Below are 57,671 nucleotides of genomic sequence, written 5' to 3'. Positions count from 1 at the left end.
TGGGCTCTGCGGCGGGGACGTGGGTGGTGAGGAGGGTGAGGAGCAGCAGGGCGGAGAGAGTGCGAAGGGGCATGGGGACTGGGAGAATGAAGAGAGGAGTACGTGATCGCGGGCGGGATTCACAGCTGAGTTTAAAAGGCTAGAACACCGGCCGGAAACACCGTTTATCAGCGTCATGTCAGCGGTTGGAGATTTCAGATCAGCTGCGTGACGAACGGTGGGCCGTGGGTGAAAACGATTGGATTTTTAACCGCTGATGAGACGCTGACGTGACGCTAATTCAAATGTCCGGAACTCCAGAAATGCCGTTTCCAGGTGGTAGAGCTGGCGATGAGTGTGAGTGGAGCAGCAGCGGCGGCTTTCTATTCTCAGAGATCGTAGAGCAGCCGGGCGGCGCTGCTGGCGCCGGGGGGGATCTCAGGGATGGACTGGAAGCGGAGGTCGGGGATTTCGGCGGTTTCGGCGGCGGTTTGGACGGAATCGGTGACGAGGATTACCCAGGGCTCGGCGGTGTCTTCGCCGAGCTTGCTGGCGGCGTTGACTTCGCGGCCAAAGACATCGGAGTCGCCGATGCGGAGGACATGGCCGTAGCCGATGCCGATGCACTGCAGGATGTGCTCTTCCTGGGGCCTGCCGGTGTTGTATGCTTTGGCGGTGCGCTGCATGTCGATGGCGCACTGGAGGGCGCCGGCGACGGTGCGGAAGATGATGAGCATGCTGTCTCCTTCGACCTTCAAGAGGATGCCGTCGTTTCTGTCCACGCAGGGGGTGAAAATGCGCTGGGCCTCATAGATGATCTGCAGGAAGTGGACGATGCCGAATTCGGCGACGTGGCGGGAGAAGCCGGAGAGATCGGTGAACATGACGGCCCAGGTCTCGCCAAAGAGATTCCAGATGCGGGCGTCGATGGCGGCGCGGTCTGCGCCGGGGGTGAGTCGCTCGGCGAGGAGTTTTTCGAGGCGCTCCTGCGAGGCGTGGATGCCGACTTCGTGGACGGAGGACATGAGGGGTTCCATTCTCAAAAGGCGGGGACGAGGGTGAGGGGCCGGTGGGGCGCTGTGACGGAGGGAACGGCGGGCATGGAGGTTTTCGAAAGGGGCGTGATGCTAGCTTTGCCGTGGGCGATGCCAAGGTTTTCTTCGGCGGGGGAGCGGGGATGGGGCGGCGCTCGGTGGGAAATCGGAGGCGGGACGCCTCGATCCGTTGACAGGCGGGACGCCGGTCCTCCGGGGGGGAAGTGAACGCGGGGCGCTGGAGGATTGGCAGCAGTGGGGCCACTTTGGTCGAGATCGGCACCCGGCAGACGCTTCAGGGGCGCTGGACTCCCCTGCCCGACTTCGGACGCTGGATGCCACATTCTATTGTCATTGGCGCGATGGACGAAATTGTTTCATCGGCCAAGTCGGTCCCGGTCAGCCCTGATCAGGGCTGCTTGCACTACCTGCCACCTCAATCACAAAAAATACCAGCCATGGGAGATTCCATGGGCTGGTATTTAATGCTATCCTATCCGGGCTGAGCGGGGTCCCGGTCTTTAGGCTGGCAGGGCGATCTCGGCTTCGGATTCGCTTTGTGCTTCGGCTGGGAGGGCCTGATAGGCGGCGGTGACTTCGGTTTCGAGTTCTTCCTCTTCGGAGGAGGCGGCTGCCTCGTCTGTGGCGGTGGCTTTGGCGGCTTTGGGTTTGCGCGGCTTTTTGACGGCTACTTTCTTGGCGGCGGGCTTGGTGACTTCTGCGGCGACTGCTGGGGCTGACTCGTCCGGGAGGGAGGGGAGAAGGTAGATGCTGCAGTTGCAGCAGAGGACGAGCGCGGCGTCTGCGTGGCGCATGTCGGCGAGCTGGCCGCTGGGGAGGGCGAGATGGCAGCCGCCGCAGGTGTTGTTGCGCATGCGGGCGGCGCCGCGCTTGCCACGGGAGAGGCGGGCGTCGTAGTGAAGGAGGACGGAGGCGGGGATGCGGGTGCGCAGGCCTTTGGCCTCCTGGGTGAGCTCGATGCTGCGGGCGCTCTTGGGCTCGAGGCGTTTTTTGGCGAGGTCGATGTCGCTGAGCTGGGCGAGGTCTGTGAGGAGCGTTTCGGTGGCGATGGTGGGGGTCATGGTCAGGGGTGGGTGCGGTGCGGGGGTGGTGAGGTTGTCTGAGAGCAGGACACGAGGGGCTAAGACTCGTGGTTTGGGCGACGGAATGATCTCCGGCGGTGTCTGCGCGGTTCTTCATGCGCGGGCGGGTGCACCTGCGGGTACAAGGCATGGTGTGGAGGTGATAAGCAAGCGGGATGGGCTGCGATGATGAGGCGGCGAAAAAGGGCGGGGGAAATGCAAATGAAATTTTGAGAGAGAGGTTCTTGGTTCGACGAATCGGCAGAAGGATTCCGGGAAAGTGACACGGTTCCGGATACCATCTTATACCATGGTGACGAAGGGCTCTGGGTGGAGCGGGATCTGGGGGGGACGTTCGGATTTGCCGCAGAGGGGCGGAGATTGAAGGGCTGACTCTTTGGATGTTGGCGCCCTCTTGATTCTTTTTAAGGGGGAGATGCGCGGGCTTTGAGTTTGATGGGCAATTTTGAAAATGGGTCCGGCAGGTTGGTGAAGTAGGTGCAGAGTGGGGAGCTTGAGGAACGTATTCTCTGCGGCTCGAAGTTCCTTTGTGACTTTGGCTGGTGGTGGAACGTGCGCTGCATTGCCTGAGCGAGCTGCTGCGAGGCCGCGAAGTGAACCTCACGACTTTTATTGATATGAATTCTTTTTCCCATTACCTGAGCAGCGGCCATGCGTGGCTGTATGTGCCTGTGGCGATTTTGCTGGGGGCGCTGCATGGGCTGGAGCCGGGCCACTCGAAGACGATGATGGCGGCGTTTATCATCGCGATCCGCGGGACGGTGTGGCAGGCGGTGCTGCTGGGTCTCTCTGCGGCGATGTCTCACTCGCTGCTGATCTGGGTGCTGGCGGCGGTGGCGCTGCAGTACGGCGGGCACTGGAATGCGGAGACGGTGGAGCCGTACCTGCAACTGGGCTCTGCGGCGCTGATCCTGGGGCTGGCGGTGTGGATGTTTATCAGGACGCGCCGTGAGGTGGCGGAGGCTGCGGCGCATGGGATGGGGCATGGGAACGGGCACTCGCATTCGCACGAGCATGGGCATTCTCATGAGCATGGCGATGGAGCTGCGGGGATGTTTGAGCATGAGGTGGTGATGCCAGCGGGATTCAAGGCGCCGAGTCTGAGGGCGGGCGGCAAGCGCACGCATGGGTCGCATGGGGGGATGCTGCTGGACACTGGGCATGGGTGGCTGGAGATCGCGGTGCATGAGGACGGGGTGCCGCCGCGCTTTCGGATCTACCCGTGCACGGCGAGCGGTGCTGCGGTGCCGCTGCCGAAGGGCAATTTGTTAACGCTGGAGACGGCGCGGCTGGATGGGAGCACGCAGGTGTTTCAGTTTGAGCCGGGGGCGGGCTTCTGGGAGGCGACGGCGATGCTGCCGGAGTCGCATGAGTTCATGGCGACGCTGACGCTGGGCCATGCGGACCATGCGCACACTTACCGGCTGAAGTTTGCGGAGGCGGCGCAGGGGCATAAGCCCGGGCATGGCCACAGCCATGCGCCGGTGGTTGCGGAGGAGGTGCGGCCGGAGGGGGATGTGTACCAGGATGCACATGAGCGGGCGCACGCGGAGGACATCGCGCGGAGGTTTGGCAGCAAGCATGTGACGACGCCGCAAATCGTGATGTTTGGGATCACGGGCGGGCTGATGCCCTGCCCTGCGGCGTTTACGATCCTGCTGGTGTGCCTGCAGCTGAAGAAGGTGGCGCTGGGCTTTGCGATCGTGGGGGCGTTCAGCTTTGGGCTGGCGCTGACGATGGTGACAGTGGGCGCGGCGGCGGCGTGGAGCGTGCAGCATGCGCAGAAGAGATTCAGCGGCTTTGGCGAGTGGATGCGGAAGGCGCCGTATGTGTCATGCGTACTGCTGACGCTGCTGGCGGGCTACATGGCCTGGGCCGGATGGCATGGGCTGGTATACGGACCCGGGCATGCGCACTGAGAAGCAGCCTGACCATGGGGGAATTTGCAGAGAAGAGTGGCGGGGAAAAACTTACTGGTAGGTGGTGGCAGCAGCGCGTTTTGAGCTGAGGACCTGACGGCGGCCGTCGGCATCTGCGATGGATTGGATATTGGCGCGGCCTTTGATCCAGCCCATGCTGACGCTGACTTCGACAAAGTAGTTTCTGCCGGGCTGCACGGTCAGGGTGGTCTGCTGGATGTTCTCAGTGGCGGTGACGATGAGGGTGTGCTGGCCGGGCGGGACGCTGAGAAGCTGGTAGGTATTGGGGGCGAGTGCACCGGTGATGCGGCCATCGAGAATGGTCTGAAAGACGAGCGCCGAGCCAACGCCAAAGCCGCGGGTGACGTAGATGCTGGCTCTGCCGGACTGAGGTGGGAACTGCTTGGCCTCGGCATCGGCGGATGAAGAAGCCAAGGGAACAGCGGCGCAGCTGACGAGGAGAAGGCTGCTGAGGGCGAGTGCGAACAGGCTCAGTTTTTTCATGACTGGTTCTTTCTGTTTTTGAATGGTCGGGCGGGGTGCATGGATTTGATCCGTGTGCCAGAGTCTGGCAGCAAGGGGGATTCGTCCGGCAGGCGGGATTGGGATCAAGCATGGCACAGTGGAGCGCAAGAGACACCATGCAGCGAGGGTCTGCGGGGGGGGGGCTCACCCTGCTGAATGAATGTGCAAGCGGGCTTGAACCAGGTGCGGCCATGCGCCATCTTGGATGGGTTGGGTTTAACTGCGCCTGATCTCCTCATGAAAAAATTTGCTGTCATCGTTCATGGTCAAAACTTTCTGATTCAGGACAAGGACGACAAGTTTCCGGGCCTGAGGGAGTTTTACATCCATGCGTATCCGGAGGCTGACACTGCGAAGGAGGCCGAGGGCAAGGCGCTGGAGCTGGTGAGAGAGCTGCTGAAGGCCAGGGAGATGGTGAGGAATGAGCCAGGGAACGCGCCGGTGCTCGTGATGGATGAATGTGTGGAGGTGGCTGAATGGCCCGATTGCTCACGACCGCTGAGCGGGTTTGTGTTTATCGAGGCGTCGAAGACTTGATTGAGGCTTCCGGGGAGGAATGCCACCGCAGAGCCGCTTGCACTCTGGGCGGCCGGACCGGGGAGTGATGGCGGCTGCTGAGGGGGGGCTCCCCTGCCCTGTGGTGGTGGTGGGATGGAGGCTTTGCGTTGAGTGACGCAGATGGTTTTCCGTGGGGTGGGCCTTGACGGTCTGCGGGGGCTTTGATTTGCCTGCGGGTATGCGCGGTGCCATCTTGCGGCCATGCAGCCTGGGGATATTGGCCGGAGTTATGATGGGAGGCCGGGCGCTGGATGTGGGGTGCGGGTGCCATGGGCGCTTCCTCCGGCTGCTGGAGCTGCGGGGCTATGCGGTGGAGGGGCTGGATGTGTCGGCACGGATGATCGCCCTGGCGCGTGAGCGGCTGCCGCACATCACGTTTCACCATGCGGATGTGTGCGTGTGGGAGCCGGAGGGGCGCTATGATTTGATCTCGGCGTGGGACTGCCTGTGGCATCTGCCGCTGGCGCGCTGCGCGGAGGTGCTGACAAAGCTGTGCGGGGCGCTGGCTCCGGGCGGGGTTTTCATCTTCACTTTCGGCGGGCTGGATGCGCCGGAGGAGCGGCTGGATGCGAGCATGGGGGTGCCGGTGAATTACAGCACGCTGGGGGTCTCACTGACGCTGCAAACTTTGGCGGCGACTGGCTGCGTGTGCCGGCACCTGGAGTATGATCAACTGCCGGAAAAGCATGTGTTTGTAATCGTGCAGCGGGTGTAGGCTGGATGCTGGTTCTTGGTTGGTAAACAATGGATTGGGGTGTGCGTTGACGGTTGATGGGGCGGGGACTAGGTTTTGGCACATGACTTCACCTTTGCTCAAACTTCATCTCGGGGCGTTCAACTGTCCGCAGGAGGGGTGGTACAACACGGACATCACGCCGCATATCTGGGTGACGAGGGTTCCGGGGCTGCCGTGGCTGCTGCGGAAGGTGGGGCGCATCACGCAGGCGCGGCTGGAGGAGCATGAGCAGGGGGTGTTTAAGAAGCTGCATTACCTGGATGTGACGAAGCGATTTCCGCTGGCGGACAACAGCTGCGCGTGCGTCTTCAGCTCGCACATGTTTGAACATATTTTTGTGTGGGATGTGCCGCGGCTGCTGAGTGAAATTTTGCGCGTGCTGGCTCCGGGCGGGGTGGTGCGGTTTGTGATCCCGAGCCTGGACCACTACGTGAAGCTGTATGATCCGGAGGACCCGACGGCGATGCTGCTGGGCATCCTGGAATACGATGGCACAGGGGTAAAAAACCGGCACCAGTGGATGTACACAGAGTCGTCTCTGTGCAAGCTGCTGACGAAGCATGGCTTTGTAAACGCACGGGCGTGCAAGTATCGCGAAGGGAAATGCGCAGACTTGGAGCGGATTGATAACCGGCCGGAGAACAGCATTTATGTGGAGGCGGAGAAGGCGGCGGGCTAGTTGGTCGAAATTACTTCACGATTACCTGTGCCTTGCTCTTGCTTATTGATCATCCTCATTGGTGGCAGCTGATCGATGGTGACCTTTGGAAGGCTCCACTGCTGACGATTTTTGCCCCTTGGATAACAATGACACACCAGCAAAGTTAGCATCACGATCATTGGCTTTAGAGCCTGTTATGAGCTTTGAAAAGCGCTGGGCGCAAGGGCAGCAGCGGTGCCCCCCCTGGGGCATCTGCTAGCGGTGAAAGTGAGGGACAGTGAATGATGCCTGTCGTGAGACACAATGATGAGTGTCCCATTGCTCGACAGCGCCAAGGACGGTTCCAGCGTTAGGTCCACAGTGCCGAGCCGACGAGCTATTTTGCGACAGCCGGGGGCTATGAGATGAAGACAGCAGAGAAAGGAGGGAACGCTGCGTTTTTTTATGCCAGGACCTTGTTCAAAAAGTTCCGGGTGATTTGCTGCACGCGCTCATCGGGGCCAAACGGGCGGGACCAGTGTGACCACGGCAACGTGTGGCCGGGCGGATGGCTGAGTCCCTGGCACCAGAAGATGGTCGCGGCATTGAAGATGATGTTGCCTTTCGGCCCGGGATAAACGGTGGCGGTGTAGTGAGAAAGTGTTTCGCCGCCGACCCACACAGGCCCCTCGGCAATGATTTCCAGGCCGGGTATCTCGGTCGCGGCGAGGTTGTGGTACTCCCAGCCGACGAGGCCGGGAATACGATCGCCTTTTTTCATGCCCGTGCCTTCGAAAATCCAGTGACCGGGATTGGTCACGATCCAGTCGCCACCGCCGTTGATGGGCCTTCCGTTGCGTGCGCCTATCAGCAGGCCCTCGTCGGGACCATGCTCCGGGAATGGGCCGTTCTTTTCAAGACGGTCCTTCACATAGTCCTGCTGGCCGCCGTAGGGGCCGCCGCGAAACATGATGCGGTTTTCACGCCCGTCGAAGCCCGCGCGCATGGGCGTCACCCAGCATACCGCGTTGCCGGAGAGGAACATCAGGTTCACCCCAGCATCGCGCATCTTTTCGACGCTGCGGAACTGGCGGATGTCCCAATACTCATCGTGGCCGACGCTGATGAATGTCCGGCACTTCAGGCCACGATCTGGTGTGAGCATGTCGCTGTTGGAGCAATAGCTCACATCGTAGCCGTGCTGTTCCAGCCAGTAGGAGAGCGGCTGCTCGAAGGAGGTAAACTCGCCGGAGCCGACCGAAAGCGGGTCATTAACGATGCCGGTGTATTGCGACTGCCGTCCGTAAGGCCGGTCGAAGCTCACATCGGCCCACGGTCCCTGGTTGCCCTTTGGATGCGTGTAGACTGAATAGTGAGTGGGCCAGCGGTTGTAAGCCTGCCAGGTGTTGTCCGAGCACTGAAACAGAATGTCCGCAGGCCGCTCATCGCGGACGATGAAGATGACGTAGCTCTGCCAGTATGGCTTGTCAGGCTGCTCCGGCAGCGTGGTGAGCCGGCCAAGATAGACTCCACTCACCCAGTCCTCGGGAATGGCGAGTGTCGTGGTGGGCTCCCACCGGCATTCGTGGAGGTCCTTTTCGCCAGGCTTTGGCATCGGCTGCGCCTTGCCATCGAAGGGCCCGAGCACTTTCATCAGTCGCGCCCCTTTGCCGCCGTAGTAACCCGTGCGGAAGATCTCGATCGTGAACTTCGCTGCGGGCGCTGTCGAGACCATGATGTCGATCGTCTCGCCCGCCTTCACGCTTTGCCGCGAGCAGTAGCCCTCGATCCACGGCGAGCGAAAGCCATCCGACTTGTCCAGCCGCACCCGGGAGAGCTGCCAGTCGAGCGTGCCTTCCCTGGCATTCTCCATGGCGATGACATTGCTCCGCGCGGACTGGGCAGCACGCGTGGCCCCGGGGGCTCCAGCGAGCAGGCCGCCACCAAGCGCGCTGGTGGCGGAGGTTTTCAAAAAGGCACGGCGGGAGAAATCGGATGGGGTTGGATTGTCGGGTGTCATAAGGTCATTGCCATGCCGCTCGGTCCACGCGGTCTAATCTGCATGCAGCTACGCCGGGAGGTCTGCGGACCTGCGTAGCAAATGCATGTTGAGGTTGGAATCTCCGAACACATGACGAGTGCCATCTACGTGCCCAGCGGGGTCAATTGTGCGTGTTAATTCTGCCTGCTAAGCGAACAGCGATGCAATCGGACGGCCCTGATCCGTGATCGGCACCGGGCGGTCCCCGTCGTGAAGGCTGGCGGTGTAATCCACGCCGACAGCGGCGCAGAGGGTGGCAAAGAAGTCGGGCACGCTGACGGGATTCGTGACGATCTTTTTGGCGAGGTCATCGGTATCGCCCCAGGCTCCGCAGTGGCGCAGGCCGCCTCCGGCCAGCACGCAGCTGAAGGCGCTGCCCTGATGGCCGCGCCCACCTCCGCCGTCAAACTCGGGCGGACGACCGAACTCGGTGGTGATGACGATGAGTGTCTTGTCGAGCAGCCGGCGGCTTTCGAGATCGGTGATGAGCGCGGCGACGGCGCTGTCGAGTTCCTTGATCAGCTCGTGCTGTTTCAAGATGCCCTGATTGTGCGCGTCCCAGCCGGTGCCGTTGAGGAAGTTCAGGTTGTGCGAGACTTCGACGAAGCGCACCCCCTGCTCGACCAGTCTGCGGCTGAGCAGGCAGCGCTGGCCAAACTCACCGCCGTAGCTCTGGCGCAGCGCACCGGGCTCCTCATCGAGCTGGAAGACGCGGTTGAACGCCGGGCCGCTGAACCTCAGGCTTTGCTCGATGGCGGCATCGTAGCTCTTCAGCCTCGGGTCGCTGGTCGGAGGTGCGCTGGCTTGCAGCGCGGAGAGAAACTGGCCCCGGCGCTGCTGACGCGCGGTGCTGACATCAAGCGGACGGGAGAGACCTGCCGGACCGCGACTGGTGTCCGTGAGATAAAGATACCCGGACTGCGCGCCGAGGAAGCCGGGACCGCGAGTGACGTTCGGATAGCCGATGAGCACATACGGCGGCGCTTTGTCTGAAGCGGGGCCGCGCTGGTGGGTAATGATCGAGCCGATGGAGGGGTAGCTGATCGTGCCGCTGATCGGACGGCCGGTGTGCATGCGGTTGGTGGCCGCGGCGTGTTCATCAATGACATCGTGATGCACGGTGCGCACCGCCGTCACGCGATCCATGAGCGGCGCGAGCCTGCGAAGATGCTCGCACACACGAACGCCGCGCACCGCCGTGTCGATGGAGTCGTAGTAGGAGCCCGCTTTTTTCACCTGTGGATCGCCGCGCCGTTTGGGATCAAAAGTGTCCGTCTGCGCCATGCCACCCCCGAGCCAGATGGAGATGACGTGCTCGGCCTTGCCCTGGATGAGCGGAGGCGCCGGTGCGGCAATGAGCGGGCGGGAAAACGCGGCTGTGCCTGCGAGCGAGGCGGTGGAGCTGAGAAAGTGTCGGCGGTTCATCAAAAAAGTAAGTTCAAGGTTTCCACACGAACTCGCGGTCATTGATCAGACTCCAGACGAGGTCTTCATAAATCTCCCGCCAGGCGCTGCGCAGTCGTGGGTCAGGTGGCGGGCCTTGGCGGACGCGCTTTTCGACTTCGATCTGGATGGAGTTGGCTTCGGGGCTCACGTGATTCAGCCACGTCACCTGCGGCAGCGGTTCGACGGCTTTGGGCGTGGATTGCTCGGCGGCAGGGACGAGCCGCGTGGCGAAGCCCTCGCGCAGCGCGGGCAGCAAGGCATCGCGCTCCGCAGTGCGCGGCTTGCGGCTGAGGAAGCGCAGGAAGACTTCCTCGATGAGCGCTTCGGGCGACTTCGCCTGCACCGCGAGATCGGCCAGCTCGCTGCGCCATGAGGCGCGGGAGAGTGCTTGCACCAGCGTGCCATTCGCGAGGATGCCAGGCTGGAGAAGATTTGGGTCCGTGGGACGATCAAAGATGGGCATCTGCCGCGAGCCGTTCCAGCCAAAGGCCTCCAGCACGTCCACCGTTGTTTGCGCGTGAGGCAGGGCCAGGCTGGGACGGTCGCGTTCGTTGTTCAGACTGGCGAACATCCACGCGCGATGCGGCACGCCGAGCGTCTGCCTGCGGTCCAGCGCATGACGGCCATCATGGACGAAGGTGATCTCCTCGGAGTCGATGGCCTTTCCTGCGGCGGAGTGCAGCGAATCCACAATCTCTTCCGCCGTGAGCCGCCGCCGTCCCGGCGCGCTGAAAAAGCGCTCGTTTGCAGACAGCGCGGCGAGGTTGTCCGTCGTGGGCTCGCGCTGATAGGCGGCAGAGGTCACCATGAGTCGCAGCAGATGCCGGAGATCATAATCGTGGGCGATAAAATCAGCGGCCAGCCAGTCGAGCAGCTCAGGGTGGCTGGCATCGCGACCTTCCCAGTCGTGGGCAGGCTCGACAAAGCCTGCGCCCATGAGCCGCTTCCAGATACGGTTCACATAGACACGCGCAAAGCGCTGGTTCTCCGGCGCGGTGACGAGCGCTGCAAAACGCTCCCGCGTGTCTTTCGGATCGTCCATCAAGCGGTCGATGCGGCGGCCATCCGCCGTGCCTGTGGCGGCGGCAAAGGGCCACTCGGGCGTGACAGGTTCGTCGGGCTTGAGCGTGACTTTGATGAGAGACTCGCGGCCTTTTTTCTCGAAGAAACCGGCGGGCACTCGGCTCGTGGCGGGTACCGTCACCGTCTTGCGCGAGAGCATCGCCGCGAGCGAATAAAGATCGCGCTGCGTGGTGCTGTGGTAGGGCGAATCATGGCAGCGCGCGCACTGCAGCTCGATGCCCAGAAACGCGGAGGCGATGATGTGGCCCTTCGCGGCAAAGGGTGCGTCATTTTCCCCGGCGAGAGCGAATCCCGCGCTGCCGCCGCGCCCGACATCGCCGCGCATCATCATCAGTTCCGTGACCATGCGGTCGAGGCTTTTGCCGTCGCGCAATGCATCGAGCAGGAACCACCGAAACGGTCCGGTGCTGTTGAGTGAGGCATTGATGAGCGTCGGATTTTCCGCAAGCACATCGAGCCAGTCGGCCATCTGGTGCTCCGCGCCGCGTGCGTCTGAGAGCAGGCGCTCGATCAGGCGCGCACGCTTGTCAGGCGCGGAGTCAGCGAGAAAGGCACGCGCTTCCGCAGCCGTAGGCGGCAGGCCGATGAGATCGAGGCTGAGACGGCGGAGAAAGGCCTCGTCGCTGGCGAGCGCTGACTTGGCGAGCTTTTCGGGCGCGACCGGCGTGGCGGGCCAGACAGCTCCATCGCGAATCCACGTCTCCAGCTTCTCGATCTGCGCCTTAGCAAGCGGTTCGCCCGACGGCGGCATGACGAGCGAATCGTCTTCAGAGCGCAGGCGCACGATCATCTCGCTGGCCTCCGGTTTGCCCGGCACGATCGAGGGAATCTCCGAATCGCCTCCGCGCACGGCCGCTGCACGCGAGGTCAGCTTCAGCCCGCCTTTGTCTTTTTCGCCGTGGCAGCGGAAGCACTTCTCCTGGAGGATGGGCAGGATGTCTTTTTGAAAAGCGCCCGAGTCGCCAGTTGATGCGGCGTTTGATGCGACTGCGACTGCGATCTTCGCATCGATGAAGGCATCAATGGGGTGCCCGCCTTTGGGTGGAGCAGGCGCGGGATTTTGCGTCACCCATTCGCGGGCGAGGTCGTGTCGCTTTTGCCAGAATGCATCTCGCGAGCGTGCCGCAGTCCGCCGATGTGTGTCATCCAGATCAGACAAGGCTTTCTCCATCTGAGCCAGTACAGGCTCCACGGCTGCATCGGTCAATGGCAGGCCGGGCTTGCTGCCAGCGTGGAGAATGGAAAACGACCTGCCGTCCTCGGTCTCGATGGCCACGCACAGCTCGCCGGTTTCAGTGCGCTGGTTTTTGCCACCGACCACCACTTCGAGGACAATGCGCCCTTTGCCTCCGCGAAGCTGCGCCGTTCCAAACACTTCTTGATGATGATAGTCCTTCACACGCAGGCCAGGCAGTGGTGGAGTCGCCAGTGGCGTGACGTCATCGTGTCCGTTTGGCGTGCTCCCATCGGCCGGCTTCGTCTCGGCGATCATCACGCCATCCACCCACAGACGGGCCAGCGCACGGGCCCGCAGCAGAAACCGCCGCGACCCCTCTGGCAGCGCCACATCCGCGGCCATGCGCAGCAGCAGCGGCGATTTCCACTCTGAGCGGATGCCCCAGTCATCGTAGCGCAGCGGCACACGCGGCAGCAGGAACGTATCGCTCATCCAGCGGTCCGTCTCCGCTGGCAGCTCCGCCTTGGCAGGCCAGCGGTTAAAGGCGGAGAGCCCCTCGCTGAACTGCACGAGCACCTTTCCATCAGCAATTGGCCCCAGCTTTGGCATCGCCGGTTTCTCCGGGAGCACCACCAGCGGGCCGCCCGTGCGCCGGCAGTGTTTCGAGATCTCCGCATCGCTCAGAGCGCGGCGATGGATGACCAGATCATCCAGAAAGCCCTGAAGGCTGTTCCCCGCGCTACCGCCCAGCGATGAGCCGATCCAGACATCGTCATCATCCACCACGGGCGCTTTCGTGGTGGCTCCGTCCACGCTCCAGACTCCGTCAGTCACCACTCCGTCGATCCATCCGCGCATCGTTTCCGGCCTGCCAAACTCGTAGGCCATCGCCACATGATGCCAGCCCGTCTTGACCTGAAAGGACGCCGCTGAGTTCCAAAGGTGCCAGGTGTTGCCACCACCGGGTGCAGGAGCGCTGGCAAAAAGAAAACTCAGGTGCGCCAACCCCTCACTACCGCCGATGACCCGCAGCGACCAGTTCTGATTGTTGCGCGCGAAATGCGGCGAGTTGGTGCGTCCCTTGCCGATCAGATACACCGGCTGCCCGGGGCTGATCTTGTCCAGCTTCACCCACGTCTCCAGCGTGATGGCATCGCCATTCGTGAAATCGAACGGGCTCTGCGCTCCCGTGTCCTTGATCTCATAGCGCGAGCCCCTGCCCTGCAGCTGAATGGCCGTGTTGTCCGCCTCAAAGTCCGGAAACTCCGGCGGCCGCGGCCCCGCCTGATCCCGCACCACCCCGCCCACCGCGATCAACGGAGCCGACTCCTCCTGCCCAAAGTCCAGTTGCAGCACTGGCCTGCCATCATTCGCGTGCAGCCCCATGCCTGAGGCGTGAAACAGGGCGGATAACACCATCAGGGCTCTCAGATTCATGCTTTCTTTGCGCGAAGGGGTTGAATGACGTTGCGGTAGCTCTCACGCAGGAGCGTGATGTCCGTCTCGATGGCGAGGTGGGTGAAGCCGAGTGCTTGCAGTTCGGCAAAATCATCCGTCTGCCGGCAGAGCAGACCACAGGCCTTGCCAGCCTCCCGGGCTGCGGACGCGACCTCGCGCAGACACGCGGCAAAGTCGAGACGAGCGCGCTCCGGGTAGGATTGAAGCTGGAGCTTCAAATCCATTGGTCCGATGAAGAGCACATCCACCCCATCCACGGCGGCAATGGCCCGCGCGTTTTCCACGCCTTCGATGGTCTCGATCTGTGCATAGAAAACAGGCTGCGGCATTTCGCGATGGAGGCCGTAGTCATAGGCTCTCACCATGCCAGCCAGGCCGCGGTCGCCACGCGGTGGATAGCGCATGGCACGCACACAGGCGGCCGCCTTCTCTGCGGTGGACACCATCGGCACCATGATGCCAGCCGCACCCCAGTCCAACGAACGCGCGATGAGTTCAGGATGCGGTGCGCCGACCCTGACGATGGCGGCGGCATGGCGAATCACCTGGATCTGTGAAAGCACCGCCGTCTCCGTGCCGCAGCCATGTTCAAGGTCGATGAGCAACCAATCGAAGCCGCTCAAATCAGCGAGCTCGGCGACGATGGGAGAACCGGTCTGCAGCCAGGAGCCGAGCTGGAGGTCAGAGCTGCGTGCTTCAGTTTGCATGAGAAAGGGAGTTGGATGCTGGGCGCGGCATGATGGGTTTCGAGGCGCTCTTATTACGGCTCAGGGGAGTAAGTCCACACAGATGAGTTCGCGGTCATCGCGGAAAAAAAGTTTACCGTCCGCGTAGGCGGGATTGCACCAGTTGGCTCGGCATACTTGCGCCCGGCCCAGTTCTTTGAATTCCTTGGGCTCGGCGGCGACGAGCACCAGCTCACCGGTCTCGGTCAGAATCAGCAAATTTTCGCCGAGCACAATGATGGCGAGATGCGCATTTTCCGCCGGCTTCAGGGTGAAGCCTTCCTGCGACCACATGGGCTTGCCGGTTTTCGTTTCGACGCAAAACAGGTTCTTGTTTGGGCCGAGGCCGTAAACATACCCGCCCACCGCGACGAGGCTGGAAAAGTTCACCAAATGATTCTTGGTCTGCCACTTGATGGATGCCTTCCATTTCGGAGAGCCGGGTTTCGTGACGACTGGTTCGGGAGCAAGCTCGACGCCCATCAGGCTGTTCTCCTTGGACGCTACCATGACGATGCTGCCATCGATGATCGGAGTGGTCACATGACGTCCGTGAGTCGTGGTTAGCGGAATGCGCCAGAGCAGCTCCCCCGTCTGGAGATTCACACCGATCAACCCTTCCACGGTGAAGGCCACGACCTGTTTGGGCTCGCTCCCGGCGATCAGCGCGGTGATGGGAGCCGCGTTGGCAGCGCGGTCGTTCAGGGACTGCCAGAGCACCTTGCCGGTGAACTTGTCAAAGCACACCATGCCAGCCCCGTTGGTATCCCCCACCAGCGCGATGAGGCGATCTCCATCCACCCAGGGGGCGGCCGTGAAACCGTGACGCTGCGCCCCTTTTGCCAATCCCTTCTCCGCAGGCACCTCTGCGTGAAACTCCTTGGTGAAGTTCACGCGCCATTTCAACTGGCCGTCGGCCACTGCCAGACAGCGCAACTCACCCAGGCAAGACTGCACATAAACACGGTCGCCATCCACCAGCGGAGCGGCACGCGGCCCAGGTTTGGTCTGCCCGTTTTTGAAGCCATCATCCAGTGGTGCCCGCCAGATTTCGCGGCCCGTGTTTTTGTCGATCGCGTGAGCGACCTCCTTGCCCTCCTGAGTATCGAGGTAAAAAACCTTGTCCCCCGCTATCACAGGCGGAGCATGCCCATCACCGATTTTGAGTGACCAGACACGCTGCGGATCGAGCGGCAGAGATTTGGGAACCACACTTCCGGCAGCAGCATGGCCATCGCGTGCAGGGCCGAGCCAGCCGGGCCAGTCACCCGCGAAGCCATGGGTGACAGCCAGCATGATGGCAATCGAAAGGCTCCGCGTGACTGATATCGGAGAGTTGTTGAACTGTCGATTCATACAATGGGGAGTGTTTTGCGAAGAAGATTGCAAGGGGGTAATGTTGAGGGGACAATTCAACAACCGTTGGTGCGGCATGCGCACTTCGCGGCGGCACCAAGGTTCTTGCCGGCCCTACTTTTCCATCACGAGCCGTCCGTCTTTCAGGATCGCCGGAGCAGCCGAGGCCGTCCAAAGGCCGTTGTCCTTCTTGATGTTTCTGGCCACCATCAGCCGGGGTTCACCTCCGGGACCTTTCGGCAGGGCAAAAGCGCCGACAGAGATGTCAACTTCGTGGTGCGTGACGAGCTTGAAGTCAGGAGCGCACTGGTAGGTCCGCTCCTTGCTGTAGGTGCCCAGCCAGAAGAATCCGTGGGCAAAGGTGATGGTCTGAATGCCATACGTCGTTTGACCGGGAACCTTGATCTTATCTACGGCCACGAATTCGGGCGTGAACTTGTGGACCCAGTTGAAAGGCTGCACGCTGTCCTTCGGCTTGCCCTCTCCGACATAGAAGAAGCCGTTCGCAAAGGTGATGCCGTCGATTCCACCTTCGAAGGAAAAGTTGATCGGGAACTCTCCCGCAGGCCGAAGGTCATCACACGCATAGACGTTGATGAAGACGCCGCGCCTTTCTTTCGTCCGGTTCTGCGTGGCGACGTAGACCTTGCCATCATGAACGCAGCAATCGCCATGATGCGGATCGACCGGCCGCTCCGCAATGACGCGCCCGGTAAAATCCGTCTTCACGAGATTCGTGAACATGGACCAGTAGATGAAGGAGCCGTCGGAATCGAACCCCTGGAGATGCCCGCTTGCCTCGCCCTGGCAAGTGATGGGTGGTGCCGCGAAGGTGGGGAGAGCACCGGTCACGAGCACGAGGAGAGCATAGAGGAAGGACTTCATTCGAGGAATGAAATACGCGCATCTTCCCTGAATCACTCTGCGTCTTGGTAAAAGATTGTTGGAAACAAGCAGGCATAGCCCCGCTGGGTGATGCAGAATGTTGACCTGCTCTGGGCAAGTCGCGGCAGCCCCCTCGGCAATCTGCCGCCCAAACTCGCACGCCGGGATGTGGTGGCCCAGCCAGTGGTGTTAGCGAGTCAAAACCATAGCAGGCTGGTTGTCTCCGCCTCCCCATCTTACCCCCCATTCATCCAGAGCGTTGAGAACGGGCAACAGGGTGTCTCCTTTTGGCGTGAGTTGGTAGGCCGCCCTCTTTGAGCCTGCTTTACTGGGAACTTGGATGATAATCTGCTCCCGCATGAGGCGTTTAAGCCTGTTGCTGAGAATATTGGTTGGGATTCGCTTTGGTGAGGCTGCCAGATCTTTGAATCGTGCGCTGCCGGAGGCTAGGTCGCGGATGATAAGCATGGTCCACCTGTCTCCTATGACATCCAGGGTGAACGCCAGGGGACAAGACGATCTTCGGGTGTGTGCCTTTACCAACCTGGCCTGCGCGCGCTTCATCCTATCGGCGTAGATGGGTGTTCTCCTTGCCCGACCCGGAACCAGATGGCGTAGAGTGCGGGCAGGAATGCCAGTGTGAGCACTGTTCCCACGGCGGTCCCCCCGATGAGGACATAGGCCATGGAGCCCCAAAAGACAGAATGAGTGAGAGGGATGAAGGCCAGCACAGCGGCCAGCGCAGTGAGGATGACGGGACGTGACCTTTGGACGGTGGCTTCGATGATGGCTTGGTAGGGGCTGTGACCCTCTGATTGATTGCTGTGTATCTGGCCTATCAATATGAGCGTGTTCCTCATGAGAATGCCAGACAGGCCGATCAAGCCGAGAATGGCATTGAATCCAAAGGGCTGCTGGAACAACAGCAATGCGGGGACAGCTCCGATGAGCCCGAGCGGACCAGTCAGGATTACCATCCACATGGCCGAAAAGGAGCGCACCTGGATGATGATGATCGCCAGCATGAGAAGAAACATCAGCGGGAAGAGCGGAGCGAGCGCCGCGTTGGCTTTGGATGACTCCTCGCTCGATCCCGCGATTTCAATGCGGTAATTCTCAGGAAGCGATGACCGCAGTGGTGCCAGCCTCTTCCAGATGGCGTCGGATACATCAGGGGGCTGTGTCTCTTCTGTGTTGTCTCCTCGGACGGTCACTGTCGGCTCTCGGTCGCGCCGTTTGATAAGAGGTTCTTCGGATTGAACTTCGATCCGCCCGAGCTGACTCAGTGGAATGGGCTTTCCACTTTTGTTCATCAGCGTGAAGTTTTCCAGCATGGCCGGGTCGAGCCGGTCGGCCCCTGAACTGCGGACCATGAGGTTCACGGCGCGAATGTCTTCGCGGACCTGAGTGATCGTTTGGCCGTTGAGCAGGAACTGAAGCTGTTGCGATGCTTCCAGACGTGACAGGCCGATAAGCTGCAAACGCTCTTGATTCAAGACGATCTGCAGCCTCGGGACACGTTCTCCCCAGTCCACATTTACGGTGCGCATGTTTGGGTCGCCACGCATGACTTCGGCCACGGAGCTGGCGATTTCATGAAGCTTGGAGGGATCGGGCCCAGTGACACGAAAAGCGACAGGAAATGGCGAATAAGGACCGAACACCAGTTGTGTGGCGCGTATGCGTGCTTCGACTGCCAAACCATCGACGACAGCCTGCCGAATACGTATCTTGAGCGCGTCTCTGGCTCCGGCGTTCGGTGTCAGGACAATGATTTTTGCGAATGATGGGTCCGGAAGCTCGGGATTGTAGGAGAAGAAAAAGCGTGGCGCCCCAGCTCCGATATAGGAAGTGATTGTTTTGGCCTCAGCCTGCCTCGTCAGCCAGCTTTCGATCTTCTTGACCGCTGCACTTGTCGTCTCAATGCTGGTGCCCAGAGGCATCTGAACTTCGACCAATAGTTCAGGACGGTCTGACTGCGGGAAGAACTGCTTCTTCACAGCCACCATGCCAGCGCCGGCTGTGGCAAACGCCGCAACGACCAGCGCAGTCACCGTGTATTTCCTCCGCACGCACCAAGTGATAAAGAGGCGCAGCCGCTGGTAGCCGGGAGCGGAGTAGATTCCCGCATGCCCCCCTGCGGATGGCTTGAGTTCCGGAAGGAGCTTCACCCCGAGATATGGGGTAAAAGTCACGGCCACGATCCATGAGACGATCAGGGAAAATCCAACAATCCAGAAGATGTTGCCCGCATACTCGCCTGCCGTGGACCGGGCAAAGCCGACCGGCAGGAATCCGACCACCGTGACCAGTGTGCCCGTGAGCATGGGGCCGGCGGTATGACTCCACGCGTAGGCTGCGGCCTGGATGCGATCCATGCCCTCCTCCATCTTCACCACCATGGATTCGATGGCGATGATGGCGTCATCCACGAGCAGACCGAGTGAAATGATGAGCGCTCCGAGAGTGATGCGATCAAACATCCGTTCGGTGATCAGCATGATCACAAACACCACTCCGAGAGTCAGCGGAATGGCCGCCACCACGACGATGCCCACCCGCCACCCGAGGCTCATGAGGCTGACCAGCATCACCACGCCGACAGCCATCGCGAACTTGATCATGAATTCATCCACGGCGGAGCTGATGTTGACGGCCTGGTCGGTGATCTTTTTCAGACTGACCCCCAGCGGCAGGCCTGATGAGATTTTAGAGCTTTCCGATTGAAGCGCCGCTCCAAGATTCAGTCCGTTCCAGCCTTCCTTCATCACAACGCTCAAGAGCAGTGACGCCTGCCCGTTGTGGCGGACAAGGAAGGTGGCTGGGTCCTCGTAGCCGCGTTTGACTTCAGCGATGTCGGACAGCTTGAAACTCCGCTGTCCGGCCGCGATCGGAGTATCACGGATTTTGTCAATCGTGGTGTAAGATCCGTCCAGCCGGACGAGCACTTGATTTCCGCGGGTGTCTATCGAACCTGCCGGAGTGACCGCGTTCTGGCGTGCCAGTGCGTGGAAGATCTCGGATGGCGAGATGTTTAAAGTGGACAAACGCGCGTTGGAAAACTCGATGAAGATCCGCTCCTGCTGCTCGCCAACGATGTCTACTTTCTTGACGCCCGGCACATGCAGGAATCGCTGCCGTAGAGTCTCGGCAGTGCGTGTGAGTTTGCTCATTGGCAGCCCTGGCGCCTCCACCGAATAGAGTGCGAAGGAGACATCGGAATACTCATCGTTTACGAAGGGGCCCATCGCGCCCTGCGGCAGTTTGCCCGCCTCATCTCCGAGTTTTTTCCGTGCCTGGTAAAACTGGTCCGCCACATCTTTCGGGGGCGTTTTGTCGCTGAGTTGCAGCGTCATCAATGCCAGGCCAGGCCGCGTGATGGTCTCGACGCGGTCATACCAGCTCAACTCCTGGAGCCGCTTCTCCAGAGGCTCTGCCACGAGATCTTGCATCTCCTGAGCGGTGGCTCCCGGCCATATGGCGGACACCGTGAGCACCTTGATCGTGAACGACGGATCCTCGGCACGTCCCAGATGAAAGTAGGCATGGATGCCTGCACACGCTGACGCAATGATGAGGAAGAGGGTGATGGCGCGTTCCCTGACCGCCAGTGCGGAAAAGTTAAAGCCTTGCATCGGACAGGTTTTGCTCGGTTTGAATTCGGATGCTTTGCCCCTCGTGCAGCAGGTGCGCGCCAAGAGCCACGACGGTTTCTCCGGTTTGCAGTCCGCCGAAGAGAATCACCTCTTCCCTGCCTATGTGCTCAAGCTTCACCAGGCGGAATTTGACGGTCGCATTGCTGTTCACGACCCAGACGCCCGCCCCTTCACCGCCATCATGGATTGCGCCGAGCGGCACCGATACGGCGAGGTTTGCGGGGTGGGAATTCATTGGGATCGTCACCATTACCGTTGAACCTAATGGTGCTTTGGCGGCGTCCCCCTCCAGCACATATCGCGCTTCAAAAGTCCGGCTTGCCAGGTCCGCCGTATCGGAGAGTTCCCTCAGTTTTGCACCATAGACATCGGTGTCCCGCCCATACAATTGTGCCGTGGCCCCGCTGTTTAAGACGGGGCGCAGACCTTCGGGAAGGTGAATCAACGCCTCCCTCGGGCCATCCTGTGCCAGCTGAATCACCATTTGACCGGAAGACACCACTTGTCCGGGCTCGCCCGAGGTCCTCAAAATCACGCCATCTGCGTCAGCATGCAGCTCTGCATAACCGCTGGAGTTGTCCGTGACTTTTGCCTGCGCCTCGGCAGCCTCAAGGAGCGCCTTCGAGCTGTCCAGTGCCGCGCGAGCCTGGTCATATTCCTGACGTGAAACGGCACCTGTTTTTACGAGCCCGGCAGCCCTCGCTTCATCGGCTTTGGATTGAGTGTGCCTGGCTCGGGCGGCCTCCACGTTTGCCCGCTGCGCAGCGACAGTGAGATAAAGATCCTCGGCATCAAGCTTCATGAGAAGCTGTCCTTTTCTGACATGCTGGCCAACATTGACGGAGCGCTCCAGCACTTTGCCGCCAACTCGGAAGCCTAGCGCGCTCACCACCCGTGCATCCACTACTCCGGTGAAAGTTCTTTGTCTTGGCTGGGCGGGTTTGGCATCGCAGACAGCCACGCTCGGAGGCTGCAGCCTCGGGTCTTGATGTGGTGGCTTCGAGCACCCGATGACCAGCAGAGTGACAGCAACACAGCCCGCAACCAGGTGCGGATGGGAATGGTGGTCCGGTGATTTCATGATTTTTTAGTATTTGGAAGAATGGGATTCATGACCTTTGCGAACACGGCCTGATGCAGGCTGCGTGGCGTCGCTCTTATGAAGAGAGCCATGATTTTGTTTGCCAGTCCCGGCACCACGCTCATGCGACCGTGGTTCAGAGCGCGAATACCCGCTCTCACCACCGGTTCCGGCTTCATCATGAGGAGCTTCAACTCAGGTGAAACCTGCATTCGCGCTGCCTCCGCAAATCCGGTGTCCGAGATCCCTGGGCAAAGTGTGGTGACCGTTATTCCGTCCCGCCTCATCTCACGGTGGAGTGCCTCGCCAAGGCGTAAAACGTAGGCCTTGGCTGCCGAATAAACCGCAAATCCCTCCACGCTCACATAGGCAAGAAGGCTCGCCACCAGAAGGATTTTGCCACGTCCTCGATTCCTCATGTCAGCGGCAAACAAGTGGGTAACGGCCGTAAGGCTCGTTATGTCCAGCTGCACCATGCCCAGTGCTTCCGGCAGGTTTGTGTCTTGAAAGCCCTGTTGCAGCCCGTAGCCTGCATTGTTGATCATCACATCGATCGTGATGCCCCTGTCTTGAACCCTCCTGTGCAATTGTCGCACGCTCTCCAGGTCCGAAAGGTCCACAGCTTCGACAAGAACCTCCACTGGGTGCCTTGGGCGCAAGGACTCGGCAAGCTTCTCCAGACGGTCCTTTCTCCTGGCTACAAGGATCAGTGAATGACCTTGTGCCGCATATTGTCGCGCGAACTCCTCTCCGAAGCCGCTGGATGCACCTGTTATCAGTGCCCATGTTTTATTGTTTGATAAAGTGTGCATATACACAGTTAAGAGTATGATTTTCCAAGTCGTTTTGTATTTTGGTTTATGATCCTACTTTCCGAGGGCCAGCGCGGCCTTTTCCAGATCCGAGAGAATGGCAGTCCAGCGTTCCTCCCCAAGGGTCTCAACAACAGATTTTTGGGCCGACAACCAGGCAGGACGTGTTTCCTGAACCTTTTTCCGCCCCGCAGAAGTGATAGACACCTCCACGCGAGCGCCTGGGCCAACAGCCTCCGTTAGCACGAGGCCATCGCGTTGGAGGGGACGAAGATTTCGCACGAGCGTTGTACGATCCATGCCCAGAACGTCGCTCAAATCGGCCATGCTCCAACTCTCCTTGGAGATTACAGCTGCCAGTATCGAGCATTGGGTTGGTCTGATCCCATGTCTCCGCATCTCCGCGTCAAAAAACTGTGTCACGGTCCGCGTCACCCAGCGCAGATTGAAGCACACACAGTTCTCAAGCGAGGTCATGTCTCTTGGTTTTTGTTTCACTGTGTGTATATGCACACATGCTTCTGCAATGTCAATGGCTCTATTGCCGAAAATTCCCTCCATCCGTTTCCCGACACCATCAACTCGATCTCGTATGGGTGCAGAAATCAGGCTTTGGGAGAGGTCGAAGCAACCAACCCAAGCGCTGTGCGCAATCTGACGATTTGTTCATTCTGCGCCAGCGTTAGTCATGGCAAATCGGATGTCATGCTGGCCCTCATGGCTGCCGTGTTCGTGACAAACGGCGGCTTTGAGCAAGCACAGCATGCGTCATCCGGGGCTCATGGTGCGGCATGAACGCTCTGCAGCAGCTCCAAGGCTTTTGCGGTGATCTTGACGGACGCCTCGCGCTCGACGCGATTGGTGCCGAGCCAGGTCTCATAGCCGCCGAGGTCGTGCTGACGTGGCGTGGGGAGATAACCGTTCGCACCTGAGGCAAGTTCGATGGTGAAGGTGTCTTTGAAGGGGCTCTTCGCTTTGATCTCCAGCCCGGTTTCGGTGAAGACCTCGAAGGGAATGGAAGTGATGCCGAGATCGCCGATGCGGAAAGCCTGAAGGTAGGCCTGTATCGTGTCGGGCTTGGCTCTCTTCACATCCATCACGCGCTGGGCGTAGGGCTGTTCGAGGCGGTGCACAGGCGTGGCGTCTTTCGGCTTGGCGAGCACACCTTCGGCCCACTTGACCATCTCCGGAGTCGGGCGGCGCACGGCGAGTTCCAGATCGCTGGCGGCGGCTTGCAGCGGCACCCAGTCTTGATGCTTGAGTGTCTGGCGCACACGCAGCACCTCCTGCGCAAGGTCGCCCGCGACGGCTTTGATCTTCTCATACGGCTTGTAATTCACGGCGGGCGTCTTGCCGCTGTAGTCGTTGCTGTTCACGTCGCCGCAGGGACCGTTTGCAAGGAGGCCGACACACGGCGCACCGAGGGACTGCTCGATGCGGCGGCAGAACTCGCCGAAATAATCTGCGGACAAGTCCTCGCGTGGCACGCCGCCGACATAGTGCAGCCAGTAGTTGGCCAGCAGCGCGATCTGGCGGCCATCAGTGGCCTGCAGTGAGAGGCAGTAGACCTCGGGGTTCGTAGGGCCGGCGGGGCCTTCCAGACGCGGAATGAGCATGCTGCTAGGGTTCATCACAGCGCGGTCTTGTCCGCCAAACGGATTGGGATTGGTGACGCCTTCTTTCAGAATCCAGCGGCGGTTGCCGATCCACTGCGGCAGTTTGCCCGTGCCCCAGGCGATGCGGGCAGGCTCAAGGTTGTTCAGCGCACGCTTCACGCCATCCACCACGCGGGAGATGACGAGGCTGCGGTAGTCGAACCCTGCCTCTTTGTTGTTGATGGCCGACACACTGGAGTGCGTGTGGGTGGCGGAGAACATCATGTGAGAGGCCGGGATCCCCGTGTCGGCCTCCAGCTTCTTCTTGGCTTCGTCCCAGACATCGCGTGCCAGATGAAGATTGTCCACCACGGCAAAGACGAGCTTTGTCTTGCCGTCATCAAGCGCCAGACAGCGCACATGCAGTTCGTCGTGCACGTGCTTTGAGATGGGCTGCGGAGCAAAGTTGCCCACGATCGTCATGCCGATCGGCGGTGTGATGTTGCTGGTGGCGGCACCGGCTTTGAAGACTTTGTCCTGCGCCGAGGTGACGATGGGCAGAAGGGCGAGGCAGAAGAGTAGCGTGGTTTTCATGGTTGAGTTAATGCGTTCATGGTTTGTCGATGACCAGCCCGGCCTTTTCGTCGGGACGGGCGATAACGACACGGGCCTGGTTGGACTTGGTTTTGCCATCGGCGCCTTTGATGGCCGTGTTTTGAGCCAAGAGGAAGCGGCCGCCGCTGATGGGTGCGATGCCGACGGAGGCGTTGAAATCCCATTTGCCGGTGAACTGGAATTTTTCATCCGCCCGCAGCAGCACCGCGGGCTTGCCATAGCAGCCAAACCACCACGCGCCATTGGCATAAGCCACCGTCTGGATGCCCATGAGCGTGTAGCCGCTGGCGAGCACGTGGCGTTTCTGAAAGCGGAAATTTTCATCGTATTCGTAAAGGTAGTTTTCGTTCACGCCGGGAGGCAGACCACCGATGACGATGAACTTCCCGTCGTGGTACTCCATGCCGCCCGCGCCGTGCACCAGTTCCGGCAGGCGATGCTTCGCCAGCTCGGCGAGGGTGTCGGCATCATAGACATAAACCCACGAGTCCGCCGTACCAGCTGGCTGGTTGAACTTTCCGAGGTTCGTCGCCACATAGACGCGGCCATCGTGGTAGCAGAGATCTCCGTGATGATTGGCCACAGGCACTTTCTTGAGCACATGGCCGTTGGCGTCAGTCTTCACCAGCGCATCGGTCCAGCACCAGTAGATGCTGCCCTTGCCATCGGTGCAGATGCCCTGGAGATGGCGCGGGTAGGAGCCCTCGCAGGCGGTGGCATGAAAGTCATCAGCGGCACGAAGGCCGTGCAGGCCGAAAAGAACGGAAACGAAAAGGAGAAGCCTCAGGTGCATGGTCATTGGGTGGTGTATCGCTCCGGTTGTTGCGAAGGGCGAAGGGCGAATCGGAAATAGCCCGCGCACTCGCTGCTCGATATCCGCTGCATGGAGTCGAGTTCTCTCATTTGCCGGCCTTGGTGGTTTCTGGCGCGGGCCACAGATCGTTAAAGGCCTTCACGGTTTCATCCACCAGCGCCTGGCCGCCTTCGGGGCCGACACGGCTGCTTTGAATGATGGCGCTGTAGCTGCCTCCGGCCACGGCGCGGGGTGTCGGCAGGTAACCGCCTGAGCCGGTCAGCTGAATGAGAAAGGTCTGCACCGCCGGACTGCGGGCCTTCATCTGCACGCCGTAGTCGGTGAAGAGTTCAAACTCATTGGTGGCGATGGCCACATCTCCGAGGCGCAGGGCATGCAGCTCCATCTGGAAGACACCTGCCTTCCCGGATTTCTCTACTTCGTAGCGATCCACCACGCCCTGATTCCAAAGATACTTCCATTGCTCCTTGGGGTCGTCTTTGTATTGCTCGACGGCCTTCTGTGCATCGGCCAGCTCCTTCTCCGTCACCTTGCGCCAAGGCAGGTCGATCTTCTTCGTCTGGTGCTGCAGCACCGCGCCCGTTACCGGCTCCAGCTTCGCAGCTTCATACGCCTCCTCCCAGCCACGCACGACACGCCGGGCGACTTCTTCCAGCCGAGTGAGGCCGCGCAGACGGCGCATGCGCTCATCCGCCGCCTTGCCATACATCGGGCGCGGCACCTGGTCTCCTCCGGCTCCGGTCCAGGCGAGGATGTGGAGATCCTTGCCATGACGCTCGCGCAACTGGCGGCGCACCGGATCCCAGAAGTCGGCATGGATCACTTTGAGCCCCTCGACTTCCTGGGAGGGGCATGGGACGTTCACCGCCGTGGCAATGAGCGTGTCATTGAGATCCCAGAAGAACAGGACTTCGAGATTGTGATCCTCATATCCTTCGATGCCGCGAAACTCCGGCACGTTGGTGGGGCCATACATTTTCGCGGTTCCGTCCGCGTAGGTCGCACGACGGTTCTGAGCGATCACCGCCTGCCCCTGCCCCCAGCCTGCTTTGGCGGGCTTGCGCTGCTCCCAGCTTTGCGCCGCAGCCGCCACGATGCGCTCCACCAGGAATTCGGTGTACTCCATGGGCAGCATCACATTTTTGCCGAGCAGGCTGTAGCGGTCCCCCTTCATCGTCACCGGCGCGGTGTGCGTGTGCGTGGCATTAAGGACGAGCTTGTTGAGATCAAATCCAGGCAGCTTGTCCTTGGCCTTCTCGCGCACCAGCTCCATGATTCCCTCGCGGATGGCCACGATGTCGCAGGAAACCATGATGGCCTGATCGAGCACCCGGTCTCCCTCGCGCGATTCCAATCCCAGTGCAGTGGCAAAGATGTGCGTCTCGGGTTTTTCAGAGATGCGCACGTGCATCTGCCCATCCAGCGCCACGGGGCGGTCTGGCGTGATGTCAACGGTGGCCGCGCCCACATGAAGGTCTGAGGCGGAGGCAACGGCGGCAGAGGTTGCGATGAACAGGTTGAGCAGGAAAAGGCGCATTGGGTTAATACCCCGCATCCACTAGATTTTTGTCATCGTTTTTGCTCCGAGGTCAATACCACAATCTGCAACGTCTCTAATAGACACGATAAGCATCACCAAAACGGTGCGTAGAAACATGTCTCCTCAGACCAGCCGTCACGATCTTGTCTGCTCGCTGCTCAAAAAATCATCGCCCATCATGAATCAAGCCCCTGCATCGACTCCACTCACACGTCGTTCTATGCTCACCAAGTCTGGAGCGGCGCTGCTGTCCGGCTTGTACGGGCCGTCCCTCTTAAGCGCGGAGGAGCAGAAGCCGCTGCCCGAGGGGTGGCATCTGCGGATGGGTCAGGCCCAGACGCCGGCGGAAGCCATCGCCGAGCTGGAGGCCTTTAAAAAAGCCACGCCCGATCTGGCGAGCTGGGAGAAGCGCAAGGCCGCCATTCGTCGCGGCATCCTTGAAGGAGCACGGCTGGCGAATCCACCGGAGAAACCGCCGCTGGACCCTGTGTACTCCAACAAGCGCACCTACGAGGGCTACACGGCTGAGAGCGTTTACATCCGCAGCTGGCCCGGCTTCTACATCACCGGCACGCTGTATCGACCTCTCGACATGAAGCCGCCGTATGCAGGCATCGTGTCCGCACACGGGCACGGTGGCCGCTTCCTCCCATCACGCCAGACCCGCTGTGCGGTGCTGGCCCGCATGGGAGCTGTGGTGTTTCATTATGACATGGTAGGTTATGGCGACTCAAAAAAGGCCGGCTGGGATCATGGCAAAGTGCCGGAGATTCAGCGTCTGATCATGTGGAACTGCATTCGCGCCCTGGATTTCGTCTCGTCCATCGAAGGGGTCGATCCCAAGCGCATCGGCATGACCGGCAACTCCGGCGGCGCCACGCAGACGTTCATTACCTCCGCCCTGGATGAGCGCATCGCCGTGGCGGTGCCGAGCTGCCAGGTGTCCGCGCATTTCTTTGGCGGCTGCCCGTGTGAAAGCGGCATGCCGATTCATTGGGGGCCGAACCACAAGACAAACAACGCCGAGATCGCCGCGATGACCGCGCCGCGGCCTCAGCTCGTCATTTCGAATGGCGCAGACTACACCCAGCACACGCCGGAGGTGGAGTTCCGCTACATCCAGCACATCTACAGTCTTTACGGAGCCGAGGACAAGGTCGTGAACGCTCATTTCCCGCTGGAGGGGCACGACTATGGGCCGAGCAAGCGGCTTGCCGCCTATCCGTTTTTCATCCGTCACCTCGGACTCAACAGCCTGCGCGCCTGGGCCAAGGAGGAGCAGATCAACGAGACCTTTGCCAAGGTGGAGACCGAGGAAGAGATGCTCGTCTTCAATGCCGCCAACCCCTGGCCGAAAGACTCCGTAGCCCCCAACACTCCCCTGCCCTTCTGATGAGCTTCTTTCTCTCCCGAATCATCGCCGCCGCTTTCTTCATCGGCCTGGCTCATGCGGAAGTCACCCGCATCGAGATCACCGGACGTTCGCCATTTGCAGCGGGCAAGGTCTTTGGCGCCGTGGGCGCCTACGAGCGCATTGAAGGGCGGATGTATTTTGAAACGGACCCGCGCAATGCGGCCAACGAACGCATCAGCGACCTTCAGCGGGCGCCGCGCAACGCCGATGGGCGCGTGGAGAGCTGGGCGGACTTCTTCCTGCTGAAACCGACCGACGCATCGAAGGGCAACGGCGTGCTGCTCTATGACGTGAACAATCGCGGCAACATGCTCGCCCTCTGGACCTTCAATGATGGCGAGCGCACGAATGATCCGAAGTCCGAGTCGCATGCGGGCCATGGCTTCCTCATGAAGCACGGCTTTTCCGTGCTTTGGTGTGGCTGGAACGGCGAGGTGCAGGCCGATGACACACGGCGTCTGCTCTGCGGACTGCCGGTGGCCACCGAGGACGGGCGGACAATCACCGGGCGGGCGCATCTGGAGATCAGCACCACGGAAAAAGTCTTCAGCCGGGCCTTTTCATGGAGCCCGTGGGGCATCGGCGCGGCGTTTCCGTCCGTGAGCCTCGACAACACGGAAGCCACGCTCACGATGCGCCCGCAGCGCGATGCTGAAGGCATCGAGATTCCTCATGGCGAGTGGGCATTTGGTCGCATGGAGGAGGGAAAACTCATCCCGGATGCCACGCATGTGTATGTGAAATCCGGTCTGCGCCCCGGCTGGCTCTACGATCTCGTTTACACAGCGAAGGAGCCTCGCGTGACCGGGCTCGGCCTCACGGCCCTGCGAGACTGCGTGGCGTTTTTCCGTCACGGAGCGGCGCAGGAAAATCCGCTGGCGGGCGCGGTGCAAAAAGCCTGCGTGTTCGGCATCTCCCAGTCGGGCCGCGTCATTCATCACTTCCTGCATGAGGGGCTGAACACCGACGAGCAGGGCCGCGCGGTCTTCGACGGTGCGATGATCCATGTCGCAGGCTCGGGAAAGGGCATGTTCAACCATCGCTTTCGAATGAGCACGGAGTTCGGCACGCAGCATGAAGGGCATCTTTCCGGCAGCGAATTCTTCCCGCTCGCCCCGCTGCCGCAGACGGATCCCATCACGGGCGCATCAGGCGACTCGCTGGCCCGCTCCCGAAAGTCCGGCCACACGCCGCGTCTGCTTTTCACGCAAACCTCCACCGAGTACTGGAGCCGCGCCGCCTCGCTGCTGCACACCGATGTGGAGGGGAAAAGTGATCTCACGCTGCCCGACGATGTGCGCGTGTATCTCGTGGCCGGAGCGCAGCACCTCGGCAAGAGCGACGGCACCCCAGGCATCTGCCAGCAGCCGCGCAACACGCTTGATGATCGTGGCCCCGTCCTGCGGGCGATGCTGCTGCACCTCGTCGATTGGGTGAAGCATGGCAAAACACCGCCGCCAAGCCGTCATCCGCGCATGGACGATCACACACTGGTGAGCTTTGATGCATGGAAGTCGCAGTTCCCAAAAATCCCGGGATGCCAACTGCCCACGCAGGCCTACCAGCCTCCGCGGCTTGATTTCGGGCCGCGTTTTCACAGCGAAGGCATCGCCGACATCATCCCGCCCAAAGCCGGGAAACCGTTTCGCACACTGCTGCCCGCCGTGAATGCCGATGGCAACGAAACGAGCGGCATCGTGCTTCCGGAGGTCGCCGTGCCGCGCGGCACCTACACCGGCTGGAATCTCCGCTCGCCACAGGCGGGCGCTGAAACGATGCTCTCGCCGCTCGATGGCATGTTCATTCCCTTCGCTAAAACCAAAGCCGAACGCGAAAAGAACGGCGATCCGCGTCCCTCGCTCGAAGAACGCTACCCGACACGAGAAGCCTACCTTTCCCGAATCGAGAAAGCGGCAAAGAAGCTTCACGAAGAGGGCTTTTTGCTGGAGGAAGACGTGGCGAGGATCGTCGAACGCGCCTCAGCCCAGTAAGCCATCTCGTTGCTTCCAGAAAGAACTTACACCCGGCGCAGCGCCTGGGAAAAGATCATGTCCACAATCGGGATGGGCGTACGCATGGCGGGCGCTGTATTGGCGAAGGCGGGGCCGCGCAGGGCCTTCTGGTCATGGAGCAGCGAGATGTCATGCACGCTCATGCCGCGCAGCAGGTCCTCGGTGAGCGGCTGGCCGCGCTGATGGGTCTCGGGATAAGCGAAGGCCTCCACACGTACAAAAGCCGCTTCGAGCCGGCCGCTGGCGTCTCGTTTGAGCGGAAACTCCGCTTGCGCGCCATCCACGATGCTGGCGAGGCCTTGATCCGTGATGAAGCGGATCTGGAGCTTGGGGCGTTTGGCGTCGTTGCCAGCCACGGCCACGTGCAGGGTGTCGTTTTGCACCACGATACGGCTGAAGCAAAAACCGCTGCGGTCATACGGCGCCACCACTTCACCCGCCTCGCTGGCTGCGAGTGAGGCCACGGAGCCAAAGAACGTGCCCTGCCGATACGCACGCAGCGCGGCGGATTCGCGTTTGGCAGCCGGCATGGCGTCGAGCTTTGGCACAAGCAGCACATTCCGGCCACGGCCGTACGTGTTGTGATCTTTGATAAAGAAGCCCCAGCAGCGCCGCCCTGTGCGCAGGATCTCATCCCAGAGCTGGTAGAAGTGCAGATTGGGCTCGCCGCTGTCGTCATAGAAGCCACGGCTGGAGCCAAAGCCGGAGGTCAGCTGGTTCCACACCTCAATGCCGAGCACCCGGGGATCAAAGTCCAGCATCGGCAGATAGTCCGCCAGCTTTCCGGTGGGATGATTCAGCGTCATGCCTCCGCCATCGGCGTATTGCAGCTTGTTGAAGGCTTCACGGAAGACATCCCGCCACGGCCGGTTCGTGCCCTGCATGAGGCGGTACTGCGTCACGGACATGGCGGCGGCATCAAAATCGAGCCTGGCATCAATGCTTTCCCTCGTGGCACGCAGATAGATTGTGTGGCTGCCGGACGGGAGTTGGCGCTCCTGCACCGGCCCTTTGTCCGCGAAGCCATTGCGAAAATCGCACTCATTCGCTCCTTCGAGACTGAGCGTGGCTATTGCTTTGACATCTTTGGCAGCGAGCCGCAGGTCCAGCCGGTAAACACCCAGCCACGGCTTTTGTGCATCGAACACGCTCAGGTTTTCAAAGCGGTGCAACACAGGCGCTGCCGCACATTTTGCAGCGCTCACCGAACCGCCGTAACCCGTGGCGAGCAGGCTCCCCAGCGCATTGGCATGCAGGCCCATGTCTGTGTAGGAATGATGCTCCGCATTGGGAGCGGCGATGAGTTGCGGATGCTTCGCGGCATACTCCGCAGGCAGCGGATAGGTCGGCGCGGAGGGGTAGTAGTTGCTGAAGGCAAAATGGCCGTAGCCCATGCCAAGGAAGCCATCGCGCGAGGCATCATTCTGCCCCTGGTGCTGATGTGACATCGAATGTACGTACTCCCAGGAGTCCCAATCCACCGCCGCGTACGGATTTTCCAGCTCACGACCCGCTCCCGCACTCCACGAGGTGGCGGGCATGGCGGCGAGAGTGGCGAGAAGCTTGCGGCGGTTCATCCAAGCAAGTCGGCGTCGGCGCTGCAATCCTTTCATCTGTCATCGACGCCAACACGCATGAAGAATGCAACTCACGGCGGCGTATTGCATCACTGCATGAATCCCGCTCCGAGCGCCTCCCGCCGACATTTCCTCAAAACCACCGCCGCTGCGGTGACTGCTTTCAACATCGTCCCCCGGCACGTTCTGGGCGGGCCGCGCTTTGTGCCGCCGAGCGAAAAGGTGAACGTGGCCATCATCGGCACGGGCGGGCAAGGCCGCTCCAATGTGCGCAATCTCCTCCCGCTTGATGATTGCCAGATCATCGCCGTGGCAGATCCGGCCGAGTCATTCAGCCTCGAAAACTTCTACTTCAAAGGCATGGGCGGACGCCTGCCGGTGAAGGCGGAGATCGAGAAGCATTATGCGCAAAAGACGCCCAACTTCCGCTGCGCGGACTATGTGGACTTCCGCGAGATGCTGGAGAAGGAGAAATCCATCGACGCCGTGCTCATTGCAACGCCGGATCATCTGCATGCCTATGCCTCTGTGATCGCCATGCGGGCAGGGAAGCACGTTTATTGTGAGAAGCCGCTCACGCACAACATCTGGGAGGCGCGTCACGTCGCCAAAGTGGCGGCCGAAACAGGCGTGGCCACGCAGCTTGGCAGCCAGGGGCATTCCTCTCTCGGCACGCGCGAGACGATTGAGTACATCCAGGACGGTGCCATCGGCGCGGTGAAGGAGATCCATGTCTGGGTGGGCGCAAAGCGCTGGAATCCCACGCTCACCGGAAAGCCCACCGACACACCGCCAGTGCCTGCGGGCCTGAACTGGGACCTGTGGCTCGGCCCGCGTCAGGAGCGGCCGTTTCACCCGGCATACTTTCCCGTGGCGTGGCGTGACTTCTGGGACTTTGGCTGCACGGGCATCGGCGACTTCGCCTGCCACGACATGAATACCGCCGTGCGCGCCTTTGATCTGCCGGTGCCATCACGCATCGAGGCACACGCAGCCGGTGTGATGACGAGCGACATCGCTGGGCATGGCGCGCTTATTTATTACACATTCCCCGCTGCGGGCTCGCGGCCCGAGATCCGCATGACCTGGTATGACGGCGGCATGATGCCGCCCACGCCGGAGGCGCTGGGAGCTTTCCCGCTGCCAAAACGCGGCTGCCTTTTCATCGGCGAAAAGGGTGTGATCCAGTGCGATGGCGGCGGCGGGCCTCCCCGTCTCTTCCCCGAAAAACGCCGCGTGGAATACCAGAAACCCGCGCCACGGCTGAAACGCTCCAACGGCCATCATCGCGACTGGATCGATGCCTGCAAAGGCGGCGAACCCGCGACGAGCCCCTTTGCCTACGCGGCCCACCTCACGGAGATCGCGCTGCTGGGCCTGCTCTCGCTCCGTGCGCAAAAGCCCATCGAGTGGGACGCTGCAGCGATGAAGGCCAAAGGCCTGCCTGCCGCAGACGCCTTCATCAAAGAACAGTACCGCAAAGGCTGGGAGATCGTCTAAGCCATGAGCGAACACATTGCCTTCACGGCCCTCACCGCATCTGATCGCGAACCCATCGCCCGCCTGCTGCACCGGGCGCTGGTGCACTGGTATGAGAGCCGCCTCGGCCAGGGCTCCCGCTTTGGCGACAGTCATGAGCCCTTCATGCTTTTCCCGGAAGTGTATGAAGCGCTTGATCCCGGCCAATGCGTCACGGCCCGCACGGACAGCGGAGAGATCGTGGGCGTGTGCTTCTCGCATGAGCGTGAAACGCATGTCTCGGTCGGCATCGTCGCCACCTCGCCGGATGCAGGCGGGCGTGGGATCGCGAAGAGGATGATGTCGCTCGTTTTGGACAAGGCGAAACGCCTTGGCAAACCCGCACGGCTTGTTTCAAGCCTGCTGAACCTCGACTCATTCTCGCTCTACACGCGGCTCGGATTCGTCCCGGGAGCCATGTATCAAGATTTGCTCATCACCGTGCCCGAAACTGGCCTGGCAGCCACCGCGCCTGCGGGCACCGAGCGTGTGCGTGACGCCGTCTTGGCCGATGCACCGCGCATCGCCGACTTCGAGCACGCCCAGCAGGGCATCCGTCGCGAAAAGGACTTCGCGTTCTTCATCCGCAACGAGGTCGGCGCGTGGCGGGTGCTCGTTTCCGAGGCTGCGGATGGCTCCGTGAACGGCTTTCTCGCCATGAGCGTACACCCCTCATTCACCATGATCGGTCCGGGTGTCGCCAGCGATGAGGTCTCGGCCCTCGCCTTGCTCTGGCGCGCTCTCGACAGCCTGCGTGGTCAGACGCTCGTCTTCCTCGCCCCCTGTGCCGCCTCCGAACTCGTGCGCACCGCTTACTCCTGGGGAGCACGCAACGTGGAGCTGCACGTCGCGCAATCCACCGCTCTGGTCGCGGGTGCGAAAGGCATCGTCTTCCCGACCTTCATGCCTGAGACCGCGTGAGATTCTGGCTGCGCATTGAGCCAGGAGACGGCCACCTTTCCGCAGGTTGACTGGCGCACCTACTGCGCGATCTCCACGCTTCACCATTACCGTTTCTTGTTCCATTGATCTATATCGGTGAACATCCTCCTGTTTAAACCAGAGGTTCCGCACTTTTAAACCACCACGCACCCGGCGCACTTTTTAACCGCGTTTTATAGTTTGAAGTGGAAGCTTCGATCTTTCAAAAAGCCGGATCGAAAGTGCCGCAGTCCACGGGGTGCAGTGGAAGGGCATCATCATTTTCAACCTTACGGCTTTAAGAACCGTTAGTTTTCAACGAAAGAAAACTGTCGACAGTTTCGTCGTGCTTATATCCCGCAGCCCCCTCAAATGACGAAGCATCGCCCGCAGCCCCGCCGCAATCTTCCCCATGAAGTCGCCTCGCAGTTGCGGCGCGACATCATTTCCGGCACTTGTAAGCCGGGTGAGGCTCTCGCGGAACCAGTGCTGGCCGAACGTTTTGGTGTCAGCCGTGCGCCTGTGCGTGAAGCGATGATTGAATTGGAACGCGCGGGCCTCGTTCAGTTTGAGACGACAGGAAGGACGCGCGTGCGGACGCTGGAGGAAAAGGATATTACCGAAATTGTCGAAGCTCGCATTGCTTTGGAAGCGATGGGCGCGCGGCTGGCGGCCATCCGTTGGACTGCGGAAGATACCCGCTGGATTGAGAACAGCATCGCGGCACAGGAGAAGGCGACGACTGGAGTGAAGTTCAGCAAATTGGACATCGCCATGCATGAATACATCATGCAACGCGGCGGCAATGAACGGCTGGTCACGCTCTGGCAATACGTCCGCTGGCAGTTCGAGATGGCTCTGACCCACATCCACAGACTCCAGAAAAAGAGGGCCCTTGATCTCCGCTGCTTCAGCGTGATGGGGCATAGGAATGTGCTGAAGCCGCTGGCCGGCCGCCAGCCGGAGACTGCCGCCAAAGTGATGGCCCAGCATATCAAAGTCTCCATTGAGTGGTACACCCCCGAAATCTCGGAACCACCTCCCGCCTCGAAAGCCACACCCTCTGGCAAACGGTCAATTTCTTCCAGGTGAACCCGCCTCGTTTTACTCCCCTGCTCTTCTCGATCGCTGCTGCCGCGACTGCCGCGTTGGCGGCTGATGACGCGCAGCGTGCGGCGACGATCTTCTTTGAGAATGAAGTGCGCCCCGTCCTGGTGAAGCGATGCTATGAATGTCATAGCAACACGAAGCAGAAGGGCGGCCTGCGGGTGGACCACATCGGCTACTTGAAAACCGGGGGCGACACTGGCCCGGCATTGGTGCCGGGCAAGCCGGAAGCGTCTGCGCTCATCGAGGCGGTGCACTATGCGAACGCAGACTTCCAGATGCCACCCAAGCAGAAGTTGCCGGACGCCGAGATCGCGATTCTGGAGCAGTGGATCAAGATGGGGGCGCCGTGGCCCGAAGATGCCTCGAAGCAGGTCGTGGTGACTGAGGGCGGATTCACGGAAGAGCAGCGAAATTACTGGTTCTTTCAGCCGGTGGTTAAGGTGCCTCCGCCGCAAGTGAGCGGCAAATGGGTGCGCAATAACATCGACCGCTTCATCGAGCAGAAGCGTGCTGCGCTGAAGCTCACACCCGCCGCAGAGGCGGACCGCCATGAACTGGTGCGCCGTGTGTATTTTGACCTTCACGGACTGCCGCCGACGCAGGAGCAGATCGACACCTTTGTGAGCGACAAGAATCCGCTGGCCTATGAAAAGCTCGTGGACGAACTGCTGGCGAGCCCGCGCTATGGCGAACGCTGGGCGCAGCACTGGCTCGACCTCGTTCGCTACGCGGAGAGCGATGGATACAACCAGGACGCTTATCGCTCGTTCGTCTGGCCGTATCGTGATTACGTCATCAAATCGTTCAACGACGACAAGCCCTACGACCAGTTCGTGCGCGAGCAGCTCGCGGGCGACGAAATCGCGCCGGATGACCCGGAGGTGATGATCGCCACCGCCTTCCTGCGTCATCCGGTGTATGAGTATAATCTGCGCGATGTGCGCGGTCAGTGGGACCTGATTCTCACCGACCTGACGGACACCGCCGGTGAGCTTTTTCTAGGACTGAGCATGGGCTGTGCGCGCTGCCACAACCACAAGTTCGATCCCATTCTACAAAAGGACTACTATCGCCTCCGCGCGTTTTTCACGCCGGTTCATTGGCGCGACGATTTGAAACTCGCCACTCCGGCAGAAAAGGAGGCCTTTGATGAGCAGGAGGCGAAGTGGGAAGCCGCCACTGCTGCGATCCGTGCCAAAATGGACGCGCTCACGAAGCCAGACATCGACCGGGCGGTTGAAACGTGGCGTGTCAGTTTCAGCGAAGACTTGCAGGCGATGACCTTCAAGCCAGCGGACCAGCGCGATGCCCTGGAGAAACAGCTCGGCGGACTTTGTGAGCGCCAGCTGGATTTCGCGCGTGCGTCATTTGACCCAACGAAAAACCTCAAGACCGACGCGGCCAAGGCGGAATACAAGTCTCTCAAGGAGGAACTCCATAAATTCCAACACCTGAAGCCCAAACCACTGCCCGAAGCATTCGTTGCCACAGATGCGGGACCCGTAGCACCTGCCAACCTGTTGAACACACGCAAAGGCGGTCAGGAGATCGCACCGGGCTTTCCTGCCATCGTGGACCCGACACCACCCAAAATCACGCCGACGAAGACCTCTACAGGGCGACGCAGAGCCCTCGCTGAGTGGATCACACGGGCGGACAACCAGCTCTCCACCCGGGTCATCGTGAACCGCGTGTGGCAGTATCACTTCGGACGCGGCATTGTCGCGTCAGCCAGTGAGTTTGGCACGCTCGGCGAGAAGCCGTCGCATGCCGGGCTGCTCGATTATCTCACGACAAAATTTGTGGCCGGAGGCTGGCATTTGAAAGCACTGCACCGCGAGATCATGCTTTCCGCCACCTATCGTCAAACCGCGCGTCGCGAGCCGGATGCGACGGCGGCAAAGGTCGATCCATCGAATGTTTATCTCTGGCGCTTCAATCCCCGCCGTCTGGATGCGGAGCAGGTCCGCGACGCCATGCTGGCGGTCAGCGGCGAACTTGACCTCACAGCCGGAGGTCCTGCCGGCGATGGCAATGGCACACGCCGCTCCGTTTACACCAGGAAGAAGCGCAACAGCCCAAACGATCTGCTGCTGGCTCTCGACATGCCGGCGGGTTTTACGAGCACCGCCGAGCGGCAGAGTACGACGACACCGACCCAGGCGTTGCAGTTGCTCAATGGCGACTGGTTGCTCGCCCGTGCCCGCAAACTGGCTGCGCAGGTGAAGGGTGTCGACGATGTCTGGCTGGCTGTTCTGGGCCGCCGCCCCACAGACAAAGAGAGGGCTGCGGCGGATGCCTTTCTCAAGAAACGTACTGACATGGCCGCCGCGGCGTTTCCCGCCACAGAAGCCGCTGAAAATAATGCCACCGCCAGGGGCTTTCACTTCAACAGCCCGCATGAGCGTTTACTCGTGCGCTCCAACGAGAAGGAGGGCGATGAATTCACCGTCGAAGCCATCGTAAAACTCGACAGCGTCGATGTGAATGCCGAGCTGCGCACCCTGGTCTCGCATTGGGACGGCGGCAAGGCCAGCCTGGAATCCTTTGGCTGGAGCATCGACGTCACCGGTCAAAAGTCGCGTTACAAGCCGCGCAACATCCTCATGCAATTGGTTGGCGAGGACGAGAACTCGAACATCGGTTATCAGGTGGTGGCGTCCGACATTCACCTCGAGGTGGGCCGCCGCCATCACCTGGCGGTGCGTGTTTCCAGCGCTCGTCATAGCGTCACTTTCACCGTGCGCGATCTCGATACTCCCGGTGCTGCGGTGCAATCCGCCACAGTGCCGCTGGAGCGCCTTTCAAATCTCAGCCGGGGTGCTTCGCCGATCATCCTCGGCGGCCTGAACAAGCGCACGCCGACGCGGCAATGGGACGGCCAGATCGAGGCGCTGCGCATCGTGGCCGGTCACGCTGATGACAGAGCGCTCAACACCGATGCCGAAAAATGGAATGCCGGTCTTTTCATCTGGCGTGCCGCTGATCCGCCGAACTCGCAATTCACCTGGAGTGGTGCCGACACCGGGGGGCCTCAGGAGAATGATCCGTTGCTCAAAGCCATGACCGGCCTCTGCCAGGTGCTGCTGACCTCGAATCAGTTCTTCTACCTTCATTAATTCCAACGCCATGTCCTGCCACCGCTACGATCTTCCCACCTCGCGCCGCGGCTTCCTGCAAACTGCCGGGGGCGGCTTCGGTGCCGTCGCGCTGGCTGCACTCATGGGCGACAAGGCCCAGGCCGCGTCGACTCGTCTGCCCCAACGCGCTGCCAAGGCCAAGAGCGTCATTTTCCTCTTCATGGAAGGTGGTCCCAGCCACCTCGACACCTTCGACTACAAGCCGTTGCTGAACAAGCTCGCCGGGCAATCCCTGCCCGCGAGTTTCAAAACTCCGCTCACGGCGGCAGGCGAGGCGAAGTCGCCCCTGCTCGAATGCAAACGCACCTGGAAGCAACACGGCCAGGGCGGCTTGTGGATCTCCGACTGGTTTCCCCAGGTCGCCGGTCATGCGGACGATCTCGCCGTGATTCGCTCCTGCGCCTCCAGCGGGATCAATCACGCGGGCGGTGTATGTTCAATGAACACTGGCTCACTCTTTGGCGGTCGTCCGTCGCTCGGCGCATGGGCGTCTTACGGGCTCGGCACGGAGAACCAGAACCTGCCCGCCTTTGTCGTCATCAAGGACAGCGAGGCATCCGTTGTGAACGGTGTGCGCAACTGGGGCACTGGCTTCATGCCAGCCGTGTATCAGGGCGTCGAATTTCACTCCGACGGCACGCCGATCAAATACCTGGACAACCCCAAAGGCGTGGATCGCCGTGAGCAGCGCGACAAGCTCGACCTCCTCGGTGCGCTCGACCGCGATTTCAACGCAAACCGTGCCAGCAATACCGAACTGGACGCCCGCATCCAGGGCTTCGAGCTCGCCTACCAGATGCAGGCTGAAGCACCCGGTGCGGTCGATTTGAGCGGAGAAACCGAACTCACAAAAAAGCTCTATGGCATGGACCATGCGGCCACCGCCACCTTTGGGCGGAACTGCCTCCTCGCCCGCCGCCTCGTCGAAAGTGGTGTGCGCTTCGTGCAGCTCTACAGCGGCGCTGGCAGCAAGTGGGACAGCCACAATGGCATCGAGGCCAAGCATTCACAGCTCTGCAACTCCGTGGACAAACCCATTGCCGGGCTGCTCACCGATCTCAAGTCTCGCGGCCTGCTGGAGGAGACTCTTGTCATCTGGGGCGGCGAATTTGGCCGCACGCCCATGAGTGAAAAAGGCGACGGCCGCGACCACAATCCCACGGGCTTCACCATGTGGATGGCCGGCGGTGGTGTGCAAGGTGGCCAGGCCTACGGCAGCACGGACGATCTGGGTCTCTATGCCGTGGAAGACCGCCTGCACGTGCACGACATCCACTCCACGATCCTGCATCTGCTGGGCATTGATCACACGCGGCTCATCTACCCTCACATGGGTCGGCCAGAGCGCATCGACCAAAACGAAGGGCACCCCTTCACTAAGCTGCTGGGAGCGTGATCACGCTGCACCCACTCACATCTCAAACCGAGCTCTCCAAGCCCCAACCATGACTTGCAGCCCCGCGCAAACCTGAACTCAAGCTCGGCTCGGACGGGTGACGTGAGCCGCCACGGCGCTCGTCACCTGTCGGAAAACCGAACGCAGTCGGACCGAATCTACAGGAATGCCGGCTCAGGAGGCAATGAATCGCCCCCCACGAAAGTGATACAAGTCTCAACTGCCCCTTCCAAGGGGGTGGGTAGATTCCAGGCTGAAAATCCCATGCAAATTCCAAGCACCCTCTTGTTTCTTGTCGCCCCTTCGCTCGCTCTTGCGGGCGAAGAACGTGAGGCTGTGAAATTTTTCGGGACCAAGATTCGCCGGACGCAAACTTTCTCCGAATCGTAAATGAATCGTCTTCGCTTTTGTCCTTTTCTCGCGCTGCTCCTCGGAGTCTCACCGCTGCTGTACGCCGTCGCTCCACCCAACCAAGACGCCCTGCCTCCAGCGAAGGCGGAGGCCACTTGGCTGTTTGACGGCAAGGACGCGCTCGGCACCTGGCCCGACACTGTTCCGGGACCTCGACCTCCGCTTCATCCCTTGTTCGTTGCGACCAATCTGGCCGCGAACTTCGCCTCCGAAAAACCGCTCATCATTCCCGGAAAAGAGGCTCCGACTTTCAAACGCGGCGAAGCCCTGACCTTTGATTTCTGGATCTCCCCCGGAGAACTGAAAGAGAAGCAACCCGTCTTTCTGCTCGCCAAGGGCGATCCCGACCGGGCCGGTCAAGCCAACGACAACCTCAACTACGCTCTGACGGTGGAGCGTTTGAGTTCCAGTTCGATGCGGGTCGGCATCTGTTTCGCGGCGGAGCCGAAGAAGGCCAGCGACATTCCCGTCCGTCACCAGTGGTGGAGTGGCGGCATCAGCCTGACCGGTCTCGACTGGCATCACATCGCCATCCCTTACACCTTCGGCGACCCCACCAGCGTGATGCTCTTTGTGAACGGGCGGATGCAGTTGTTCTCCGGCAAATGGGAGAAATCGACGGAACGCGGACCGGTGCAAAGCCCCGGCGACCTGCGGCTCGGCGGAGCCAGCGGCAAGGACAAAGCCTTCTACCGCGGACGCATCGACTCATTCATTTTGCATCGCGGGGTGCTGAAGAACGAGGCGATCCAGGAGCGCTATGCCATCGTGCCACCGCCGACACAAATCACTCGCAAGGAGTTAAAAGCCGGCGAGGTGCGGGTCGAACTTTGCACCACTGGAGTCCCGGGCCGCCGCGAATGGCCGGACACGCTTCCCACCAGCTCCGAGATTCTCACCGAGGAGGCCTTCGGTTTTTTTGAACTGCCGAAACAGTATGAAAGCGGCGGCATCCTCGGCAATCCTCCGGAAAACACCTTTCTCCGTGCCTCCGCCCTGGTCACTTTGCCAAAGGGAAAACATCGCCTGCTGTTGCGTGCGCGCGGTATTTCGCGGCTCATCGTGGACGGCAAGACCGTGCTCGATACGCCGCTGATGCCTTCCAGCCTCAATGGTCATCACCTGACCAGCGAGCAGGACACCTATCTCGATCTCGGTCCCGACTTCCGTTTCGCCCCTCCGGGAAACCGCGAGGCCTGGTGCGAGTTCGAGTCCACAGGAGAGAAACCGCATCTCGTGGTGTTGGAGACGATCATCGGAACTGTCCGTCCCGGTCTCGGCGAGACCGTGGCCGCATGGTCACGGGAAGGCGAAAAAAACTGGCAGCTCCTCTCGCCGTCGGAGCGTCACGTTCCCTACACCGATGCAGGCTGGGCCGCCTACGAACAGGAACGCCGGGCCCATCTCGAACGCATCAACACTCGGAAGCGCCTCGCCATGCGGGCCGTGCAGGCTCCCTACTGGGAGAAACGTCGCGAAGCGGTTAAAACCTGGCTCGCCGCGACACCGGAGATCAAGGTTCCGGCTTTGCACGGGAACATGCCCGCGCACAATGCCGTTGATCATTTCATCGGTGCCCGCATCGCCGAAGTGGCGCCCGCTTACCACCACGCACCCAGCCAAGGCCCGGCGTATTTCAAGGACATCAAGCCGCTGCTGGAGTCCCGCTGCTACGACTGCCACAAGGGCGGCAAGACCAAGGGCGATCTGCGCCTGGACAATTTCATCGGCGCGAGAAAGGGCGGCGAATCGGGGCTTCCCGCCGTCGTTCCCGGTCTCCCGAACCAGAGCGCGCTGATTCATCGCATCACCACCGATGACGCGGATGAAATGATGCCACCCAAGGGCGACCGGATGAGCCCGAAGGAGGTCGCGCTGCTGAAACAATGGATCGAACAAGGCGCAAACTGGCCGGAGTTTAACGTCACCACCCTCGAACTGCCGCCCCTCACCGATGACCTGACCTTCCTGCGCCGCGTCACTCTCGATACCGTTGGCGTTCCCCCCTCGGAAGCAGAGGTCCGCGCGTTTCTCGACGACGCCTCCAGCGATCGTCGCCTCAAGGTCATTGACCGTTTGCTGGCCGACTCGCGCTGGGCCGATCACTGGATGGGCTATTGGCTTGATGTCCTAGCAGAAAACCCCGCCATCATTTCCGGCAGCCTCAACAACACCGGCGCGTTCCGTTGGTGGATCTACGACGCGCTGCGTGACGACCTTCCCATGGACGCCTTCGTGACCCAGCTCATCCGCATGGAGGGCAACAAAAACGACGGTGGACCGGCGGGCTTTGCCGTGGCCGGGCAGAATGATGCCCCCATGGCGGAAAAGGGTGCCATCATCGCCTCGGCCTTTCTCGGTGTGGAAATGAAATGCGCCCGCTGCCACGATGCCCCGGCCCACGTCTCCAAGCAGGAAGAGCTTTTCCAACTGGCCGCCATGCTGACCAAAGCACCGGTCAAGGTGCCTGCCACCAGCAGCGTCTCGACCGAAAAGCTCAGTGCTGGCGGACGCACGCCGCTGATCCAGGTCACTCTGAAACCCGGCACAGCGGTGCAACCCGTCTGGCCGTTCAAGCAATTTTGCAGTGAAAAAAAATCGCAGGAGCTGGCGGAGAATCCAAAGGATTCTCGCGATCAACTGGCGGCACTCATCACCGCGCCGGAAAACGAACGATTCGCTCAAGTGATGGCGAACCGCATCTGGCAGCGAGTCATGGGCCGCGGACTCGTCGAAAATCCTGCCGACTGGGAGAAATCGGCATCCACCCATCCCAAACTGCTAAGCTGGCTGGGACGCGAATTTGTCCGTTCCGGCTACAGCCTCAAGGCGGTGTCCCGGCTTATCTTCACCTCCCACGCCTACCAGCGCGCCAGCCTGCCCGGCCTGCTCCAGACCGAGGCGCTCTACGTCGGCCCCGCACCACGCCGGATGACCGCCGAGCAGATTGTTGACTCCCTGTTCGCCACCACCGGCAAACCATTCAAGGTCGAAGAACTCACCTTCGACGTCGATGGCATCTCCGGCCAAAAATCTCTCGGCCACGCACACCGCGCCTGGATGCTGACCTCCACCGCCAACGAACGCGACCGGCCCAGCCTCTCCCTGCCCCGCGTCCAGGCCGTCACCACCGTGCTGGAGTCATTCGGCTGGCGGGGATCACGGCAGTCCCCCGTCACCGTGCGGGAAGGCGATTCAAACGTGCTGCAACCCGCTGTCGTTTCCAACGGTACCATGAGCAGCTGGATCACGCGCCTCAGCGACGACCACGGAACCACCGGCCTCGCAGTGAAAGAACAGCCGCTCGATGCGCTGATCGACTCGCTCTATCTGCGTTTACTGACCCGCAAACCAACCGTCGCCGAAATCAAATTCGCCCGTGAGCTTCTCGGCCCCGGCTACGGGGAGCGACGTGTCACGAAAGCGCCGGATCTCTCCGGTGTGAAACGCACCCGCCCAAAATTCACCGCCTGGTCCATTCATCTCGACGGCCCAGCCAACGCGCTGGCCCAAGAGCTGGAGGCCAATGCCCGCCGTGGCGATCCGCCGACCTGGAAGCTCACCGCCGAATGGCGCGAGCGGCTTGAGGATTTCCTCTGGTACACCCTGAACCAACCGGAATGGATCTACATCCGCTAAAAGGGATTTCCCACTCCTCCATCGCTCCCTCCCCATTCCATGATGAAACGTCGTGACTTTCTCACCCGCAGCTCCGCACTCGCCTCCGGGGCCGTGATCGGTGCCGGATCTCCCCTGCTCGCCACTCCCACGCCCGTCCACATCCCCAAGGGCAAGGCCGAACACTGCATCTTCATCTGGCTTGGCGGCGGCATGTGCCAGCTCGACACCTTCGATCCGAAACGGCGTGGCAACCCGCGCTCCGCACCCAAGGTCGCCGGCAGCGACTACGCCAGCATCGACACCGTGGTGCCCGGAGTAAAATTCACCGAGCACCTCTCGCGCACCGCCAAAGTCGCCGATCGGCTCACCGCAATCCGATCCGTGAACCACAGCGTCATCGACGACCACGCCTTCGCCACGAACATCGTCCACACCGGCCGCATGATCAGCGGCACGATCACCTATCCGTCGATCGGCTCCCTGATCGCGCACCAGCGCGGCGCAGCGTCGGAGGACGTACCCGCCTACATGCTCATTGGTTATCCCAACGTAAGCCGTGGCCCCGGCTATCTAGGCCCCAGCTACAACAATGTGTACCTCACCGACACCGAGAGCGGCCCCGCCGGATTTACCCAGCCCGAGGGCCTGTCCGCCGCGCAGAGTGAGCGCCGCCAGCGTCTCGTTGCCATGGCCCGGGGAGGCCCGCCACTAGATCTGGGACTCGCCCATTACGCGGAGATTCAGGCGCAGGCCCGTCGCTGGGCCGGACCGGACTTCATGCGCAACTTCAAGCTCGACGAAGAACCCGCCACGCTGCGCGAAGAATACGGAGGCGAGTTCGGCCAGCGCTGTCTTCTTGCGCGTCGTCTCACTCAATCCGGGGTGCGTTTCGTGGAGGTCTCACACAACCTCAATTTCATCAACGGCACCGGCTGGGACACCCATTTCGAGGGCCAGCTCAAGCAGCATGTGCTCATCCAGGAACTCGACATTGCCCTTGCCGCGTTGATTCGCGATTTGGAAAAGAAAGGCCTGCTCGACAAAACACTCATCGCCACCGGGACCGAGTTCGGACGGCCTGCCACATTCGACAACCGCGGCGGTCGCGGTCATCAGGGCAGCGCCTTCAGCCTCGTCCTCGCCGGCGGTGGTCTCAAGCACTGTGGGGCCTACGGCGTCAGCGATGATCACCTCGGCAAGGACGTCGTCGAAAATCCCGTTTCCGTTCCTGACTTTCACGCCACAATTTTCGCTGCGCTCGGAATCAACCCAAACAAGGAACTGCACGATTCGGGCCGTCCCATCCCCATCACCGACGGCGGCAAACCTATCGCCGCACTGTTTGGCTGATCCACTGCTGGAGAAATGCCAACCAAAATGATAAAGCCACTTGGCTCGCACTGGATTGCAAACCTTCTGCTTGCTGCGTTTCTAGCTCTCGTCAGGACGCACGCTGCCGAGGATTCCGCCATCCCTGACTTGCCCATTTCAAAATCCCTCGGCTGGGGGCCTTGCATGGATGTCGTCGTGATGGGGGATCGACTCTATGCGATCGGTAAAGGCAAGCTCTACACCGCCGACATCACCGACGCTTCGAATCCGAAGAAACTGGGAGAATTGTCAGGATTGGGAAACACCCGCCAGATGGTCGTGAATGCTGGCGTGGCTTACGTGTCCTCGCGGGAAGACGGGCTTTTCATTGTCGATGTAAACGACCCTGCCAAACCGGCACTGCTCAATCACTACGACACGGTTGAGCTGGCCACCGGTCTCGCCATCGCGGGCGACGTGCTTTTCATCGCCCAGCGCCATTATGGAGTGGAGCAGGTGGACATCTCCGATCCGAAGAACCCACGTTTCCTCAGCACGATTCGCACGGGAGAGGCGCAGTCTGTGGACTACTACGATGGTTATCTCTACGTCGGAGTTTGGGCGACTTCCGAAGTTGTCATCGTGGATATGCACGATGCCCGTTCTCCGAAGGTCGTGTCGAAGACGCCGCTTGATGGATATGGCGACGGCTTGTGTGTTCACGACGGTCATCTTTATGCGGCGACCGGGCACCATTCACGGGCACCGCACCGGAAGGAAGGAGATCCTGGTTTTGGTCGCGGCCATGGACTGGAGATTTTTGAACTGTCTGATCCTGTGAAACCAGTTTTCGTCAGTCGCGTCAAATTTCCGAAACTCTATCACATAGGGAACGACATGTGGGACGTGTCGGTAGTGAACGGCCACGCATTCGTTGCCGACACTCACAATGGAATGTTTATCGTCGATGTTCGAAATGAGAAGCAACCTAAAATGATCAGCCGGACCGTGCTGCCGCTGCGAAAAGATTCTTCAGGAGGAGCGTCTCCCGGCTTTGTCGGTGGGCTGGCTGTGGGCAAAGGAGTGGTCTATGCCGCCGGAGGCGCGACAGACCTCCACCTCATTGACGCTCCGGATACCGCCAATCCCATTGTCAGGGAAACCGGCGCGATTCCCATCATCGGACCCAAAGTCGAATGGAAGCATGAGCGGGTCATCGCCAGCTACCAGCCGGCAGGCCAGGTTTCCGGAGTCGCTTATTCGGAAGAGCTGTCCCTCGCCATCACCGCTTGTGGCAGTGCCGGCATCCATGTCGTAAGAGTGGGCAAAGATTCCATCGAGCCTGTCTCAGTCGTCCCCACCCAAGACTTTACCACCGGCGTCAGCTTGTTTGGCAGCACATTGTTCGCTGCAGAAGGGACGGGAGGGCTTTCCATCTGGGATCTTTCTGCCGAAGGCAGGCTCACCCGCAAAGGCGTTTACAAAGCGGGTGGTCAGAGGGTGCGATACGTCGCCGTGCCTGCGCCTGGCAAATACGCACTGCTGGAAGTCGGCTCCGCGCAGCTCCAGATCGTCAACGTCGCAGATCCGAGTGAACCCCGCCTCGCGCTGAAGGATGTGCAGCTCGGTCTTCACTACGGTTACCAACTCCTCGATCAGCTCGTCGCGGGGAGATACGCTGGAGTCTACTGGCATGTAACCGGCCTGCATTGGTATGATCTTTCCACTGATCCACCGAGTTATCAGGGCAATCATCCGACCGGACGCTTCGGCATGACCGAAGGGCTGGTTCCATTCGGTGATGGCTTGCTGGCAACACGGGCCGGTGGCTACGTCCGCTTTGGTTTTGAGGAAAGCCGGGAGTTCACAGAATTATCCGTTCAGCAGGTTCCAAAAATCAGACTCGTGGGCAAGCCGGCCCTGTTTAAAAAACACCTCTATGTGGCCGACCGGGTTTACGGCACGATCTCCCTCATCGATCTCACCGACCCTGATCAACCGAAGCTGCTCGATTCAATCGAAACACCCGGCAACCCCGGCAGAGTCGTCGCAACTCAGCACGGCTATTTGGTGCCCGATGGCCGCAGCGGACTGTTGTTATGCCACCTTCCGGGCAAGCGCTAAAGCCGTCATCGCGCCCACTCCCTCCGTCGCGAAGGTGCCAGCGACAACCCGCTCGCGCCTGACCGCGAAACAGCGCCAGCAACGATACAGAGTTCTCAGTCCAGTAACCCTAGCCGCCCACTTCCACCGCATCTGGCGACTTGGTTTCAGTCATAACGACAGGCAGCGGCTGGGGCCGTACCAATAACCACCTCACGCTTTTTCGCCAAGTTCCTGACGTACTCATTCCCTTGATGATGTCCATCTTTCACGGACTCAATACAACCAATAGTGTGGAACCATCTCATAGAAACACCGCCCTCGCAGCAGCGTTTACTCAGACAATAGATTCAAACGAAGAGCTGTTAAACACCAGCATGACGGCTTGGCCCTTTTCTCGCCAACCCAAATCCCTGTTGCTTGAGGTTGATGTCCAACTGGCAGGCGATTTCGCGCTGGCGCTGCAATCTGTTGGCAAACCTCAAGCGTAATTCGCAGATGTCCCCTCTTCTAGTCTTCAGCTCACATCTTCAAGAAAGGTTCACAATCCTGGGATTCCCTCTCGGGAGCATGCTTTTGCGCCATCAACGAGAAAGCACGCACCGAAAAACATTCCACAACCCAATAAACAACTCAGCCTCCATTCCTTGAACAGCTCCATGCCAATTCACGAACCTAGTTTTGATGTGCTGATAATCGGAGCGGGGGTCTCAGGTCTCATCGCGGCGCGTGAGATTCAGGGCTCTGGTCGCAGCGTGCTTTTGCTGGACAAGGGGCGCGGTCTCGGCGGCAGGCTGGCCAGTCGTCGTGTCGGTGCGGCTACCTTTGACTATGGAGCGCAGTTCATCACCACCCGGGATGCCCGTTTTGAAGCGATCCTCAACCAGGGCGCGGAGGCTGGCATGATGACGGAATGGTGTCAGGGCTTTGCCCCCACATCGGATGGTCACACGCGCTGGCGTGGCCAGCCAGCCATGACGGCCGTCGCCAAGTATCTGGCGCAGGGCTTGGAAATACGAACAGAAAAGCAAATCGTGGCCATCAGGCGTGCCGGTGATCGCTACTCGGTCGAGACCAGCACAGGAGATCTTCACTTTGCGTCGGCAGTGCTGCTCACACCTCCGGTGCCGCAATCACTAGCGCTGCTGGCAGCGGGGGAAATCACACTGGATCCTGCGATGCAGAGACGGCTCGACGGCATTCAATACGAACGCTGCCTGGCTGTCATGGCCGTGCTGAAAGGCCCGTCCTTGATTCCTCCTCCGGGTGGACTCGCGCCGACCAGCGGCCCGGCCGCATGGATCGCCGACAATCAGCGCAAAGGCATCTCCATGGAACCTGCGGTCACCATTCATGCCACTCATGAATTCAGCCTCGCGCACTGGGATGAAGATCGCATGGAGAGCGGGCGGCGGCTGCTTGATGCCTCCCTGCCGTGGCTGGGGGCCGAAGTGCTGCGCTATCAGGTCCACGGTTGGCGCTACAGCAAACCCGTTCAAGTCGATGAACATCCATGCGCCCTTCTGCAGGCATCTCCGCCCCTCGTGATGGCAGGCGACGCCTTTGCGGGGCCGCGAGTCGAAGGCGCTGCGCTCTCAGGAATGGCCGCAGCCGAGACGCTGCTCGCCCACATCCATCGTTGAGGAGTTCAGGTCTCCTTGGGACACTCTCTTGCCGCGCCAGCAATCATCGTAGCATGCGGGGAGAGCACCCAGCTCACCCGCCGTTTGGATAAGTTGCGCGAAACTTCATCCACAGCGCTTACGCCATCCGTAAAGACCAGGGCGATTTCTGCACACCCACTTTGCCGCATGAAACAAACACCTCTGTTGCTCATCTTGATGATGGGTTTCCTCAGCTCCTGCGCTTCTACACAGATCTGTACCAGATCCATCACCACCTCCGAGCCTGAAGCACAGGCCCTCGTCGAGGCCTCACAAAAAGCTCATGGAGGCATCGCCTTTGATCGCATCAGCGATCTAAGCGTACGCTATGAGGGCAAGTGGGCATCCATCGGGCCACGCTTTCAGCCTGTGCTGGTGGACTCAAAGTTCCGTGGCGCCTCAGAGGAGAGGATGATCTTCTCCCCCAGCATCATCGCACAATCTCACACCGGACCAGGAGGCGTGAAGAAAGTGCTGCGCTCGCCTGGTCAAATCGCCATCACCTACAATGGCAGGACCAGTGATGACGATGAAACTGAGCAGGCCGCGGCTCTGGTTGCGGATGCCTACAGGCTCTTTCTGCTTGGCCCATTCTATTTCCGGCAAAGCGGCACGGTCTTCGCCCTGAATGGTGAGTCCTTTGTGGATCAGGCTCTGTGTGATGAGGTGCTGGCCGTTCTACGCCCGGGTTTGGGCATGGCAGAAGAGGACCGGGTGGTCCTCCACATCGACCGTAGCAGCAAGCTGCTGCGCAGAGTGCGCCTCACACTCAACGGCCTCGACAGCACCCGTGGAGCCGAGGTGGACGTGACCTTCCGTGATTTCAAGAAAATAGACGGCGTGCTTTGGCCGACAGACTTTGATGAGCGAATCCGCAGCCCGTTCAAGCTCCATGCTCATCATTGGAATCTGCGTGGTCTGGACAGCAATCGTGGCCTGAGCACTCGTGATCTAAAACTCGTCCAATGGACTCGCAAGGCCGCCAGGCCGAGCGCACCCATTACGCCTTGAGCTTCATGGAGAAGACCGCGGACTCTCTCACAGGCCTCGCCATGGGCGCCTTCATCGGCGATGCCATCGCCATGCCTGTGCATTGGTATTACGATCGTTCAGCTCTGCGCCAGGACTACGGCATCGTCCGTGACTACATGGCGCCGAAGTCTCCTCATCCCGGCAGCATTCTCTGGCGTTCTGAATACACCGCGATCAACGAGCGCGGGGACATTTTGCATGATCAAGCACGCTACTGGGGGCAGCGCGGCATCCATTATCACCAGTTTCTAAGAGCCGGTGAGAACACGCTGAACCTTCAGCTCGCCAAGGTCTTGATGGACTCCCTGATCACCTGCGGCCGCTACAGTGCAGATGACTATCTCAGTCGCTACATCCACTTCATGCGCACGCCAGGGAATCATCGGGACACCTACATCGAGGAGTGTCATCGCAAGTTCTTCACCGCCTACGCGCGTGGCACCGCTCCGGCAAAGTGCGCCGGGACAGACATCCACATTGGCGGCCTGGCCCACGTGGGTGTGTTATGCGCCTATTTCCGGGGAGACCTGGATGCCACACGGGAGGCCGTGCGTGAGCACGTCAGGCTCACCCACCGGTCTCCCGAGGTGCTCACCGCAGCAGACGCCATGGCGAGGATGGCTTGTGACCTGCTCAAGGGCTCTTCCCTGCGTGAAACCATCCTCGCCCACGGCAGCAACTGGTTCTCCCAACGGAAAGCCATGGAATGGTCTAAAGATCCCGACGAGGTCGTGATCGGCAGGCACGTCAGCCCAGCCTGCTACATTGCCGAAGCCTTTCCCGCATCCTTATATCTGGCATGGAAATATGCGGATAACTTTGAAAACGGCGTCACCGCCAATGCGAATGTCGGTGGTGACAACTGCCATCGTGGAGCCGTGATCGGCGCTTTGATCGGCGGGGCTGTTGGCGCTTCCCATCTACCTCAAAGATATGTCGATGGCATCGACGATGCCACACGCCTCTGCTCTCAAATCAAAACCATCGTCAATCGTCCATGAAACCCAAGATCAGCAGCGAACAAGCCTCTCTCGTCGTGCGCCTTGCCTGGGAAGACCGCACGAGCTTTGAAGAGATCCGAGAGCGTACAGGCTTGGTTGAAAGTCAGGTCATCGACCTCATGCGTCGTGAACTCAAACCCGCCAGTTTCCGCTGCTGGCGGAGACGCGTCAGCGGTAGAGTCACCAAGCACCGCAAACTGCTTGAGTTAAGGCTTATAAAACGCGGATCAAAAGTGCAGCGGATCGCGGATCAAAAGTGAGTCACCTCTGGGAGATTGAACAGGTATTGGGCATGTTCGTCAAGGCCGCGCTGATCTTCGTGCCTGTCTCGATCCTGAGAGGCGGGTGGAGCGTAGCTAAAGCCGACGAGCAGGATCAACCGCCGCCCCATCCCGATTACTGTCACCTGCGTTTGAGTCGTGCTTTGGCATCCTTGAGCCGGTAACTCTCGCCATTGGCCTCCAAGATGTGCACCCGGTGCGTGAGCCGGTCGAGCATCGCTCCGGTGAGCCGTTCACTGCCCAGCACCTCCGTCCAGTTTTCAAACGGCAGGTTTGTGGTGATGATCACACAGGTGCGCTCATACGCACGGCTGATGACATCGAAGAGCAGTTCCGCACCGGCATTGGAGAACGGCACGTAGCCAAGCTCATCAAGGACCAGCAATTCGATGCGTTCGATCTGCTCGTGGACCACCTTGAGCGAGAGCGGCTGCTGTACCCATCGCGCCTTGTTCCAGGCCTTCAACACGGCGTGAACCGCATTGCCGAGATGGAGCGAGGCTATTTTGGGCTTATTGAGCTTGAGCACGTAGCGGAAGTAGAACTTCAGCCGGCATTGCAGGAACAGCGACAGCCGGGAAGCTGACACCGTTGCCTGCAACGCGGTGATGACGTCCTGCTCGCTGCGCTCTGGTGGTGAGGCAGCGGGCGTGTTCATGCGGCCAGGGCGTTGGTGGGTTGGGGCTGCCAGCGGGTTTGCCGTGTTGCGGGCTTGCCTGTCATGACGAGCAGGTCCTCAATCAACTGCGAAGCCTGCATCTTGTTGAGCTGCTTGACGCCGATGCCGAAGAGCTGCTGGGACAGATCCTCCGCCACCTGCTTGGTGATGCCGGGGTTTTCGTTGACGATAAGCAGGATGAACCCGCGCTGGCCATCGGTGCAGTTCCAGCGGTCTGCGCTGGCATGTGCTGGGGGGCGACCGTTGCCGTTGACCGAATGGGTACGTCCCTTGGGCTGAGAAGCAGGTCGGCTGTTGCCGCCATTGGTTTTAGCCGTCAGAATGTAGCCCGGCTGCTGGATGTCCAGATCGACCGACTGCTGCAGGAGCTAGTAAAGCTTCTGCACTTCGGCTTCGACCTGGGTGATGTCGTTGAGTTCGACTTCAACCGAGGCGCTGAAGCTGTGGTTGCTGTACTGGGGCAGCCCGAGTTTTTTGCTGTAGTTGGCGCTGAGTTTGATGGCCATGGTGTGTGTCTCCTGATGTGGGGTGGGTGGGTGAAGAAGCCGCCACAGGCCCGACAACAAAACACCCGGCCCCTCTTGCGAGAGAGCCGGGTGAACGGAGTGGGATGGTGTGGCGACGCGGTGCGGCTAGCGGATGTTGCCAGCCTCTTGGGTGCGGCCCTGCGCCGGGACGCTCATCTGCGTGGCTGCGATGCTCCAGCCCTGCGTGTGTTGCAGAGACGAGGTGAGCAGATCGTTGACCAGCCGCGTCATGGGACGGCGTAGCCGCCGGCCTTCATGATACAACGCGCAGACGATGACCCGGTCGATGCAGGGCGAATAATGGGTTCGCCGTGGCATGGTGGGTGGGTGAAAGAGGCCGGGATAAAGCTCGGTCTCTCAAATTCTTATAACGCGAAAGAGGAGGGAATTGCAGCTCTCACAACAGGATGATCCCCCAATGTGACTGCATGACAGTGGATTTTTCTGTTGTTCCAATGATCGATAAAGTGACGCCCCCAACTAGGACCGAAAAAGTGAGCACATTTTGAGCACACTCAAAAAAGAAGCCCCGCCTTTGGGGCGGGGCTTTGGTCTTTAACTCACTCAGAATGAAGGTGGTGGGCAGGGCTGGATTCGAACCAGCGTAGGCGTAATCCAGCAGATTTACAGTCTCAGCTTAGCATGTTTCGCCAAGTTTCCTCATGATAACACTTGTTCGGCCAAATCCCTTGTAATTCAAGGCATTCAGCTCCACTTGGTGCAAACATGAGCGAGCTTACGGAATCAGGGATGAACTCAAAAAGTGTCCGAAAAATGTCCGAATCAAACCGCTTTGTTTTGCAAGATCCAGGTTCACGGCAGACGCGAGTCGTTCCCGCTTCTCACGACGAACAAAAGCGCCGCTGCGAGCAAGGCTGCAAAAATCTACGCGGATATTTCTGTGCTCGGCTGGGAGGCAGCGATCGCAAAACACAAACCCCAAGCAAAAAAAGCGCTCAAGCCAGCCACCGTTGGCGCCCTTATTGAAGCCGCAAGTCGCCTTTCATCTGCACGGCGCGAAAGCCTGGATGCCTATGCAAAGGCTCTGCGTCGCATCACGTCCGCTGTCATGGGGATGGACAGCGGTGGTAAATATGATTTCAAGAATGGCAGCCGGGTCTGGCGGGAGAAAGTTGACGCCGTCACCCTTGATGATCTCACTCCAGCTCGTGTTCTTGCCTGGAAGAATGAAGTATTAAAAATGGCTAATAGGCCGGAGGATCGCAATCACGCCGCAGTGACGGTCAACAGCCTCATTCGCAATTCCAAGGCACTACTGTCCAAAAAAATTCTCCCCTTCATCAGCCAGGAAATTCCCCTGCCCTCCCAACTCTGGTTTCAGGGAATCACTAGCGAGACGGAATCCAGCTTGCGTTACAAAAGCAAACTAGACGCTGCAGCCCTCATTGCTTCAGCCCGGGATGAACTAGCCGAATCACAACCCGAGGCTTTCAAGATGCTTCTGCTTACTCTCATTTGCGGCCTGCGGCGAAGCGAAGCTGACGCACTGCAATGGAGTCAGGTTGATTTTGAAATGGGCACGCTCTCCGTGGAGGATAACGAGTTCCGGCGTCTCAAATCGAAGGACTCTGCAGGCGTCATTGGGCTGGATGCAGAACTTGTCGCCATGCTACGAGGTTACCATGCCCGTTCCGCTGGGAAATTCGTTCTTGAGACCCCTAAGCTGAATCGGATTGCCTTCACCAAACGCAAAAGCAGGGGCTACCGCTGCGGATCAACTCACCGGGTGCTGCTTGACTGGCTTCGGGCAAACGGCGTGCGCGGACTACGTCCCATTCACACGCTCCGCAAAGAAATCGGCAGCATTATTGCCAGTCGTGACGGCATTTTTAAAGCCAGTCGCTACCTGAGACATTCCGATATTCGGATCACAAGTCGACTTTACGCTGACACGAAGACACCGGTTTCTGCCGGCCTTGGTGCACTTCTTAGTGCCCACTCGGACAACGTCGTTGAGGCTGAATTCAAAGAAGGCATTCTCCCAGTGAAACAGCAACCAGAGAGCACCGAAACGCGGGGTGTTCATCACCAAGAGACGACAAAATGAGATGGAGGAACAAGCAACATCAGCGAGCTGTGCAGCCAATACTTGACGAGCATTTTCACCGTCTCAAATGAGCAAAAAATCTTCCCTCAAACAATGCGCAGTCCCTCAGCCGGCTATTCCCTTGAGCGGCGAACAAGAGCTCGACGAACAGTGGAGAGACAAATATGTGCTTAAAGACCTCTTCCGATTGCGAACAGTCGACGGTTCGCCGACTGCGTTCCCGCAGACTGAAATATATCTTCGCTTCCGAAAATTGCTAAACCCGACACCGCCGGGAGTCTGGTCAATGGCAGTCTGTTTAAAACGGATCAGCGAATTATGGGTTGAGCGAGACAAAGCGCATTCAGTCACTTCATGGCATCGGTCGAGCAGTGTTCGAAATGAAGCCTTCCGCTTAGCCGATCGCCTCATAGGCGCTATTGGAGAGAGGTTACATGCGGCTTCACAAGCAAACGGAGCAGAACGCAGGAAGAAAATTAATACTCTGAGCACCATTTTGAAAAGCGCTGTCGAGTGCGCAACGACAGCAGAGAACGCAAAGAGCCATGGAAGCCGCAATCTCCTAAAAGTGCCTGCGAATACGTTTCCATTTGAGTTGGTGTGGTCATCACAACTAAGACCGCGCAAGTTGGATGGCTTGTTTGTTGAAAAGTACTACGGCGTTAAAAATCACGCTGACTTGGATTCGTTGATGCACGAACACGAAATTGACAGGACGCTTATTGAAGCGCCGACCGCATGCGTCGTCATCGAGTACGTTCGCAGGCTAATCGAAAAGAATGCACGTTTGCCGACGAAACTCGAAACCCGCCTCGCACTTGAACAGGACTTTCCCGAGCTCAAAAGGGTAAGCACAAGCACGTTTCGCGACATCTTCAGAGAAGCCGGACTGACAGGCCTTCTCACAGCGAAGCCGTTCACCCATCCACGTAACAGATGAGAGGTGCGGCAAAATCAATCTGATTCACCGCACCACTTCCAACGTCCTGAAGCAAACACCTCGCGACAAGGGGCAACTTGGGAATATTTATATCGTCGTTATGAAACAAAACGACACACCTTCACCCCCGTATTTAACAACACGCGACTTAAGTGCGCGCTGGCAAGTCACTCCAATGACGATTCGTCGCATGCGAAAGGCGGGAAGACTCAAGGCTGCCTTCATCGGCCGGGGGGTTCGATTCGCAATGACCGAAGTCGAACGGTTTGAACGCGAAGCGGAGGCATAACGAAGCCGCGCGCCTTTTGGGAGGCAACGCGGCTCGGTGAAGCTTGACGCGTAAATATCTCACAAAGGCTCAGCGGCGCAAAATCTTATTTGCGCATATGAATCCACAATCTTTTCCAGAGGACTCGAATCCCTCTAAAATCCCGCCACCTCCGTTTAATGCGGTCCAAGCCCCGGGTGCACCTCAATTTCCGCCAGCTCCCGTTGATGCGATCCAAGCCCCGGGTGCCCTTCCAAGTCTTCCTGATTCAAGTCTCGCGAATAATGCAGATTTCGCGGATTATATAAATAGTGAAGCTCGTGAAGACGAATTCCCCATCGATTGGCTCCCCAATGCGATGCGAGAGATTGCGTTAGGAGTTTCCTGTTCAACCCTCGCACCACTCTCGATCTCCGCCGCATGCACACTGGGGACACTCTCAGCTGCTTTAGGTGCCGGGATCGAAATCAACACAGGCAGCGGATTCCTTCGTGGAAACATTTTTATCGCCCCGGTTGCCGCAAGCGGAACTGGCAAAGGCCGGGCGTTTGATGCTATTGCAAAACCGTTCTTCGAATTTTCAAGAAGGAAGGTGGAAGAATGGACCAACCAGGTTCTGCCCAGTCTGGATACAAAAATTTCATTATCGAAGAGGAAAATCGAACGACTCGAAAAATTGCACGATAAAGCTGCCAACCCAGTGGATGGCGATAAAATATTTAGCGACCTGACTATGGCTCGAAAAGATTTGAAGGAAGCGGAGTCAATGCGGTTTGAACCCGTCTATCATGTCGCAGATGTCACCAAGGAAAAGTTAGCAGACGCCCTGAGCCATTCCAAAAATGAATCCCTGGCTTCAATGAGTGGTGAAGCGCGTGGGTGTGTTGATGTGTTAGCTGGCCGATACAATAAAAAGACCGACGAAGCCATCTATCTGGCAGGGTTTTCAGGTGACAGCGTCAAGACTGATCGGGTCAGTCGCCTTGGGGTGAATATCGTTCGACCCTGCCTCACAGTCATGTGGTTGTTCCAACCAGATAAACTTCGGGAACTGCTGAGTAATTCATCCTTTTCAGAAAGTGGATTTATAGCTCGCTTTTTGTTGTTCATCTCAAATGCCGAGCCTCTCTTCGAGCCCGAAACACTTTGTTCAATAAACCCGGGGACGCTCGATAGATGGTCACAATTGGTCTGTCAGGTTGCGGAAAGTTTTCACGAAACCTCAACACCATTTCGTATTGAGCCCTCACCAGAAGTGCGGCGACGGTTTCGCGAATATCACAACAGTATAATCAAAGAACGAAGGTCAGACGGCTCTCTTTTTGATGTCAGCTCTTTTGCAGCACGTTGGAATGAGAATGCATGGCGGCTGGCACTGATTATTCATGTAGGCCAATTTGGAGCAAAGGCCCACCAGTTTCCCTTGACCATTCTGAACGCAGAACGTGGGATCTATCTGATGAAGTGGTTTGCAACTCAACAATTAAAAATCATTTCTGCAGAACGGCATAAGAAAATGGAAACCCGCGCAAGCAAACTTCATGACCTTCTCATGCATGCAGAAGACGACTACCTTACATTCCGATCCCTCCGGGACAATAATTGTTTCTCAGATGGAGAAATCAAAGCAATTGTCGATCGTTTTCCGCAACATTTTATTATTCTAAACCTCAAATCCTCGGGACCTGGGAGACCATCATTGGTTGTGAAGTTACTTAAATTTCACGTGTGGCAGCAGAGAGATCCAACTTGACCTGGGTAGATCGGTCAACCGGAGGATTGGGAAGGCACGTTATCCGCGTTATCCGCGTTATCCGCGTTATCCGCGTTATCCGCGTTATCCGCGTTATCCGCGTTATCCGCGTTATCCGCGTAGCGTTGCCCTCCGGGTGGTTATAT

Annotated in this window: 47 protein-coding genes (1 of these 47 running past the window's edge); 24 read left to right on the top strand and 23 right to left on the bottom strand. The window is 59.8% G+C overall.

The genetic code is table 11. From position 1 onward, the window contains the following. From ACILSL_RS18375 to ACILSL_RS18365, 3 genes are all read right to left on the bottom strand, one after another. Positions 1 to 73, bottom strand: partial view of a ComEC/Rec2 family competence protein gene (locus ACILSL_RS18375; protein ID WP_395733515.1) — the beginning only. It extends 938 nt beyond the left edge of the window; 73 of the gene's 1,011 nt are visible here — the first part of the coding sequence; it begins with the start codon at positions 71 to 73; the stop codon falls past the left edge of the window. Positions 74 to 368: 295 nt separating this feature from the next. Next, on the bottom strand, positions 369 to 1,004 hold the full coding sequence (locus ACILSL_RS18370) for an adenylate/guanylate cyclase domain-containing protein (RefSeq protein ID WP_395733514.1): 636 nt from the start codon (positions 1,002 to 1,004) through the stop codon (positions 369 to 371). A 530-nt stretch (positions 1,005 to 1,534) separates the two neighbouring features. Continuing rightward, the gene (locus ACILSL_RS18365) at positions 1,535 to 2,095 is read right to left on the bottom strand and encodes a hypothetical protein (protein WP_395733513.1); all 561 of its coding nucleotides are present in this window, start codon (positions 2,093 to 2,095) and stop codon (positions 1,535 to 1,537) included. Between the two features lie 638 nt (positions 2,096 to 2,733). Between ACILSL_RS18365 and ACILSL_RS18360 the strand changes: the two genes are divergently transcribed. Next, positions 2,734 to 4,035 (top strand): sulfite exporter TauE/SafE family protein, encoded by a 1,302-nt coding sequence (locus ACILSL_RS18360; RefSeq protein ID WP_395733512.1) that lies wholly within the window; start codon positions 2,734 to 2,736, stop codon positions 4,033 to 4,035. A 51-nt stretch (positions 4,036 to 4,086) separates the two neighbouring features. Here ACILSL_RS18360 and ACILSL_RS18355 read toward each other — a convergent pair whose 3' ends face one another. Next, positions 4,087 to 4,539, bottom strand: a complete 453-nt coding sequence (locus tag ACILSL_RS18355) for a DUF2846 domain-containing protein (protein WP_395733511.1) — start codon at positions 4,537 to 4,539, stop codon at positions 4,087 to 4,089. 258 nt (positions 4,540 to 4,797) lie between these two features. On the opposite strand from ACILSL_RS18355, the gene ACILSL_RS18350 reads away from it, so the two are divergent. The 3 genes from ACILSL_RS18350 (at position 4,798) to ACILSL_RS18340 (ending at position 6,533) form a co-directional block, all read left to right on the top strand. Then, on the top strand, positions 4,798 to 5,097 hold the full coding sequence (locus ACILSL_RS18350) for a hypothetical protein (protein WP_395733510.1): 300 nt from the start codon (positions 4,798 to 4,800) through the stop codon (positions 5,095 to 5,097). A gap of 250 nt (positions 5,098 to 5,347) precedes the next feature. Continuing rightward, entirely contained in the window at positions 5,348 to 5,833 is a 486-nt protein-coding gene (locus ACILSL_RS18345; RefSeq protein ID WP_395733509.1) for a class I SAM-dependent methyltransferase, read from the top strand. A gap of 82 nt (positions 5,834 to 5,915) precedes the next feature. Beyond that, positions 5,916 to 6,533 (top strand): class I SAM-dependent methyltransferase, encoded by a 618-nt coding sequence (locus tag ACILSL_RS18340; protein ID WP_395733508.1) that lies wholly within the window; start codon positions 5,916 to 5,918, stop codon positions 6,531 to 6,533. A 424-nt stretch (positions 6,534 to 6,957) separates the two neighbouring features. Here the strand turns inward: ACILSL_RS18340 and ACILSL_RS18335 are convergent, their stop codons facing one another. The 11 genes from ACILSL_RS18335 to ACILSL_RS18285 form a co-directional block, all read right to left on the bottom strand. Next, positions 6,958 to 8,514 carry a N,N-dimethylformamidase beta subunit family domain-containing protein gene (locus ACILSL_RS18335; protein WP_395733507.1) on the bottom strand — a complete coding sequence of 519 codons (1,557 nt, stop codon included), beginning with the start codon at positions 8,512 to 8,514 and terminating at the stop codon, positions 6,958 to 6,960. Positions 8,515 to 8,682: 168 nt separating this feature from the next. Continuing rightward, complete coding sequence (locus ACILSL_RS18330; RefSeq protein WP_395733506.1) at positions 8,683 to 9,960, bottom strand: DUF1501 domain-containing protein; 1,278 nt, start codon at positions 9,958 to 9,960, stop codon at positions 8,683 to 8,685. A 13-nt stretch (positions 9,961 to 9,973) separates the two neighbouring features. After that, positions 9,974 to 13,678 (bottom strand): DUF1553 domain-containing protein, encoded by a 3,705-nt coding sequence (locus tag ACILSL_RS18325; RefSeq protein ID WP_395733505.1) that lies wholly within the window; start codon positions 13,676 to 13,678, stop codon positions 9,974 to 9,976. Further along, positions 13,675 to 14,406 carry an HpcH/HpaI aldolase/citrate lyase family protein gene (locus ACILSL_RS18320; protein ID WP_395733504.1) on the bottom strand — a complete coding sequence of 244 codons (732 nt, stop codon included), beginning with the start codon at positions 14,404 to 14,406 and terminating at the stop codon, positions 13,675 to 13,677. Before ACILSL_RS18320 ends, ACILSL_RS18325 begins: the two co-directional genes overlap by 4 nt. Positions 14,407 to 14,466: 60 nt before the next feature. After that, positions 14,467 to 15,720, bottom strand: coding sequence for a PQQ-binding-like beta-propeller repeat protein (locus ACILSL_RS18315; protein ID WP_395733503.1), 1,254 nt, complete (start codon positions 15,718 to 15,720; stop codon positions 14,467 to 14,469). 174 nt (positions 15,721 to 15,894) lie between these two features. Further along, positions 15,895 to 16,665, bottom strand: a complete 771-nt coding sequence (locus ACILSL_RS18310) for a hypothetical protein (RefSeq protein WP_395733502.1) — start codon at positions 16,663 to 16,665, stop codon at positions 15,895 to 15,897. A gap of 189 nt (positions 16,666 to 16,854) precedes the next feature. Next, a complete protein-coding gene (locus ACILSL_RS18305; RefSeq protein ID WP_395733501.1) occupies positions 16,855 to 17,229 on the bottom strand; it encodes a winged helix-turn-helix transcriptional regulator in 375 nt (124 codons plus the stop codon). Then, entirely contained in the window at positions 17,226 to 20,300 is a 3,075-nt protein-coding gene (locus ACILSL_RS18300) for an efflux RND transporter permease subunit (protein WP_395733500.1), read from the bottom strand. The genes ACILSL_RS18305 and ACILSL_RS18300 overlap by 4 nt, the downstream gene beginning before the upstream one ends. Further along, on the bottom strand, positions 20,287 to 21,402 hold the full coding sequence (locus ACILSL_RS18295) for an efflux RND transporter periplasmic adaptor subunit (protein ID WP_395733499.1): 1,116 nt from the start codon (positions 21,400 to 21,402) through the stop codon (positions 20,287 to 20,289). Before ACILSL_RS18295 ends, ACILSL_RS18300 begins: the two co-directional genes overlap by 14 nt. Next, positions 21,399 to 22,214 (bottom strand): SDR family NAD(P)-dependent oxidoreductase, encoded by an 816-nt coding sequence (locus ACILSL_RS18290; RefSeq protein WP_395733498.1) that lies wholly within the window; start codon positions 22,212 to 22,214, stop codon positions 21,399 to 21,401. The genes ACILSL_RS18295 and ACILSL_RS18290 overlap by 4 nt, the downstream gene beginning before the upstream one ends. 54 nt (positions 22,215 to 22,268) lie before the next feature. After that, on the bottom strand, positions 22,269 to 22,613 hold the full coding sequence (locus ACILSL_RS18285) for a MarR family winged helix-turn-helix transcriptional regulator (RefSeq protein WP_395733527.1): 345 nt from the start codon (positions 22,611 to 22,613) through the stop codon (positions 22,269 to 22,271). On the opposite strand from ACILSL_RS18285, the gene ACILSL_RS18280 reads away from it, so the two are divergent. Further along, a complete protein-coding gene (locus ACILSL_RS18280; protein WP_395733528.1) occupies positions 22,602 to 23,009 on the top strand; it encodes a hypothetical protein in 408 nt (135 codons plus the stop codon). The genes ACILSL_RS18285 and ACILSL_RS18280 overlap by 12 nt on opposite strands. Here ACILSL_RS18280 and ACILSL_RS18275 read toward each other — a convergent pair. The 3 genes from ACILSL_RS18275 to ACILSL_RS18265 all read right to left on the bottom strand — a co-directional run bounded on the left by ACILSL_RS18275 (position 22,994) and on the right by ACILSL_RS18265 (position 26,775). Continuing rightward, the gene (locus ACILSL_RS18275) at positions 22,994 to 24,403 is read right to left on the bottom strand and encodes a hypothetical protein (RefSeq protein ID WP_395733497.1); all 1,410 of its coding nucleotides are present in this window, start codon (positions 24,401 to 24,403) and stop codon (positions 22,994 to 22,996) included. The genes ACILSL_RS18280 and ACILSL_RS18275 overlap by 16 nt on opposite strands. A gap of 16 nt (positions 24,404 to 24,419) precedes the next feature. Beyond that, positions 24,420 to 25,217, bottom strand: coding sequence for a hypothetical protein (locus ACILSL_RS18270; protein WP_395733496.1), 798 nt, complete (start codon positions 25,215 to 25,217; stop codon positions 24,420 to 24,422). Positions 25,218 to 25,323: 106 nt separating this feature from the next. Continuing rightward, positions 25,324 to 26,775, bottom strand: coding sequence for a hypothetical protein (locus ACILSL_RS18265; protein WP_395733495.1), 1,452 nt, complete (start codon positions 26,773 to 26,775; stop codon positions 25,324 to 25,326). Positions 26,776 to 26,998: 223 nt separating this feature from the next. Between ACILSL_RS18265 and ACILSL_RS18260 the strand changes: the two genes are divergently transcribed. Together ACILSL_RS18260 and ACILSL_RS18255 are read left to right on the top strand one after the other, a co-directional pair. Beyond that, positions 26,999 to 28,171: an alpha/beta hydrolase family protein gene (locus tag ACILSL_RS18260; protein ID WP_395733494.1), complete on the top strand. Its 1,173-nt coding sequence runs from the start codon at positions 26,999 to 27,001 to the stop codon at positions 28,169 to 28,171. Next, on the top strand, positions 28,171 to 30,183 hold the full coding sequence (locus tag ACILSL_RS18255) for an alpha/beta hydrolase domain-containing protein (RefSeq protein WP_395733493.1): 2,013 nt from the start codon (positions 28,171 to 28,173) through the stop codon (positions 30,181 to 30,183). Before ACILSL_RS18260 ends, ACILSL_RS18255 begins: the two co-directional genes overlap by 1 nt. A 26-nt stretch (positions 30,184 to 30,209) precedes the next feature. Here the strand turns inward: ACILSL_RS18255 and ACILSL_RS18250 are convergent, their stop codons facing one another. After that, positions 30,210 to 31,781 carry a hypothetical protein gene (locus tag ACILSL_RS18250; RefSeq protein WP_395733492.1) on the bottom strand — a complete coding sequence of 524 codons (1,572 nt, stop codon included), beginning with the start codon at positions 31,779 to 31,781 and terminating at the stop codon, positions 30,210 to 30,212. A 96-nt stretch (positions 31,782 to 31,877) separates the two neighbouring features. Here ACILSL_RS18250 and ACILSL_RS18245 point away from each other — a divergent pair, with 96 nt between their 5' ends. The 13 genes from ACILSL_RS18245 (at position 31,878) to ACILSL_RS18185 (ending at position 51,269) form a co-directional block, all read left to right on the top strand. Further along, complete coding sequence (locus ACILSL_RS18245) at positions 31,878 to 33,281, top strand: Gfo/Idh/MocA family protein (RefSeq protein WP_395733491.1); 1,404 nt, start codon at positions 31,878 to 31,880, stop codon at positions 33,279 to 33,281. Positions 33,282 to 33,284: 3 nt separating this feature from the next. Further along, positions 33,285 to 34,220 carry a GNAT family N-acetyltransferase gene (locus ACILSL_RS18240; RefSeq protein WP_395733490.1) on the top strand — a complete coding sequence of 312 codons (936 nt, stop codon included), beginning with the start codon at positions 33,285 to 33,287 and terminating at the stop codon, positions 34,218 to 34,220. Between the two features lie 372 nt (positions 34,221 to 34,592). After that, the gene (locus ACILSL_RS18235) at positions 34,593 to 35,312 is read left to right on the top strand and encodes a GntR family transcriptional regulator (protein ID WP_395733489.1); all 720 of its coding nucleotides are present in this window, start codon (positions 34,593 to 34,595) and stop codon (positions 35,310 to 35,312) included. Beyond that, on the top strand, positions 35,231 to 38,449 hold the full coding sequence (locus ACILSL_RS18230; RefSeq protein ID WP_395733488.1) for a DUF1549 domain-containing protein: 3,219 nt from the start codon (positions 35,231 to 35,233) through the stop codon (positions 38,447 to 38,449). The genes ACILSL_RS18235 and ACILSL_RS18230 overlap by 82 nt, the downstream gene beginning before the upstream one ends. Positions 38,450 to 38,459: 10 nt before the next feature. Continuing rightward, on the top strand, positions 38,460 to 39,866 hold the full coding sequence (locus ACILSL_RS18225; RefSeq protein ID WP_395733487.1) for a DUF1501 domain-containing protein: 1,407 nt from the start codon (positions 38,460 to 38,462) through the stop codon (positions 39,864 to 39,866). A gap of 390 nt (positions 39,867 to 40,256) precedes the next feature. Continuing rightward, positions 40,257 to 43,916 (top strand): DUF1553 domain-containing protein, encoded by a 3,660-nt coding sequence (locus tag ACILSL_RS18220; protein WP_395733486.1) that lies wholly within the window; start codon positions 40,257 to 40,259, stop codon positions 43,914 to 43,916. Between the two features lie 42 nt (positions 43,917 to 43,958). Next, on the top strand, positions 43,959 to 45,248 hold the full coding sequence (locus ACILSL_RS18215; RefSeq protein ID WP_395733526.1) for a DUF1501 domain-containing protein: 1,290 nt from the start codon (positions 43,959 to 43,961) through the stop codon (positions 45,246 to 45,248). A 15-nt stretch (positions 45,249 to 45,263) separates the two neighbouring features. Further along, positions 45,264 to 47,333 carry a hypothetical protein gene (locus ACILSL_RS18210; RefSeq protein ID WP_395733485.1) on the top strand — a complete coding sequence of 690 codons (2,070 nt, stop codon included), beginning with the start codon at positions 45,264 to 45,266 and terminating at the stop codon, positions 47,331 to 47,333. Positions 47,334 to 47,566: 233 nt separating this feature from the next. Then, positions 47,567 to 47,803 (top strand): hypothetical protein, encoded by a 237-nt coding sequence (locus ACILSL_RS18205; protein WP_395733484.1) that lies wholly within the window; start codon positions 47,567 to 47,569, stop codon positions 47,801 to 47,803. Between the two features lie 168 nt (positions 47,804 to 47,971). Beyond that, positions 47,972 to 48,955, top strand: coding sequence for an NAD(P)/FAD-dependent oxidoreductase (locus tag ACILSL_RS18200; RefSeq protein WP_395733483.1), 984 nt, complete (start codon positions 47,972 to 47,974; stop codon positions 48,953 to 48,955). Between the two features lie 168 nt (positions 48,956 to 49,123). Beyond that, positions 49,124 to 49,987: a hypothetical protein gene (locus tag ACILSL_RS18195; protein WP_395733482.1), complete on the top strand. Its 864-nt coding sequence runs from the start codon at positions 49,124 to 49,126 to the stop codon at positions 49,985 to 49,987. Further along, on the top strand, positions 49,942 to 51,009 hold the full coding sequence (locus ACILSL_RS18190; RefSeq protein WP_395733481.1) for an ADP-ribosylglycohydrolase family protein: 1,068 nt from the start codon (positions 49,942 to 49,944) through the stop codon (positions 51,007 to 51,009). Before ACILSL_RS18195 ends, ACILSL_RS18190 begins: the two co-directional genes overlap by 46 nt. Beyond that, positions 51,006 to 51,269: a TIGR03643 family protein gene (locus ACILSL_RS18185; protein WP_395733480.1), complete on the top strand. Its 264-nt coding sequence runs from the start codon at positions 51,006 to 51,008 to the stop codon at positions 51,267 to 51,269. The genes ACILSL_RS18190 and ACILSL_RS18185 overlap by 4 nt, the downstream gene beginning before the upstream one ends. Positions 51,270 to 51,411: 142 nt before the next feature. Here the strand turns inward: ACILSL_RS18185 and ACILSL_RS18180 are convergent, their stop codons facing one another. The 4 genes from ACILSL_RS18180 to ACILSL_RS18165 all read right to left on the bottom strand — a co-directional run bounded on the left by ACILSL_RS18180 (position 51,412) and on the right by ACILSL_RS18165 (position 52,814). Further along, positions 51,412 to 51,948, bottom strand: a complete 537-nt coding sequence (locus ACILSL_RS18180) for an ATP-binding protein (RefSeq protein WP_395733479.1) — start codon at positions 51,946 to 51,948, stop codon at positions 51,412 to 51,414. After that, positions 51,945 to 52,106, bottom strand: coding sequence for a hypothetical protein (locus ACILSL_RS18175; protein WP_395733478.1), 162 nt, complete (start codon positions 52,104 to 52,106; stop codon positions 51,945 to 51,947). Before ACILSL_RS18175 ends, ACILSL_RS18180 begins: the two co-directional genes overlap by 4 nt. 231 nt (positions 52,107 to 52,337) lie before the next feature. Beyond that, positions 52,338 to 52,475, bottom strand: coding sequence for a hypothetical protein (locus ACILSL_RS18170; RefSeq protein ID WP_395733477.1), 138 nt, complete (start codon positions 52,473 to 52,475; stop codon positions 52,338 to 52,340). A gap of 126 nt (positions 52,476 to 52,601) precedes the next feature. Next, positions 52,602 to 52,814, bottom strand: coding sequence for a hypothetical protein (locus tag ACILSL_RS18165; protein ID WP_395733476.1), 213 nt, complete (start codon positions 52,812 to 52,814; stop codon positions 52,602 to 52,604). A gap of 445 nt (positions 52,815 to 53,259) precedes the next feature. On the opposite strand from ACILSL_RS18165, the gene ACILSL_RS18160 reads away from it, so the two are divergent. The 4 genes from ACILSL_RS18160 to ACILSL_RS18145 all read left to right on the top strand — a co-directional run bounded on the left by ACILSL_RS18160 (position 53,260) and on the right by ACILSL_RS18145 (position 57,525). After that, the gene (locus ACILSL_RS18160) at positions 53,260 to 54,564 is read left to right on the top strand and encodes a tyrosine-type recombinase/integrase (RefSeq protein ID WP_395733475.1); all 1,305 of its coding nucleotides are present in this window, start codon (positions 53,260 to 53,262) and stop codon (positions 54,562 to 54,564) included. Positions 54,565 to 54,631: 67 nt separating this feature from the next. Continuing rightward, entirely contained in the window at positions 54,632 to 55,504 is an 873-nt protein-coding gene (locus tag ACILSL_RS18155; RefSeq protein ID WP_395733474.1) for a hypothetical protein, read from the top strand. 100 nt (positions 55,505 to 55,604) lie between these two features. Further along, positions 55,605 to 55,793 (top strand): helix-turn-helix domain-containing protein, encoded by a 189-nt coding sequence (locus ACILSL_RS18150; RefSeq protein WP_395733473.1) that lies wholly within the window; start codon positions 55,605 to 55,607, stop codon positions 55,791 to 55,793. Positions 55,794 to 55,890: 97 nt separating this feature from the next. Further along, positions 55,891 to 57,525, top strand: coding sequence for a DUF3987 domain-containing protein (locus tag ACILSL_RS18145; RefSeq protein WP_395733472.1), 1,635 nt, complete (start codon positions 55,891 to 55,893; stop codon positions 57,523 to 57,525). The last annotated feature ends 146 nt before the right edge of the window (positions 57,526 to 57,671 follow it).

The organism is Prosthecobacter sp. (genome assembly GCF_044222345.1).
Classification (GTDB): Bacteria; Verrucomicrobiota; Verrucomicrobiia; order Verrucomicrobiales; family Verrucomicrobiaceae; genus Prosthecobacter.
The sequence above is the reverse complement of the archived record's forward strand: the minus strand, read 5'-3'. Positions and strand labels throughout refer to the sequence as shown.

What these genes read in the sequence shown, in the direction of transcription:
- ACILSL_RS18370 (WP_395733514.1), bottom strand. Translation starts at nt 1,004, where the DNA reads ATGTCCTCCGTCCACGAAGTCGGCATCCACGCCTCGCAGGAGCGCCTC.
- ACILSL_RS18365 (WP_395733513.1), bottom strand. Translation starts at nt 2,095, where the DNA reads ATGACCCCCACCATCGCCACCGAAACGCTCCTCACAGACCTCGCCCAG.
- ACILSL_RS18360 (WP_395733512.1), top strand. Translation starts at nt 2,734, where the DNA reads ATGAATTCTTTTTCCCATTACCTGAGCAGCGGCCATGCGTGGCTGTAT.
- ACILSL_RS18355 (WP_395733511.1), bottom strand. Translation starts at nt 4,539, where the DNA reads ATGAAAAAACTGAGCCTGTTCGCACTCGCCCTCAGCAGCCTTCTCCTC.
- ACILSL_RS18350 (WP_395733510.1), top strand. Translation starts at nt 4,798, where the DNA reads ATGAAAAAATTTGCTGTCATCGTTCATGGTCAAAACTTTCTGATTCAG.
- ACILSL_RS18345 (WP_395733509.1), top strand. Translation starts at nt 5,348, where the DNA reads ATGATGGGAGGCCGGGCGCTGGATGTGGGGTGCGGGTGCCATGGGCGC.
- ACILSL_RS18340 (WP_395733508.1), top strand. Translation starts at nt 5,916, where the DNA reads ATGACTTCACCTTTGCTCAAACTTCATCTCGGGGCGTTCAACTGTCCG.
- ACILSL_RS18335 (WP_395733507.1), bottom strand. Translation starts at nt 8,514, where the DNA reads ATGACACCCGACAATCCAACCCCATCCGATTTCTCCCGCCGTGCCTTT.
- ACILSL_RS18330 (WP_395733506.1), bottom strand. Translation starts at nt 9,960, where the DNA reads ATGAACCGCCGACACTTTCTCAGCTCCACCGCCTCGCTCGCAGGCACA.
- ACILSL_RS18325 (WP_395733505.1), bottom strand. Translation starts at nt 13,678, where the DNA reads ATGAATCTGAGAGCCCTGATGGTGTTATCCGCCCTGTTTCACGCCTCA.
- ACILSL_RS18320 (WP_395733504.1), bottom strand. Translation starts at nt 14,406, where the DNA reads ATGCAAACTGAAGCACGCAGCTCTGACCTCCAGCTCGGCTCCTGGCTG.
- ACILSL_RS18315 (WP_395733503.1), bottom strand. Translation starts at nt 15,720, where the DNA reads ATGCTGGCTGTCACCCATGGCTTCGCGGGTGACTGGCCCGGCTGGCTC.
- ACILSL_RS18310 (WP_395733502.1), bottom strand. Translation starts at nt 16,665, where the DNA reads ATGAAGTCCTTCCTCTATGCTCTCCTCGTGCTCGTGACCGGTGCTCTC.
- ACILSL_RS18305 (WP_395733501.1), bottom strand. Translation starts at nt 17,229, where the DNA reads ATGAAGCGCGCGCAGGCCAGGTTGGTAAAGGCACACACCCGAAGATCG.
- ACILSL_RS18300 (WP_395733500.1), bottom strand. Translation starts at nt 20,300, where the DNA reads ATGCAAGGCTTTAACTTTTCCGCACTGGCGGTCAGGGAACGCGCCATC.
- ACILSL_RS18295 (WP_395733499.1), bottom strand. Translation starts at nt 21,402, where the DNA reads ATGAAATCACCGGACCACCATTCCCATCCGCACCTGGTTGCGGGCTGT.
- ACILSL_RS18290 (WP_395733498.1), bottom strand. Translation starts at nt 22,214, where the DNA reads ATGCACACTTTATCAAACAATAAAACATGGGCACTGATAACAGGTGCA.
- ACILSL_RS18280 (WP_395733528.1), top strand. Translation starts at nt 22,602, where the DNA reads ATGTCTCCGCATCTCCGCGTCAAAAAACTGTGTCACGGTCCGCGTCAC.
- ACILSL_RS18285 (WP_395733527.1), bottom strand. Translation starts at nt 22,613, where the DNA reads ATGCGGAGACATGGGATCAGACCAACCCAATGCTCGATACTGGCAGCT.
- ACILSL_RS18275 (WP_395733497.1), bottom strand. Translation starts at nt 24,403, where the DNA reads ATGAAAACCACGCTACTCTTCTGCCTCGCCCTTCTGCCCATCGTCACC.
- ACILSL_RS18270 (WP_395733496.1), bottom strand. Translation starts at nt 25,217, where the DNA reads ATGCACCTGAGGCTTCTCCTTTTCGTTTCCGTTCTTTTCGGCCTGCAC.
- ACILSL_RS18265 (WP_395733495.1), bottom strand. Translation starts at nt 26,775, where the DNA reads ATGCGCCTTTTCCTGCTCAACCTGTTCATCGCAACCTCTGCCGCCGTT.
- ACILSL_RS18260 (WP_395733494.1), top strand. Translation starts at nt 26,999, where the DNA reads ATGCTCACCAAGTCTGGAGCGGCGCTGCTGTCCGGCTTGTACGGGCCG.
- ACILSL_RS18255 (WP_395733493.1), top strand. Translation starts at nt 28,171, where the DNA reads ATGAGCTTCTTTCTCTCCCGAATCATCGCCGCCGCTTTCTTCATCGGC.
- ACILSL_RS18250 (WP_395733492.1), bottom strand. Translation starts at nt 31,781, where the DNA reads ATGAACCGCCGCAAGCTTCTCGCCACTCTCGCCGCCATGCCCGCCACC.
- ACILSL_RS18245 (WP_395733491.1), top strand. Translation starts at nt 31,878, where the DNA reads ATGAATCCCGCTCCGAGCGCCTCCCGCCGACATTTCCTCAAAACCACC.
- ACILSL_RS18240 (WP_395733490.1), top strand. Translation starts at nt 33,285, where the DNA reads ATGAGCGAACACATTGCCTTCACGGCCCTCACCGCATCTGATCGCGAA.
- ACILSL_RS18235 (WP_395733489.1), top strand. Translation starts at nt 34,593, where the DNA reads ATGACGAAGCATCGCCCGCAGCCCCGCCGCAATCTTCCCCATGAAGTC.
- ACILSL_RS18225 (WP_395733487.1), top strand. Translation starts at nt 38,460, where the DNA reads ATGTCCTGCCACCGCTACGATCTTCCCACCTCGCGCCGCGGCTTCCTG.
- ACILSL_RS18220 (WP_395733486.1), top strand. Translation starts at nt 40,257, where the DNA reads ATGAATCGTCTTCGCTTTTGTCCTTTTCTCGCGCTGCTCCTCGGAGTC.
- ACILSL_RS18215 (WP_395733526.1), top strand. Translation starts at nt 43,959, where the DNA reads ATGAAACGTCGTGACTTTCTCACCCGCAGCTCCGCACTCGCCTCCGGG.
- ACILSL_RS18210 (WP_395733485.1), top strand. Translation starts at nt 45,264, where the DNA reads ATGCCAACCAAAATGATAAAGCCACTTGGCTCGCACTGGATTGCAAAC.
- ACILSL_RS18205 (WP_395733484.1), top strand. Translation starts at nt 47,567, where the DNA reads ATGATGTCCATCTTTCACGGACTCAATACAACCAATAGTGTGGAACCA.
- ACILSL_RS18200 (WP_395733483.1), top strand. Translation starts at nt 47,972, where the DNA reads ATGCCAATTCACGAACCTAGTTTTGATGTGCTGATAATCGGAGCGGGG.
- ACILSL_RS18195 (WP_395733482.1), top strand. Translation starts at nt 49,124, where the DNA reads ATGAAACAAACACCTCTGTTGCTCATCTTGATGATGGGTTTCCTCAGC.
- ACILSL_RS18190 (WP_395733481.1), top strand. Translation starts at nt 49,942, where the DNA reads ATGGACTCGCAAGGCCGCCAGGCCGAGCGCACCCATTACGCCTTGAGC.
- ACILSL_RS18185 (WP_395733480.1), top strand. Translation starts at nt 51,006, where the DNA reads ATGAAACCCAAGATCAGCAGCGAACAAGCCTCTCTCGTCGTGCGCCTT.
- ACILSL_RS18180 (WP_395733479.1), bottom strand. Translation starts at nt 51,948, where the DNA reads ATGAACACGCCCGCTGCCTCACCACCAGAGCGCAGCGAGCAGGACGTC.
- ACILSL_RS18170 (WP_395733477.1), bottom strand. Translation starts at nt 52,475, where the DNA reads ATGGCCATCAAACTCAGCGCCAACTACAGCAAAAAACTCGGGCTGCCC.
- ACILSL_RS18165 (WP_395733476.1), bottom strand. Translation starts at nt 52,814, where the DNA reads ATGCCACGGCGAACCCATTATTCGCCCTGCATCGACCGGGTCATCGTC.
- ACILSL_RS18155 (WP_395733474.1), top strand. Translation starts at nt 54,632, where the DNA reads ATGAGCAAAAAATCTTCCCTCAAACAATGCGCAGTCCCTCAGCCGGCT.
- ACILSL_RS18150 (WP_395733473.1), top strand. Translation starts at nt 55,605, where the DNA reads ATGAAACAAAACGACACACCTTCACCCCCGTATTTAACAACACGCGAC.
- ACILSL_RS18145 (WP_395733472.1), top strand. Translation starts at nt 55,891, where the DNA reads ATGAATCCACAATCTTTTCCAGAGGACTCGAATCCCTCTAAAATCCCG.